This is a genomic window from Uliginosibacterium sp. sgz301328 (assembly GCF_041807905.1).
GTDB lineage: Bacteria > Pseudomonadota > Gammaproteobacteria > Burkholderiales > Rhodocyclaceae > JBGVSA01.
Window position 1 is genome coordinate 114,249 of record NZ_JBGVSA010000006.1, and the last position, 56,660, is coordinate 170,908.

Here is a 56,660-nt window from a genome sequence, read left to right on the forward strand (position 1 = left end):
CCGCCCAATCCACGCGGTCGGGAGCGCTGCTCAGTTGCGTCAGATCGATGACCGTGGCTTCGTCGGCGAAGAACTCGCCCATGCCGCCCATCATCGTGTGCAGGCTGTCGGCCAGCCGCACGTTGTCCAGTTCACGGATCACCGCGGTCATGGCGGTGATCGATCCTGCTTTGAATTCAATGGGTTTGTGCATTGTCCTGGACGTTTGCGGGCGCATGCAGCCTTGTTACAGATTGATAAACCGCCCGAGTCTACTTTTTGACACCCGCGCGGGCAAGCCGCAGGCCCGAAAAAGAGGGCCGGGCATGCCATTGGGTGGTTCGCCCGACAGCCCCAAGCCTGTTCGATCGGCGTGGGCCAGCTCGCTTGGCGCGTCAAGGACGAGGAGCCGTAAGGCTTTGTTTTGACTGTGTCGGTGCCACGTATCGTTGTTCCAAGGCGTCTTTAAGTCAGTTCTCATTGCCGGTTTCCATGGTTCTTAGGGCGAAAACGTCAGGCGTTGTGATTTCGTGAGTGTGGCTGCGCCAATGCAAGGCGCGACACCTTGTCAGATGCGAAATTCGCCGACTGACCCCATCCGAATATCAGGCAAAAAAATGGACGCCATCACTTCGCCTTCGCCCGCGGCCGATGCCGCGCCGGCTGACACCGAGGCCTCGCTGAGGGCCAGCGTCGAGTCGGCCCCCAATCATTTTCGCCCGCTGCTGGAACTGGCCCGCCATCTGTCCGATGCGCGTAAGTTCGACGAATCCGTCGAATACGCTTTGCAGGCCGTGGCGCTCGATCCGGAATCCTTCGAAGCGACGCTCGTGCTGGGCAGCGCCCTCAAGGAGCTCAAGCGCTACGAGCAGGCCCGCCAACACCTGGCGCGCGCCCTTGCACTGAATCCGACCCATGTCGTGGCGCTCTTCAACCTCGCCTTTACCCTGCGCGAGCTCGGTCTCGAAGACGAGGCCGAAGGCCTCTACAAGCGCATCATCGAAATCGCGCCTCAACACGTCGGCCCTTACGTCAATCTCGGTTCCATCTACGAAGGGCGCGGCGACCACGCTCGAGGCTACGAGAACCACGTCAAAGCCGTGCAGTGCAATCCAGATGAACCGCAGGCACGCCACAACCTGTCCATGTCGCGCCTGCGGATGGGCGAGTTCGAAGCCGGCTGGGCCGATTTTGAATACCGCAGAAAGGTGCCGGGCAAGGGATCGTTCACCGGCAACATGACGTGCCCCGAATGGCAAGGCGAGCCCCTCGAAGGGCGCAAGATCCTGATCACGTCGGAGCAGGGTGCGGGGGATGCGATCCAGTTCATCCGCTACGCGCGGCTCCTTAAAGAGCGTGGCGCCGCGCGCGTCGACGCGCTTGTATCCACGGCGCTCGTCGATGTCATGGGGCATGTCGACGGCATCGACCATGCGTACGTGACCTGCGACGCCAAGGACTACGACTACTGGGCGCTCATGATGAGCCTGCCGTACCGTTGCGGCACCACCATGGCGTCGATTCCCGCCAAGCCCTACATCACGCCCGATCCTGTCAAGGCAGAGACATGGCGGACCCGGCTGACCGGCATCGCCCAGGGGCGTCTGCGCGTGGGCCTGGTGTGGGCGGGCAACCCGCTGCACGCGCGCGACAACTATCGCTCGATCACGTTGCGTGAGCTCGAACCGGTGCTTGCGGCACCCAATATTGCGTGGTTCGCACTGCAGAAAGGGGCCGCCGCGCAGGCCCAACTGGCTCAGTTGGGTGGCAACAGCTACGTCTGCTGCCTGAGCGACTACCTCGCGAATTTCGCCGACACCGCGGCCGTCATCGCCAATCTCGACCTGGTGATCGCGGTCGACACCTCGGTGGCTCACCTCGCCGGAGCGCTCGGCAAGCAGGTGTGGGTATTGCTGGCGTACAACTCCGACTGGCGCTGGCTGATAGAACGCGAGGACAGCCCCTGGTACCCGACCGCAAGCCTGTTCCGGCAGACCCGGCTTGGACAGTGGAGCGACGTCGTCGACCGTCTGGGCCACGCGCTCGACGCTTGGCAAGTGGCCACCGGCATGCAGGAGTGAGCACCATGTCCGGCAAACAGATCGACGTCGATGCTCTCCTGGCTGCGCTCGATGACAACGACATCCTGTTGGAGACAGGAATCGCGTTGAATCGCTCGCGCCGCTTCAACGAGGCCAGATTTTTCCTCGAACGGCTCGTCGCGCGGGATCCGAAGAGCCTCAAAGGATGGTTCTATCTTGGCTTGTGCATAGACTCGCTCGGCCGCCCCGATGAGGCGATGCCATGCTATCGCCGCGCCGGGGAAATCGACCCCGGGCATCCGGCGATCCAGGTCAATCTGGGGACGAGCCTGGAAAACACCGGGCACTACGACGAAGCGCTGGAGTGCTACCAACGCGCGGTCGACGATGAGTCCGTGCGCGGGCAGGCCGGGCATGGCATCGCGTCCATTCATCTGCGGCGCGGCGATTACGCAAAAGCGTGGCCGTTCTACGAATATCGCACTCGCATCAAAGGCAACGAATCGTTCCGCGGCAACCTGATTTGCCCCGAATGGCGAGGCGAGCCGCTGGCCGGAAAGAGGCTGCTCGTACTGACCGAACAAGGCGCTGGCGACCTGTTCCAGTTCGTCCGATATGCGCGTGTCGCCGCCGACCTTGGAGCGACCGTAGACGTGATGGTCTCCGGCGCTACCCGCGCCTTGATCGCCCGCGCCGACGGCGTTGCGCAGTCACTGCTGGAGGCGGACAGCGCCGATTACGACTATTGGATCAACGTAATGAGTTTTGGCTCGGTACTCGGCACACAGCTCGACACCATTCCCGGCCAATACCGCTACATCCACTCTGACGAAGCGCGCCGCGCCGTCTGGCAACAGCGTATCGACGACGACGCCAAGGGGCGTTTGCGCGTCGGCATCGCGTGGGCCGGCAATCCGACCTTCGGCCGCGACGCGCGCCGCTCGATCCCGCTGGACGCGCTATCGCCCTTGTGGGGCCTCGACGGCATTGCATGGTTCTCGCTGCAGAAGGGGCGCGGGGCCGATGAGCTGGCGACCAACACCACGCCGTTGATCGACCTCGGTTCGCATTTTCAGACCTTTGACGATACTGCCGCTGCCATCGACGGGCTGGATCTCGTCATCGCGGTCGACACCTCCATTGCCCACCTTGCCGGCGCGCTCGGCAAGACCGTGTGGGTACTGCCGTACATCTATCCGGATTGGCGCTGGCTCGAAGGGCGCAGCGACAGCCCCTGGTATCCGTCGGCACGCCTGTTCCGCCAACGCCGCCTGGGGGACTGGACCGAGGCGATCGAAGAAGTGCGGGCCGCCCTCGCACAACAGGTGGCTGCCGACGTATGACGTCGGCGGATGCCGCTTCGCCCGAGAACGCATCCGCAGCGATCCGGCAACAGGTCGCGCGCCTCGTCGCCTCGGGCCGCCACGCCGAGGCAGAGACGCTGGCCCGCCGCGCATTGACGTTGGCGCCCGACGATCCCGCCGCGCTGTTCGATCTCGCGCTCGTGCTAGGCAAGCTCGAACACTACGACGAATCCATCGCGCTATACCGGCGGGTCATACTTCTCACGCCGGACAAGCCGGCCGCGCGCCTCAACCTTGGCGCGATCCACGATATCCGCGGCGAACACGATGTCGCAGCGACGCTGTATGAAGAAGCCGTACAGTGTGCGCCCGATCTGCCGATCGCGCGTTTCTATCGCTCGTTGGCGCGACTGCGCAATGGCGATTTCGCACAAGGCTGGGCCGATTACGAATATCGCCCGCTCAAGGTCGAGGTGGCAGACCATTTCGCCCAACTCGGTATCGAACGCTGGCGGGGCGAACCTCTGACCGGGCGCTCGCTGCTGCTGGTCGCGGAGCAAGGGGCGGGCGACTCCATCCAGTTCGTGCGCTACGCAATGCTACTGAAGGCGCAGGGAGCTTCGCGCATTGGCGTGCTATCCATGCGTGGTATGGACGACCTCCTGCGCACAGCCAAAGGCGTGGATGAAGTTCTCATCGACGGCGGATATGAGCACTACGACGCGTGGATGCCCATCATGAGTGCGCCGCTGCGCGCGGCGACGACACTCGAATCGATTCCCGCCGACATCCCCTACCTGCAAGCGGACAACGCGCGCGTGGCACGTTGGGCGCAGCGTTTGTCGCGCCTGCCGGCGACGGATATGCGGGTTGGATTGGTGTGGGCGGGCAACGCGAGCAATACGCGCGATGCCTGGCGCTCGGCTTCGATCGGAGCACTGGCGCCGCTGTTCGCCGTCCCCGGCATAGCGTGGGTGTCGCTCCAGAAGGGCGCGGCCCAGAGCCAACTATCGGCGCTGCCTGCCGGCGCATTCGTCCACGCCATGGGCGACTACCTGGGCGACTATGCCGAGACGGCGGCGGTGATTTCGCAGCTCGATCTGGTCATCACCGTCGACACGTCCGTCGCCCATCTGGCGGGCGCGCTTGGCAAGCCCGTGTGGATTCTGCTGGCCGGCAATGCCGAATGGCGCTGGCTCAGCGAACGTCAGGACAGCCCCTGGTATCCCACCGCGCGCTTGTTTCGGCAGCGCTTGCTTGGGCAATGGGAACCTCTTGCCGCCACGATTGCGCAGGCACTGCAAAAGGAAATCTGCAGCCGGCGCGCGCAACGCATGATCGCGGCCCTGGACGACGGTGAAGCACTCAGGGCCCTCGGAGCACTATTGGTCAAGGCTCAGCGAGCCCAGGAATCCCTGTTTTTTCTCGAACGGGCCAGCGCGCGCGATCCCGGTCGATTCGAGGTGTGGTTTTACCTGGGGTTGGCACGTGAGCTGCAGGGGCGCTTCGACCATGCGGCAGACTGCTATCGCCACGCGCTGACGATAGAACGCAGATCCGCCGCCTTGGTGAATCTCGCCGGGTGCCTCGAATTCGAGGAGCGTTACGACCAAGCGCTGTCGCTCCACCTCGAAGCGCTCAAGCTCTCCCCGCAACTGGGGCAGGCCGGGCTTGGCGCGGCGCATATCCATCTTCGGCGTGGCCAATTCGAAGAAGGCTGGCGCTACTACGAACACCGTCGCAACATCGCCAACCGCAATAGCTGGAACGCCGTGTCGTGCCCGGCGTGGCGAGGCGAGCCGTTGCAGGGGAAACGGCTTCTGCTGGTGGGCGAACAGGGCTTTGGCGACGTGATCCAAGCGGTGCGCTATGCGCAGTTGATCGCCGCGCGAGGCCCCGCTTGCATCGATGTGCTGGTGCCGCTGGGCATGCAAACGCTCATCGCCAAGGCTCATGGCGTGGACACCGCGCAGACCAGCGTTCACGCCTCCGCGTATGACTATCACGCGCACATCATGAGCCTGCCCGGATTGATGGGCACGCGGGCCGGCTCGATACCAGCCTTTGCGCGCTACATCGACGCCGACATCGTCAAAGTGCAGCACTGGCGGTCGCGCATCGACGAAGCCGCGGCAGGGCGCCGACGCGTCGGCATCGTATGGGCGGGCCGACCGACCCATGAACGCGACGCTGTCCGCTCCATCCCGCTGCAAGCGCTGGCGCCGTTGTGGAGCGTGCCGGACCTGGCGTGGTTCTCATTGCAGAAGGGCCCGGCGGAAGAAGCGCTGCAAGCGGATACGATGCCCGCATCGCTGACGCACCTGGGCGGTGCGCTGCGTGACTTTTCCGATACCGCGGCGGTCATCGAAAATCTCGACCTCGTCGTCTGTGTGGACACCTCGGTGGCGCATCTGGCGGGCGCACTCGGCAAGCCCGTATGGATACTGCTGGCACGCAATCCGGACTGGCGCTGGATGGACGAGCGCAGCGACAGTCCGTGGTATCCCACCGCGCGTCTGTTCCGCCAGCGCCAGCTTGGCGATTGGCGGGCGGTGCTCGATGACGTGGTGTCCGCGCTGCGAACACTCCAGCCCGTGCGTGCCCTTACGGATGCCAGGCCTTGAGCACCATCGCCAGCAAATCGAATCCTCGATCGAAGAGTGACTGCAGTACGGGCGCCATCACATTCATCGACAGCAGCAGAAGCAGAAAGCCGATCGTGCAGGTGATCGGAAAGCCCAGCGAAAAGATGTTGAGCTGAGGCGCGGCGCGCGTGAGCACGCCCAGCGCGATATTGGTAATCAGCAGCGCGGCGACGATGGGCAGCGACAACAACACGCCTGCCGCAAACATCGTCATGCCGGTACTCACCAGCGCCATCCATCCGCGTGCCGCGAGCGGGCGCGAATCGACCGGCAACCACTCGAAGCTGCGCGCGAGGACGTCGATGAGCAGCAAATGACCGTTGAAGGACAGGAACACCAGTGCGGTCAGCAGGCCGATGAACTCGGCGATGACCGATGTCTGCCCCTGGCTTTGCGGGTCGAAAAAAGTCGCGAACGACAAGCCCATTTCCATGCCGATGATTTCACCGGCGACGTCGGTCGCGGCGAACACCACGCGCATCACCATGCCCATGCCGACGCCGATCAAGATCTGCATCGCGAACGCGGCGATGCCAATGTAGCTGCCCGGGTCGATCTCCGGCGCAGCAGGCAATGCGCCGACCAGCGCAAACGTCACCGCCAGCCCTGCGGCCAGCCGGATGCGGCGCGGCACGGCCTGGTTGCCGAACAGCGGCGCCACGCTCATCAGGCCCAGAACGCGCGCCAGCGGATACAGCCAGGTAACGAGCAGCGCCGACAATTGCGCGCTGGTGACGGACAACATGCTGCGCTACCCGATCAGCGTGGGGATCGATTCGAACAACCGTCGGATGTAGTCCGTCAGCATGGTGATCATCCACGGGCCGGCCACGATCAGCGTACCGAAGATCACCACCAGCTTGGGCACGAACGACAGCGTCATTTCATTGATCTGCGTGGCCGCTTGCAGAATGCTCACGATCAGGCCGGTGACCAGCGCGGCGATGAACAGCGGTGCAGCCACCAGCAGGGTCAATTCCAGCGCCTCTCGACCGAGGGCGACGACAGTGGTCGGTGTCATGTTCAGCTCCCGAAACTCGTTACCAGCGATGTGACCAGCAGATTCCAGCCATCCACGAGCACGAACAGCATGATCTTGAAAGGCAGGGAGACGATGACCGGCGACATCATCATCATCCCCATCGACATGAGTACGGATGCCACCACCATGTCGATGATGAGGAACGGAATGAAGATGATGAAACCAATCTGGAAGGCAGTTTTCAGCTCGCTCGTCACGAAGGCCGGCACGACCACGCGCAGCGGCAGGTCGTCGGCCTTTTCCACTTTCGGCGTCTTGGCGAGCTTGGAGAACAGCGACAGGTCGGGTTCGCGAACCTGGCGCAACATGAAGGTCTTGAGCGGCACGGTGGCGCGCGTCATGGCCTCGTCGAACTGGATCTCATTGCGGGACAACGGCACCCATGCTTCCTGGTAGACGCGGTCGATGGTTGGCGACATCACGAAGAAAGTCAGGAACAGCGACAGGCCGACGATCACCTGATTGGGCGGCGAAGTCTGCGTACCGAGCGCGTGACGCAGCAGCGACATCACGATGATGATGCGCGTGAAGCTCGTCATCATCAGCATCACGGCCGGGATGAAGCTCAGCGCTGTCAGCATCAACAGCGTCTGCACCGACAGGCTGTAGGTCGTCGAACCGCCCGGGCCGGGCACGCTGGTCAGTGCCGGCAGAGCCTGCGCAGCCGCCAGTGCGGGCAGCAACGTCAGTGCGACGACCAGCGCTGCGCGGATGAGGCGTTCAGCGCGCATTGCGCTTGCCCTCCAGCAACTGCTTGAGGCGGGCAGCGAAATCGGCGGTCGGCAATGTCGGCGCGGCGGCTTCGGGCGCGGCGGGCAGATCGGCAGCATCCAGCGTGTGCAGGGCATTGATCCGCCCCGGCGCCACGCCAAGCACCAGCACCTTGTCGGCTACCGACACCAGCACCACGCGCTCGCGCGGGCCGACGGCCGTGGCGCTCAGCACCTTCAGATTGCCGGCCAGTCCGGGGCGCGAACCCTGTACGCGGCGCAGCAGGTGCAGGGCGCCGAACAAGGCTGCCAGCACCACGGCCAGGCCGAACAGCATCTGCAACAGGCTACCGGCTGCCGACAGCGAACCGTCTGCTGCGCGGGCAACAGGGCTCAGGGCAAGAAAAGCGACGGGCGCGGCCCGCAGGAGAATCGGCTTCACGACACTGCACACGGTGAATGGAACTGTGTGCAGCTTATCGAGCGCGGCGATTTTTCAGCCGTCGATAAGCGCGTGAAAAGGGCGGCAAATAATGCCGTTCCGAAAAAAAACGCCGTCGATTCAGGTGGCCGGGCGCAGCGCCCACACGCTGTTGGGCTGGCCGTCGCGGGCGCGGCGACGGGCTGCGCGGCCCAGCGCGTACAAGCCGGCTGCCAGCGCGGCGGACATCACGTCGATGACGATGAACGCACTGGCGTCATGTCCACCGGCCGCAATCGTGCCACCGCGCAGGGCGATATTGACCACGGGCACGGCCAACGACAGGGCGGCGGCAAAGTAGGGCAGTTCGAAACTCGCGCGAGCAGGGCTGCGCACAAAGGCCCAGATGAAGCAGGCGAGCCAGGTACCAAAACATGCGACGCGCTCCGACAGGCCGATGTTGCCGCCCACGGCGATCGCGATCTGATTGGCGATGAGTGCTGCAGCGATGCCTGCAGCGAGTCCAAAGCACACGCCCACGGTCAGCCGCGCCATGAACCGCACCGGGCCCGTCTGATGAGCCTGCTGCCGCTTGCGGCGAGATTCGATCCACAGCAGGTTGCCGCTGTAGAACAGCAATGCCCCCATCAGTCCGAGCACGAAATACAACACGCGAACGGCAAAGCCGCCGTAGCTGCCGAAATGCAGGCCATACACGCCGGCCAGCAGCGCGTGGTTGGCGTCGCGTTGACCGCCAACCTGAACGGTGAGGATTTCACCCGTCGAGGCGTCGACCGTGATGCCGCCGTAGGTGCCGAGTGCGCCGGGCGTCTCGCCGCGCACTTCGACGAAAGCGGCGCGGTCGCCGTAGTTCTCGAATGCGATCCATACTGGGACGAAGTCGCGCTGCACGGTACGCGCGTGCTCGACGAGCTGCATGGGCGACAGCATCGGCGCCGCCTCGCCGGTTGGCTTGCGCACGACGCCATGCCCCATGACGCGATTGGTTTCGGCCGCCAGCTTGCCGTTGTAGGCCAGCGTATTGAAGGTGGCCATGATCACCAGGCTCAGACACAGCACCGTGCCGGTCACAGCAAAAATCACATGGAACGGCAGGCTGAGGATGCCGACCACGTTATGTGCGTCCTGCCACATGCGCTTGAGGTTTTTGCCCACGCGCAGCGCAAAAAGATCCTTCATCAAAGTCGGCAGATGGATGATCACGCCCGAAATGAGCGCCACGCCATACAGCATGCTGACAATGCCCATCAGGTAAATACCCACGCCGGGAATCCCCAGCGTGTAGTGCAACTCGTTGACGAGTTCCGAGATCACCGAAGCGCCGTCGTCGTGCGCCTCGCCCCTCAGTTCGGCGAGCGAGGCGTGCTGCCACTGACCGCTTTTGTCGATCCACCACGCATACGGCGTCGGCGATTCATCGGTGGCGGGCTGGATGGCGAAGTTGTTGCGCGCTTCCGGATACTTGGCATGGAGTGCTGCGACCAGGGCGGTGCCGTCATCGTCCTGCACGATCTGCGTGGTCGGGCGCTTCTCCCATCCATGCAATTCGCCGTGGAACATGGTGATGGCGCCGGCGTAGAAGGCGACGAACAACGCGAGACCGGCGCAGATTCCAGTCCAGGTATGCAGGGTCAGAAAGACGCGAAGCGTGGCGGCCTTGAACATGGATCGTCCTCAACCGGCGAGCCGGGCCAGCGACAGCAGGGCAAAGGCAAGGGCAGTGCACAGCGCCATGACGCGCCAAGCGCGCAGGCCGTTACGGAAGCTGGCGCTGGCCGTGATGACTGCCATCCACACCGGCGGCAGCAGCAACATCACCCCGATGGTGGAATCCTGCCAGGGACCGGGCAACGCATAGGCCAGCGCGCCTAGCAGGAACACGGATAAGGGCAGCCCGAGCACCACACCTGCGGAGACTTTTCCCCACATCAGCGCACCCGTTCGGCTGCAGGTTTGAAGATCGCCAGCAAGATGGGCCAGGCAACGGCACCGAGCATGATGACCGACAAGGTGGCCGCGGTGGCGGATGTCGCCCACAGTACCGTCGCCCAGGCGTGCCACGACAAGGCTGCAAGCACGGCGGCGCCGATCAGCGCGGCGCGCGCAGGCAACGCTTCACGCAGCAGACGCTGGTGACGCGAAGCCCCATAGAGCGCGGTCGCGGACATGAGGGACAACAGGACGGCGATGAGAGTCACAGCGACTGCGGGCAGGGATTTCAATGCCCGCGAGGATAACAAGAATGGTTCGCAATAACAATTGCGAACACGTATGTAAAGGCTGCGCTGGCGCGCCATCATGCGCCAGCGCAAACCCCTGTCAGTGCGGCCTTAGCGCCCGATGCCGAGCTTGTCGTGTTCTGCGAGCAGGCGCTGGTGCAGCGCGCTCCCTTCAAAGTTGCGCCCCAGCCGGTTCAAGCCGAAGAAGCGTTCTTTCCGGTCGACCAGCGCCGCTGCGCGTGCCACGGTTTCGGCACCGAAACTCAGCGTCAGCGCCTGCTCGAATGCGTCGCGGTCAGTCAATTCAAGCAAGGCTCTCACGCAGCGGTACACCTTGGCGCGCGCTGTGGGCAGATCGTTGAAATGCTCGATCCACTCGCACCCTTCGCGTGCCGCGTCAGCGTCGCCCACGGCCAACGCCAGCAGTGTTTTCAGCTCCCCGATGCGTAGCTGCTTCCAGGGCTGGTCGTCGGGCATCGCCAGACCGATCAGTTCCCAGATCGGGCGCTCATCGGCAAGGTCCGATTCCTGCAGTTCGTCCAGCAATTGCTGGCATTGCGCATCCCTCAGCGCGCCGACGTCAAACAGGTATTCGCGCAACGCGATGCCGATGCTGTTGTTCTCCCATTCGAGGTCTTCCACCGGATAGACCTCCGACATGCCCGGCACCAGCATGCGGCAGGTGTAGGCGTTCAGGTGTTCGTAATCGATGGCGTAGATCTCATACCCCTGGCGCTCGATGCACTCGCACAGCCAGGCGTATTCATCGCGCGTATTGCCTGCGAAGTTCCAGTCCGCAAAATCGAAATCCGGCGTACTGCGTACGAAATCCCACGCGATCAGGCCGCTCGAATCGACGAAGTGCAATTCAAGGTTGGCCGGCGATGCGGCATCGTCGGCGTCGAACGTGGGCGGCGGGAAACCGTCCAGCGCGTCCAGCGCGCGGCCCTGCAGGAGTTCGGTCAACGCGCGTTCCAGCGCAATGGCGATGTTCGGGTGCGCGCCGAAGCTGGCGTACAGGCCCTGGTCCTTCGGATTGATGAGCGCCACGCACATGACGGGAAATTCGCCGCCGAGCGAAGCGTCTTTCACCAGAATGCCGAAGCCCGCGGCGCGCAGCGCTTCGATGCCCGCCACGCTGACCGGGTAGCGCGCGAGCACGTCATCGGGGACATCGGGCAGGCACAGGTTTTCGGCGATCACGCGATATTTGACGTGGCGTTCCAGCACCTCCGACAGCGCTTGGCTGCGCGCTTCGAACATCGTATTGCCGGCGGCGATGCCGTTGGAGAGGAACAGGTTGCCGACGATGTTCACCGGCATCCACACGGTTGCCTCGTCGGACAGTCGCGTAAAGGGCAGGGCGCAGATGCCGCGTTCGCGGTTGCCGGAGTTCAGGTCGACGAGCATGGCCGCATCGATGTTGCCCTCCGGGTCGTAATGTTCGATCAACGCTTCATCGAGCAGTCCTTCGGGCCACTCACCGTCCTCCGGCACGGCAAACCAGCGCTCGCGTGCGTCGTGCACGGCGGCCGCGCCAGCGCGCTCTGCGCCCAAGTAGTAATGCGTCCAGAAGTGGCGGCTGTTGACGCGTTCGACGAACTCGCCCAGTGCGCTCGCGCGGGCCGCCAACTGGCTTGCGCCCTTGCCGTTGGAGAACATGATGGGGCACGCCGTGTCGCGCAGATGCACGGACCACACGCCGTCAACCGGATTGAGCCAGGAGGCCTCTTCGACGTCGAAACCGCGAGCGGCCAGTACGCCGCGCAGGGTGGAGATGGAGGCTTCGAGCGAAGCGTCCTTGCCGGGGATGAAACTCTCTTGATTCATGGCCGCGCCTTGGATGGGGAAGGGCGCGACTGTATCGACGCGACTGCGTCCAAAGGCTGGGCTAGGTCAGACTTTTCCCAAGTATTGTCGGCAATTCACAAAAGCCTCCAATCGGAGGCTCTGTGTGCCAATCAGGTCCGCAGCTTCCGCACGCGCTCCGAAGGCGTGACGATGTCGGTCAGGCGGATACCGAACTTGTCGTTCACCACCACGACTTCGCCTTGTGCGATGAGCGTGCCGTTGACGAGCACGTCCATCGGCTCGCCCGCCAGGGCGTCGAGTTCCACCACTGAGCCGTGCGCCAGTTGCAGCAGGTTGCGGATCGAAATCTTGGTGCGGCCCAGTTGCACGGTGATGTTCACCGGGATGTCGAGGATGAGATCGAAGTCATTCATCGTCGACGGCCCCGTCGGTGCCGCAGGCTGGCCGAAGTTCTGGAACAGATTGTTGGCCGGTTGCGGCGCAGCGGCGGGCACGGCCTGTTCCTGCATGGCGGCTGCCCAGTCGTCGTCGGTGATGCTGTCGGCGGTGTCGAGATCAGCCATGTTGTTCAACTCCCAATTTCGTCGCGATCAGGTTGATTTCAGTGTCTTCGGGCGTGATGAAGCGCTCCACGCGCAGGGCGTAATTGCCGTTCTGCGTGCCGTACTTGCCTTCCAGCACGCCCACGCCGTCGACGTGCGCGCTGATCATCTCGGGGATATCCAGCGGAATCACGTCGCCCACCTTGAAGTTGGCCACGTCGCGCAGCGTGAGCGTGGTTTCCGCAAGGTTGGCGACGATTTCCACGTCGACCGAACGCACTTGCTTTGACATCAGGCTCACCCAGCGCTTGTCCTGCGTGATGTGGTCCGACTGCATCGAGCTGTACAGGATGTCGCGGATCGGCTCGACCATCGAATACGGAAAGCACACATGCATATCGGCCTGCGCACCGCCAAACTCAAGCGTGAAAGTCGTCGCCACGACGATTTCCGATGGCGTGGCGATGTTGGCGAACTGCGAATTCATCTCGCTGCGGATGTATTCGAATTGCAGCGTGAAGACTGGCGCCCAGGCGCGTTCGTATTCGGCGAACACCACCTTGAGCAGGCCCTGGATGATGCGTTGCTCGGTGGCGGTGAAGTCGCGGCCTTCCACGCGCGTATGAAAGCGCCCGTCGCCGCCGAACATGTTGTCGACCACCAGGAACACCAGGTTCGGGTCGAACACGATCAGGCCCGTGCCGCGCAACGGCTTGGCCATGACCAGGTTGAGGTTGGTCGGCACCACCAGGTTGCGCACGAATTCGCTGTACTTCTGCACGCGGATGGAGCCGATCGACACCTCCGAATTGCGGTGCATGTAGTTGAACAGCCCGATCCGCAGGTAGCGGCCGAAGCGTTCGTGGATGAGTTCGAGCGTGGGCATGCGCCCGCGCACGATCCGCTCCTGCGTGGCAAGGTCATACGGCCGTATGCCCGTGCCGTCGTCGTCCGGCGTGTCCGGCTCGTCGGATTCGCCGGTTACGCCGCGCAGCAGGGCATCTACTTCATCCTGAGAGAGAAAATCCTGTCCCATCGCTGCGCCCCGGTGTCCTCGATGCCCTGTATGTCCGTTCGTGTTACTGCACGATGAATTGGGTGAAGAACACCGCCATCACCGGAAAATCGTCGTTGGCCGGGTTCTTGCCCCGCTTGTTCTTTGGCGGCGAGAAACCCAGCACTTCATTGCTCACGTCGCGGATTTCCTCCGCCAGTTGCTTGCGGCCTTCCAGCGTGCTGACGTCGGCAGACGTCTTGGCCGCCATCAGCGACAGCACTTCGTGGCGGATCTGCGGCATGTACAGCTTGATCTGCTCGGCAGCCTTCTCATCGCTCACGCGCAGGGTGGCAACCGCCTGCAAATACTGTTCGACACCCGTGTCGCTGGCCTGCAGATTCACCGTGAACGGGTCCAGGTTCACGAAAACCGGCGGCTTGCCCGGCTCGGCCTTGCGCGGGGCCGCTTCATGCACTTCTTCCTCACCGTCGGCGGTGGCACCGCCGCTGGCGTGGCGACCAAACAGCACTTTGCCCAGCGCCAGGCCCACGACAACCGAAACCAGCACCGCGCCGATGACGATGAAAATCACCTTGCGACCGCGCTTGGCGGGCACTGCCGCGCTTTCTTCTTTCTTCGGTGCTTCCTTCGCCATGGTTTCCTGCCTTTCGCGTCCGTTGCATTGTCCAGCCTAGAAGGCCGGTTCGATGCGTTGAATAACGGACGCCTTACCCGTCAAATGAAGGGTTCGAACGCAAAAAAAACCTCTCAGGGTGTTGTTTCTCCCCTGAATTGCAGGTCCGTCAGGCGAAGGTGTCGACCAATCCGTTGCCGCTGCGCACGGGCATCTGGCTGCGCACAGTGCCCACTTCCGTCATCGCGGCGCCGCCTTGCGCATAGCCGCTGCCGCCGGTGGTGCGACTGCCTTGCCAGGCGTTCTGCGCTTGCCCCTGCTGGCCGCTCTGGTTGGCGCTCACGTCGGCCTGTCCGAGGTGGATGCCGGCCTGCGCCAGCACTTCACGCAGGCGGGGCATCGAATCGTTCAGCGCGTCGCGTGCGGCATGGCTGGCGGCGACGAAGGTCGCGGTGGCCTGATCGCCGTTCACGTTGAGCGAAACTTCCACGCGGCCCAGCGAGGGCGGCGTCAGCACCAGCGAAGCCTTGCCCGAATCCTGATGGGCGGTCCACACCAGCTTTTGGCCCACGTCCTCGGCCCAGGCGGGGTTGTCGACCGGCGTGTGGACGGTGTGTTGCGGGATATCGGCAGGTCGCGCCGCTTGTGCGGCGGCGTGCTGGTTGGCGGCCGCCTGAGCGGCATGCGCGGCAAAGCCGTTGTCGCCCTCGGGTGTCTGCACTGCGGAATGCGGATTGTCTTCGCGGCCGATGGTGGCCACCGCGTCATCCAGCATGCCGCGCGTTTTGGTGCTTGTCTGGCCGAGTGCTGCGTCGTCGGTCGCCGTCGTATCGGCAACAGTTGCCGCCGGGGCGGCAAGCTTGTCCGGCACGACCACTGGTGTAGCGATCAATGTTGCCGCGTCGGTGTCGGTGGTCAGCGCTTCGCTCTTGTCGTCATCGTTCTCGTCGGCCGGCTTGGTGAGCTTTTCGATGAGCGCCTTGACGGCCGCTAGCGGGTCTTCTTCTTCCGTCGCGCTGGTGTCCGCCTTCATCGCCGCCAAAAGGCGTTCGATGGCCGTGCCGGCCGGAGCAGGTTCTTCTTCGGCTTGAGCGGCCTCCTGCGGGCCGGGAGCCTTGTCCTGAGGGGCTTTTGACGATTGCTGCGCGTTCTGCGGCGTATTGCCGCGCTGGCTCATCACACGCGAAAAACTCTCGGCGGGCGAAGCGGACGACTGGGCGCTGTTTTGCGGTGAAGCGGGTGTCATGGCTTGCAGCGCCTGCACCACGTTCATCGTTACATCGGCCATCGGAGAGTCCTTTCTGAAAAGCGAGTCACACGCCATTCAGCAAAGGCTATGCCAGTTCTGGCAGATTCCGTGGATCAGTGCGGCTCGCAGACAGGCCTCTACAGCACCCCCTCGGCGCGCATGCGTGCGACGAGCGTCTGGGCCAACGAGCTGGCCAGCCGCGATACATCGTCGGGCTCCACGATCTGGCTGGCGGCGGTCCATACGATCTTGCCGGACGACAGGCTCCACAACGTGGTTTCCAGCGTCAGCACCGAGTACTGGTACACGTCCGCCGGAACGGCCGACCATGCTGGGCCGCCATACCAACCGTAGAAACCGGGCCGGTACCAGCCCGGGCCCATGTAGGGGTAGGGCGCCACATCCAGGCGTTGTTCGACGTGGATGATGCGCGTGACCAGCACGCCGTCCGCGCCGCTCTGGGCGAATGCCGCCTGGATCTTGTCGTTCGCGATCGGGCCGTTCTCCGGCAGCATGTTGTACGACACCTGCGCCTGCACGCCTTGCTGTTGCAGGTAATTCGCAAAGTTGTCCTCGAACACGCGTCGCTGCACGTCGCTACGACTGATGGCCATCACCACGACGTGGTGCAGGGCCGGGCCGGTATAGGCGGGATCGCGCCAGACATTGCGCACCGACACCGGCGCACAGGCGGACAGAAACAACACGGCGAGCAAAAAGGGGCGGGCAATCAGGCGCAAGACGGACACGGGAGACTCCGGCGGCACAGCAAGGGGATACAGCGTGAACGCAATTGGCAGGCCCGGCATTCCGGTGCCACCGGCCGGAATTGTAACCCGACCGATTCAGTCGCTTTGGCGGCTGAATTTGTTGCTGGTGTGTTCGTCGTTCTGCCGTTGTTCCTGGCGCGCCATCGCCGAGGCCTCGCGCGCTTCGTCGCGGGCGGCAAGGGTGTCGAAGGCCTTCATGCGATTGCGCTCGGCCATCCATTTTTCCTGGCCCTGTGCCGTCATCTGGCGCGATCGGTCGACCATCAATTGCTGTTGCGCGATGGCGTCGTCGAGCTTGCCCAGGAACGCCGAGTAATTGCGCCATGCGTCCGGGCCGATACCGTCGCGCGCATTGTCGAGAAAGCGCTGGCGATATTCGGCGCGGTACTGCACCAGCATCTGCAAGCGGTCAGCACCGGCCTGTTCCGTGGCCAGCAATTCACCCAGACGACGCGTGGCCTCGTCCACGCGCGTGTGCGCGAGTTCGGTGAGCATCTGGAGCGGCGTCTGTTTAGCGGTCATCGATCAGTTTCCGGTTCTTACAGGCTCTGGCCGAATAGTAAGTGCAGCGCTTGCAGGCTGCTTTCAAAGTCAGCCTGATCCGTGATTTTTTGCTGCAATAAGGCTTCCAGCGCCGGATACGTGCGCACGGCCTCGTCCAACAGCGGGTCGGCGCCTTGCTGGTACGCGCCCACGGCAATCAGGTCGCGCGAACGTTGATAACGCGAGAACAGTTGCTTGAAGCGTCGCACCAGATCGAAATGCCCCGGGCGCACAATGTTGTGCATGACGCGCGAGATCGACTGCTCGATGTCGATGGCAGGGTAGTGCCCCTGATCGGCCAGCGCGCGGGTCAGCACGAAGTGGCCGTCGAGAATCGCACGCGCCGAGTCGGCGATCGGGTCCTGCTGGTCGTCGCCCTCGGCCAGCACGGTATAGAACGCGGTGATCGAACCGCCGCCTTCCGGGCCGTTACCGGCACGCTCGACCAGTGCCGGCAGCCGCGCGAATACCGAGGGCGGATAGCCGCGCGTCACGGGCGGCTCGCCGATCGCGAGTGCGATCTCGCGCTGCGCCATGGCGTAACGGGTGAGCGAATCCATGATCAGCAACACTTGCTTGCCCTGATCGCGGAAGTGCTCCGCAATGGTCGTCGCATAGGCCGCGCCTTGCAGGCGCATCAGCGGGCTCGTATCGGCAGGCGCCGCGACCACGACAGAACGCGCGCGGCCTTCCTCTCCCAGGTTGTGTTCGATGAATTCCTTCACCTCGCGGCCCCGCTCGCCGATCAGCCCGACGACGATGACATCGGCCGTGGTAAAGCGCGCCATCATGCCGATCAGCACCGACTTGCCCACGCCCGAGCCAGCAAATAGCCCGAGGCGCTGGCCGCGCCCGACGGTCAGCAGACCATTGATGGCGCGGATGCCGACGTCAAGGCTATTGGTGATTGGCGCTCGGCCCAGCGGATTGACCGGGCGGCTTTGCAGGGAACGTGTCTGCGGCGCACGCAGCGGGCCGAGTCCGTCGAGCGGGCGGCCTGCGCCGTCGAGTACGCGCCCCAACAATTCGTCGCCCACCGGCAGGTGCTTGGCGCGGTCGGCGGCACGGCGGCGCGGCTCGAATCGCTCGCCCACCTGCGGCAAGAGCGGAGGGGCTTCCAGCGGCACGACTTCGGCGCCCGGCGCCAGGCCCAACACGTCGTCGGTCGGCATCATGAAGAGCTTTTCGCCATTGAAGCCGACCACTTCTGCTTCGACCGTGCCGCCACCCGGCACCAGCACGCGGCAGCCGGAACCCAGCGGCAGCTTGAGGCCCGAGGCCTCCATCACCAGTCCGTTGATGCGCGTGAGCCGGCCGGAAGTCTGGAACGGTGCCGCGTTCTGCGCGACACGCGTGCAATCGGTGAGGTATCTGCGCCAGGCGTCACCAAGGCGCGGCGTGTCGCGCTCAGCCATCTATCCAGTCCGGCGTATGGCGCGCGATGCCTTCGACCACGCGTTGCCAGCGGGTCTGCACCTGCGCATCGAGTTGGCTGCCGCCGGCCTCCAGCAACGCACCCCCGCGCGCGACCGAGTCGTCCTCGACAATGCGCGCCGGTTGACCAGAAGGTTGGTCGGCAAGGTATTGGGAGATGAGTTGCGCGTCAGCAGGATTCACACGCAAGGTTGCCGCCTGCTGGGGCAGTTGGGCCAGCGCTTCGCGGACGACGGCGAGCACGGCCTCGGGCCGCACGGCGAGCGTGTCGCGCACGATCTGGCGGGCCAGTTCGATGGCGAGCGACTGCAATTCGACGGCGACCTCCTGGTCAACCTGCGTCAGTACGTCGTCGAGCGACTGGACCATCTGGTGTAGCTCGGCCGCTTCGCGACGGCCGCGCGCGCTGCCTTCTTCGTAGCCGGAGTCGTAGCCGGCCTTGCGCGCTTCGGCTTCGATGCGCTCGATGTCTTCCAGCGTCGGGAGCGTCACGCCGGGCGCGATCTCCAGCGGCGCTGGTTCTTCAATGATCTGCGGCTCGAGTGTTTCGGGTTCGGTGGCGACCGCCACATCCATCGGCGGCGCATCGAATGCCGAAGGCTCCCAGCGCTGGAACGCGCCGGACGCCTGGTTGCGCGGGATGACGGGAGAATTCATGTCATTGATCCCCGCAGGCGCTGCGGTGTCGTTGCGGGGTGCTGTGCAAGGCGACAATGGAACGACTTCTCATCATACGAAGCTGTCTCCACCGCCTTTGCCACCCAGCATGACCTGACCTTCTTCGGCCAGGCGGCGCGCGACCTTGAGGATGTCTTTCTGCGCGGTTTCCACTTCGGACAGGCGCACAGGCCCGCGCGATTCGAGGTCTTCGCGCAGCATGTCGGCTGCACGGCTCGACATGTTGCGGAAGATTTTCTCGCGCACTTCCGGTGCCGCACCCTTGAGCGCAATGACAAGCTGGTCGGACTGCACTTCGCGCAGGATGACCTGCACGCCGCGGTCGTCGATGTCGAGGATGTTCTCGAACACGAACATCTCGTCGAGGATTTTCTGCGCCAGTTCTGGATCGTATTCGCGCAACTTGTCGAGCATGGCGGTCTCGGCCGCGCTGCCGACGAAGTTGAGGATTTCCGCCGCGTGGCGCGTGCCGCCCATGGCTGCCTTCTTGATCTGCGCCGAACCCGACAGCACGCGCGTGAGCGCTTCGTTCAGCTCGCGTAGCGCTGAAGGCTGCACGCCGTCGAGCGTAGCAATGCGCAACAGCACGTCATTGCGCAGGCGTTCGGGGAACTGCCGCATGATTTCGCCGGCGTGGTCGAACTCAAGGTGCACCAGGATCGTGGCGATGATCTGCGGATGCTCGTTCTTGATGAGGTCGGCGGCGGTGGCCGCGTCCATCCACTTGAGGCTTTCGATGCCAGCCGTATCCGAGCCCTGCAGCACGCGCGAAATCAGATTGGCGGCCCGCTCGTCGCCCAGCGCCTTGGTCAGCATGACGCGGATGGTCTCTTCATCCGGCTGGATGTGCGAGCCGTGCGCGGCGTAAAGCTGCATTTTCTCGACCAGCTTGCCGACGCGTTCGCGCGGGTTGGGCGGTAGCTTAGCCATGGCCGCGCCCAGCTTCTGCACTTCGCGCGGCGACATGTGCTTGAGCACTTCGGCCGCATGATCCGGGCCGAGCGTGAGCAGCAGCAGGGCGGCGTTCTCGACGCCTTCGTTACCTTCCTTCGCCACTGGTGCCTCCTCCCATCCATTCCTTGATCATCTGCGCCACGATCTTCGGGTCCTTCTGGACGATCTCGCGGGCGCGCTCCACCTTGCGTTCGAAGCTCATCTTCGCCAGCTCCGCTTCGAGCACTTCCGGCGGCACGTCGTCCAGATTAGTCTCGTCTTCCTCGTCGTCGACCATCACATCGATCCGCGGCTCTGCATCCACCGGCTCTGGCGGCTTGGGCACCACAGTGCGCACCAGCGGGCGGACCACGCCGAAGTACACCATCAGCGCGGCCAACAGCATCACCAGGTAGCGCGCACCTTCGCGCCCGTATTCGACGTATTCCGGGTCCTTCCAGATCGGCAGGGCCGGTGCCTCGACCTTGGCGGCTTCGGCGAACGCGGCATTGGCGAGGTTGATCGTGTCGCCGCGCGCCTGGCTGTAGCCAACCGCTTCACGCACGAGGTCGCTGATTTTCTTCATCTCGGCATCGGTCAGCGGCGTAGCTTGCAGATTGCCCTTGCCGTCCTTGCCGGTCTTGTAGTTCAGCACCACCGCGACCGACAGCCGACGCACCGCGCCCAGCGAGCGCTTGACGTGTTGCACGGTCTTGTCGAGTTCGTAGTTGGTGGTGGCATTGCGCGATTGCGTCAGCACCACCGGCGCGCTCTGGCTCTGGCCGGGCAGGGGCGGCGTGGTGAGCGGGGCGGTCGCCGGCGTGGGCGGCTGGTTCGACAGCGCGCCGGGCACGCCCATCGCGGGCGGCTGGTTGGTCTGGTTGTCGGCCGTCTGCTGGCTGCGGATCGCCGTGTTCGGGTTGGGGTTGGGCTTGTAGGTTTCGGACGTCTGCTCGGTGGCGTCAAAGTCCACGTCCGCCGTCACCTGCGCGCGGAAGTTGCCGTTGCCCAGCACCGGTTCGAGGATCGTCTGGATGCGCTTGATGTAGCTGGCTTCGACTTCATCGACGTATTCGAGCTGGGTCGGATCGAGCCCCGGCGAGCGCGGATCGCGCTTCTGCGTGAGCAGGTTGCCGTTCTGATCGATGATGCTGACCTGATCGGCCGACAGATCGGGCACGCTGGACGACACCAGATGCAGGATGCCCGCCACCTGCTGGGGTTCGAGACGACGCCCGGCACGCAGCGTCACCACCACCGACGCGCTGGGTTTTTGCTCGTCGCGCAAAAAGGCTGTCTGCTTGGGCATCGCCAGATGGACACGCGCGCCGCCCACGGCCGCGATCGACTGGATCGTGCGCGCCAGCTCACCTTCCAGCGCGCGCTGGTAGTTCACCTGCTCATTGAACTGCGACATGCCGAACTTCTGCGTGTCCATCAATTCAAAACCGACCATGCCGCCCTTGGGCAGACCTTGCGATGCCATCAGCAGGCGCAGCTCATTGGCGCGCTCGCTCGGTACCAGGATCGTGGCGCCGCCGGCTTCCACTTTGTACGGCACGTTCTGCTGCTGAAGCGCAGCCACGATCTGGCCGCCGTCCTTCTCCGCAAGGTTGGAGAAGAGCACCGCGTAATCCGGCTGCTTGCTCCACAGCCACATACCCACCAGCAGGGCGATGGCCACGGCAAGCGCCACGCCACCCGCCAGCTTCTGGCGCTGCGTGAGCTTGTTCAGATTGTCGGTGATCGCCTGCCACGGTGAAGGTGGCGGAGCGGTGAGGGCGTCGTCGGCGGCCATGCTCGTGTCCAGTAGAGGCTACGGTCCCATTTCGGATGGACGCATTCTGAGCGCGGCACGGCTCGCGCGAGCCGGCAATAAGCGGCAAGTTTTGCCGGCTAATCCGGCCTCGGCCAGCGCATGGGCGGGCATAAAGTGCCATCCATCGCAAATGGCCCTGGCTAGCCATCATGAACGCACCCCTAACGCCGCCGCTGGATGCCGCTGGACTGGCCGAAGCCTTCCAGGTCTTCGCTCGCGCCTCGGAAGAGCTGACTCAGGCCTATGGCGGCCTGCAGCAGCAGGTCGGCGTCCTGACCGAACGGCTTGACCTGTTGCTTGAAGCGCTGCCCGCCGGCGTGGTCGTGCTCGACAACCATGGTCGCGTCGAGCAGATCAACAAGGCTGCCAGCGCCATGCTGGGTAGCGCACTGGTCGGCAGCGATTGGCAGCCATTTGCCGCACGCATGCTGGTCGCCAGCGATACGCCGGGTGAATGGGAGCTTGCTTCGGCGGAAGCCGAATGCCGTGTGTCGATTTCGGAAACCGCGCTGGATCGCTCAGGCGGCCGCATCGTATTGCTGCACGACGTGACCGAAGCCTGGCGCATGCGCCGCGCCGCGGCGCGCAATGAACGCCTGGCCGCCATGGGCGAGATGGTCGCCGGGCTCGCACACCAATTGCGTACGCCACTGGCCTCGGCCCTGTTGTACACCGGGCACCTTGCCAATACGCAACTGGCCGCCACGCAGCGCGCGGACGTTGCCGGCCGCGCGGTAGAACGCCTGCGCCACCTCGAACGGCTGATCCAAGACATGTTGATCTTCGCCCGTGGCGAGGCACTTGGCCGCGAAGCCTTCGGCATCTGCGAGCTGATCGCCGAGCTGCGTCACACCATCGAACCCGTGGCCGCACGCGGCGGCGTGGTGTTCGACACCGACTGCGCGGCAGGCACCGAGCAAGTCTTCGGGAATCGCAAAGAGATCGCCGCCGCACTCACCAACCTGCTTGAGAACGCATTGCAGGTGCTGGGCGAGGGCGGTCGTGTGCTGCTGGCCGCCGATCTCGACGGCGAAGCGGTGCGATTCCGCGTGCGCGACGACGGCCGTGGCATCGAGCCGGCCATGCAGGACCGCCTCTTTGAACCTTTCTTCACCACGCGCGCGGACGGCACCGGTCTTGGACTGGCCATCGCGCGCGGTGTGGCGCGTGCGCACGGTGGCGACATCGCGCTGTGGTCCGAGCCCGGCGTGGGGAGTGAGTTCACGTTCTCGCTGCCGCTCATCGTGCAGAACGAAGTGGCCAGAACTGAGGAGCTTGCCGCATGAGCACGCCGGCCAATCCGAATGAACCCAGCGCGCATGCACCGCGCCCCTGCGAACAGGACCTGACATGATCGAAACGCTCAACATTCTGGTGGTCGACGACGACGCGGCACTGCGCGACGCGATCGAACTGATCCTCAGCTCGGCCGGCCACCGCGTCACGCTTGCCGCCAGTGGGCCAGAAGCTTTGCAGACGCTCGACGGCGCGCACTTCAATCTGGTCATCAGCGATCTGCGCATGGACCCGATGGACGGGCTCGAACTGCTCGGCCAGATCCGCGCGCGCCACAGGCATCTGCCAGTGCTGCTGATGACCGCTTTCGGCGACGTCGACAAGGCCGTGGCCGCCATGCGCGGCGGTGCGTGCGAATTCCTGATGAAGCCGTTCGAAGCCGACGTGTTGCTGGAAAACGTGCGCCGCCACGCGCGCGTCACGCCGACGCAGGACGACATGGTGGCCGAAGACCCGCGCACGCGCGCCGTGCTGGCACTGGCCGCCAAAGTCGCGCAAACGGATGCAACGGTGCTGCTGACAGGCGAATCCGGCACCGGCAAGGAAGTTTTCGCGCGCTACATCCACCAGCATTCCCGTCGCAAGAGCGGGCCGTTCGTGGCGATCAATTGCGCGGCGATCCCCGAAAACCTTCTCGAAGCCACGCTGTTCGGTTTTGAGAAGGGCAGCTTTACCGGGGCGCAGACTTCACAGGCCGGCAAATTCGAGCAAGCACAGGGCGGCACCATTCTGCTCGACGAAATTTCCGAAATGCCGCTCGGTCTGCAAGCCAAGATGCTGCGCGTGCTACAGGAACGCGAAGTCGAACGCGTCGGCGGCAAGAAGGCGATTCCGCTCGACATCCGCGTGCTGGCCACCAGCAACCGCGACATGCTGCGCGAAGTGCAGGGCGGACGCTTCCGCGAAGACTTGTACTACCGTCTGAATGTGTTCCCCCTGGCGATCCCGAGCCTGCGCGAGCGGCCGGGCGACGTGCTTGCGCTGGCGGCCCATTTTGTCGGTCGGCACGGCGAACGGATCGGCAAAACGGCAAGAATTGCCGGCGAAGCGGCGGCAGTTCTTGCCGGTTGGCGCTGGCCCGGCAACGTGCGCGAACTGGAAAACACTGTGCAACGCGCGCTGATATTGGCCAGCGGCGACACCATGACGGCCGACGACGTGCGCATGTGCCTGCCGGACTGGACGCCCGATGGCGCCGTCGCCGCGCCTTTCGCCGCCATCGCGCCCGCTGCACCGGCCATGGACTTCCAGCCCGCTGCAATGTCCATCGCCATGCCGCAAGCAGAGGACAAGCCAGCCAGCATGCGTGATCTGGAGCGCGTCCACATCCTCGAAACCCTGCGCGCCGTGGGCGGCTCGCGCAAGAAGGCCGTCGAGCGGCTGGGCATTTCGGAGCGCACGCTGCGCTACAAATTGCAGCAGTACCGTGAAGAGGGCGTGGTCATCTGAACGCAGACAGGTACGGGGATTGCTTTAGCCTTCAGCAAAAGCATCGCCTGCCGTAAGTAGAGTCAGGCACCGACAAGGCACAGAACACATATGGACACCAGCGCAATCGATCAGATGCTCGGCCACTTGCGCGCCGCCAGCGACCTGGCGGCAGGCAAGAGCTCGGCTGCGCCGGCCGCAGGCGGAGCGGACTTCGGGCAGGCACTGCAAACCGCGCTCAAGGACGTCAGCGCCGCGCAGCAAAGCGCCCAGCAGATGTCGCAGGACTTCTCCACCGGCACGTCGGAGGTCAACCTGCAGGACGTGATGATCAACCTTCAAAAGGCCAACCTCTCGTTCCAGCAGATGGTTCAGGTGCGCAACAAGCTTGTGAACGCGTACCAGGACATCATGAATATGCAGGTCTGAGCAATCCAGCACATTGCGCGCAGGGCGACCTGCGAAATCACCGCCGCCCATGGGCGGCATGCTTTGTTCCCTTATCGGGAATCATCGACAGCGTTTGTCATGATCGGCCGGGCGTGAGCGCTTATGCGCCGCGTTCCTCTTGCAGCCGGCGCATGAAGCGCCCGAGCCGTTCGATGGCCTCGCTTAATTGCTCGGTGGAGGCTGCATATGACAACCGCACGTGCGCATCCGCCCCACAATCGCCAAAGTCGCGTCCCGGCGTGAGCGCCACATGCGCCTCGTGCAGCGCACGTTCGCAGAATTGCCATGCCGTCAGCCCCGTGCCGCGCACGTCGAAATACACGTAGAACGCGCCGTCGGGTGGCACCGGCACCGGCAGGCCGATGCGCGCCAGTCCATCGAGTACCAATGCCCGGCGGCGGGCGAACTCTTGCCGGCGTGCTTCGCACACGGCGAGGGATTCTGGCGTAAAGCACGTCAGCGCGGCCATCTGCGCCAGCGTGGACGGGCAGATGAAGTAGTTCTGCGCCAGCCGTTCCATGACCGGCACCAGGGCTTCGGGCACGACGCACCAGCCCAGGCGCCAGCCTGTCATGCCGAAATACTTGGAGAAACTGTTGATGACGAAGGCGTCATCGTCGACGGCCAGCACTGTCTGCGGTGCACGCCCATGGGCGTCGGGGTCGCCGAGATTCAGGTAGATCTCATCGACGATGCGGAAGGCGTCGTGCGCGCGCGCCCAATCGCAGATGGCGGCCAGTTCGGCCGGCAATATCGACGTTCCCGTCGGGTTGGAAGGTGTGGCGATCATCAGGCCGCGCGTGCGCTCGCTCCAGTGCGTGCGTACCGCTTCCGCGCTCAGCTGATAGCGGGTCGACGCGTCGGTGGGCAGTAGTTTGACGTCGGCGCCGAAACTGGCGAGGAACTGGCGGTTGCATGGGTACGAGGGGTCGCCCACGATGACTTCGTCGCCTTCATCGACCAGCGCCGCTGCCGCCAACAGTAATGCGCCGGACGCACCTGCGGTGACGACCACCCGGGACGGATCGATCTCCACTCCATGCATCTGACGGTAAAAGCCGGCAATCGCATCGCGCAGCTCCGGCAGTCCGAGCGCGGCGGTGTACGCCAGCGGACGACCGTCCATGATCGTGCGCATCGTTTCGATCACTGCGGGCGGCGCGCCGAAATCTGGTTCGCCGATGTTGAGCTTGATGAGTGCATGCCCCTCGGCTTCAAGAGCAGCGGCGCGCTTGCCGAACTCCATCGCGTAGAACGGCGCGACGTTTTGTGCGCGTTGCGAGACTTTCATGATGACCTTCTGTGAATCTGCCGCCGTCGGCGGCGTCGCTCATTATTGAACCACGCGCCACCGCGTAGCGGTCAATGTGGCGCAGATCCGAGCACATCGGCCAGGCGATCCGAAAAACGCTCGACCTGCCCCCAGTCGGTGTAGTCGAGGACCGATACACCATCGCTCGGCCCGCCGGTGAGTTTCATGATGAGACGGATCATCTGGCGATCGAACCAGCGGCAGCGCATGTAGTCGAGCCGCCCACCGAAGGCCTCGGCGAGCAGGGGGCGCAGACCGCTCTGCGCCATGGCGCGGCGCAGGTAGGGATTGTCCCGGGCGGAGCGACGGTCCGGGCGACGGGCGCTCAGGCACACGACGGCCAGGGCGGCCGGATGTTGCGGCGTCATCGCCAGACGCTGCAATGCTGCGCGAGCGGCCGGCAGCAAGCGCCCATAACGCACCGCCGCAACAACGAGCACGGGCCCGTCAGGCAATGGCGGCGGCACGGAACCGAGTTCTTCGGTTTGCGTCCGGATGCCGAGCGCCTGCAAGCGCGTGGCCATCCGTTGTGCGATTTCGGCGGAGCGGCCATCGAACGTGGCCACCCAAAGGGTGAGGGCAGGCTGGACAGACATGGCGCCCGATTCTAGCCGACCGGGCGCCGTGCCGAGGATGATGGCCCTGGCTCCGGCACAAAAGGTGCGGTGCGCCGCATCGCCCTGGCTCCGGTACACTGGCGCTCTCTTTGTGACTCTTCGGGACATGCACCGTGGCAGATGTTTCATCCCCCTCCGCAACGACTTTGTTGAAGGAACTACGAACGGAGTTCAAGGCCATCCGCGAATACTTGCCCCTGGCCATCGGGATCGACAAGCAGTTGCTGGAGATCCATCCGGAGATCGACCGCAAGAAATTGCGTGCCGCGTTGGGCATGCATACGCGCTCGTTCCGTTACATGAAGGGCCTGCAGGACGGCACGCAGCGCTTTGACCTCAATGGCGAACCCGTGGGGGAGGTGAGCGCAGAACAGCGCGCACTGGCAAGCAAGGAATTGTCGCAACGCCTCCAGAAGATCAAGGAAGAGCGCAAGGCAGCGCAGCTCGCACAGAAGGCTGCGGAAAAGAGCGCCCGCGTGGAACGCGAGCGTGCCGAGAAGCTCAGTCAGCTGGTCAGCAAGTTCTCGCGCAAATAGCGACATCCGAAGGGCACGGGGCGCTGCCCCGTCGTCATTGCGACAGACTGCAAACCCATGCAATCAAACCCGATCGAGACCGTCGAAAGCTCCGCCGCCCGCGTTGCCCTGTGGCGCGCATTGCATGTTGAAGTCGACGCCCCGCCTCATGTGCTCGACGACAGCATCGGACTGCGGCTGGTCGCGCCGGATGACGACTGGCGCAAGCGCCCCGACATGCATCCGGAAGGTACGAGGCTGTTTCGTGCGTCCATCGTAGGACGGGCCCGGTTCATCGAGGATCTGGTCGTCGAGCGCGCACAGCAGGGCGTCGATCAATACGTGATCCTTGGTGCCGGACTCGACAGTTTTGCCCAGCGCAAACCCGCCGTCGCGGATGCTGTGAAGGTGTTCGAGATCGACCAGCCGGGTCCGCAGGCGTGGAAGCGTCGGCGTCTGGGCGAGCTCGATCTTCCCGCGCCGCATTTCGTAGCGGTCGATTTCGAAGCCAATGACGATTGGTGGGAGCGCCTTGCCGCAGCAGGGTTCGATGCGGGCAAGCCAGTCGTCGTGGCAGCCAGCGGCGTGAGCATGTACCTGACGGGGTCGTCTCAGAAAACGGAAAATAAAGCACGTTAAGCAGCCAAAGAGGTTGAATGGCTTGGATGGGCGCTACAGGTACTTGGTGATTTCCTTGAACTCGCGGATCGTCTCATCCGCGTTCGCTCCGCCTTCGCGCACCGAGCCTTCAAGACAGTGCTCGATGTGATCGTGGACAAGGGTTCGCTTGGCGCTGCTGATAGCTTTCTCGACAGCCTGGAGTTGCTGTGCGATTTCCAGACAGCCCCTGCCTTCCTCCAGCATTCCCAGAATGCTCTTGAGGTGGCCGTGGGCGCGCTTGAGCCGCTTGACCACATCCGGGTGGGTGGTGTGTGTCGTCATAGTTCCGTCATCCTATCCCCCCGGAGGGGATGTTGTCATCTGTTTTTGGGTGGGTTACAATTCCGTCCGTTTCAACTTCGGAGTTCCTCCTGTGGACAGTCCTAGTAGTCGATCTTGCATCGACCACACACAGGCAAGGTAATCGCGAGTTCCCCATCTCGCCACTGCCTTGCCGACTTGGCGGGTAGTGGCATCAGGCAGCCGGTTCTCGGCTGCTTTCAGCTACTTCCCTTTTGATCGTTTGAGTGCTGCCGCGCCCGTGGCGGCACAGATTCGGCCGTGCGGTCTTGCGCAACGGCCGGGGAGTACGCATGCGTTTTGAATTCATCGCTGCGCGCCGTCTGGCGCGCTTTCAGGGCGTGGCCGCACTGGCCACAGCCTTCTTGCCCGCTATCGGTCACGCCGAGGCCCCCGAAGCGGAGGACTGGAACGCCAAGTTCCAGGCCACCTACGTCTGGCAGGACAAGCGGCCGTTCTCGGCCGCCTACTCCGGCCCCAACAGCCTGACGACCAACAAGGAACGCAGCTATTCCTTCACGGCGACTGCCATGCTGGGCTGGCGGCCGTGGGCGGGCGGTGAGCTGTACTTCAATCCCGAGGCGGCGCAGGGTGTGCCGCTGTCCAACTTGACCGGGCTGGGGCCTACGACTACGCAGCCGATGCGCGTGGCTACTCGTGGGGCGTTGCCTTGGAGTGGTATCACGACGACTGGACGGTGCGTGCAGGCCGCTTCGTCCAGCCCAAGGAACCGAACCAGCAGGCTCTCGATCCGCACATCTTCCAGCACTACGGCGACCAGATCGAGGTCGAGCATGCCCACACCCTCGGCGGTCAGCCGGGCAAGCTGCGCCTGCTCGCCTTCCGCAATCGCGCCAAGATGTCGCGCTTCCAAGACGCGCTCGACCTGGCTGCGCGCACGGGTAGCACGCCAAGCATCGACGACGTGCGTACCGGGGAGCAGGTCAAGCAAGGTTTCGGCCTCAACCTTGAACAGGCCATATCGGATGACGTGGGAATCTTCGGCCGTGCAAGCTGGGCGGATGGCAAGACCGAAACCTATGCCTTCACCGAAATCGACCGCTCAATGTCCGGTGGTGTGCTGGTCAAAGGCCGCTCATGGGGGCGCGGGCAAGACAGCTTCGGCGTGGCGTTGGCGCGCAACGGCCTTTCCAAGGTACACCGTGACTACCTGGCCGTCGGCGGCATGGGCTTTTTCATCGGCGATGGCCGCCTGAACTACCGCCCCGAAACCGTGTTCGAGGCCTTCTACAACCTGAATCTGACCAAGGCGGCGTGGATCACGCTGGATTGGCAACGCATCCGCAACCCGGCCTACAACGCCGACCGAGGCCCTGCCAACGTCGCGTCCGTGCGCCTACATACGGAGTTTTGAGAAAACACCATGGACTGTCCGTCTCGACAGCCACCCTCCTGACGCGCTCGGGATGGTGGCGACAAGGAGAAAAATATGAACTTCACCATCCTGAAAGAATTCTTCGCGGGGTTCCTTCGCACCCGCCACATCGCCCGGCACTTCCGCCGCCTGGCACTGCTGGACACCCTGGCACAGACCGGCGTCAGCCGGGAGGTGCCCGCTGCTTTGACCAAGACCTTGGTCGAAGCAGCCACCAGCGACACCGAAGCACTGCTCAAGCAGCTTGACAGCCACAGCGACGGCCTGTCCGAAGCGCAAGCCGAGGCGATACGCGCCTGCGTCGGCCTCAATGAGGTTGAACACGAAAAGCCCCTGCCGTGGTGGATGCACTTGTGGCACTGCTACCGCAACCCCTTCAACCTGCTGCTGACACTGCTAGCCGCCATCTCCTACCTCACCGAGGACATGAAGGCCGCACTGGTCATCGGCACGATGGTGGTGCTCTCCACCCTGCTGCGCTTCTGGCAGGAAGGCAAGTCCAACAAGGCCGCCGACGCGCTCAAGGCCATGGTCAGCAACACGGCCACCGTCATTCGCCGCGACGTGTCCGAGGATGCCGCCCCGGAAGCCGAGAATTTCTTTGGCGTGCATCTGCACGTCAAGGCGGCACGGCGTGTCGAACTGCCGATCAAGCTGCTGGTGCCGGGCGATTTGATCGTGCTGTCGGCGGGCGACATGATCCCGGCCGACTGCCGCGTGCTCGGCGCCAAGGACTTGTTCGTGGCGCAGGCCGCCATGACCGGCGAGTCCATGCCGGTGGAGAAGTTCGCCACCCAGCGCGATGCCAAGGCGATCAACCCGATGGAACTGGACAACATCCTGTTCATGGGCACTAACGTGGTGTCGGGCTCTGCCACGGCCGTCGTGTTGGGCACTGGCAATGGCACCTACTTCGGCGCACTGGCCAGCCGCGTCACGGCTACCGACCGCGCTCCGACCTCGTTCCAGTCGGGCGTGAACAAGGTGAGCTGGCTGCTGATCCGCTTCATGTTCGTGATGTCGCCGCTGGTGCTCTTCATCAACGGCTTCACCAAGGGCGACTGGATGGAGGCGTTGCTCTTCGCGCTGTCCATCGCCGTGGGCCTGACGCCCGAGATGCTGCCGATGATCGTGACCTCGACCTTGGCCAAGGGCGCGGTGTTCCTTTCGCGCAAGAAAGTAATTGTCAAGCGTCTGGACGCGATCCAGAACTTCGGCGCGATGGACGTGCTGTGCACTGACAAGACCGGCACGCTGACGCAAGACAAGATTTTCCTGGCACGGCACGTCGATGTCTGGGGTGAAGAATCCGACGATGTGCTGGAGATGGCCTACCTCAACAGCTACTACCAGACCGGCCTCAAGAACCTGCTGGACGTGGCCGTGCTGGAGCACGCCGAGGTGCACCGCGAGCTGGAGCCTGCGAAGAACTTTCGCAAGGTCGATGAAATCCCGTTCGACTTCAACCGCCGCCGCATGTCGGTGGTGGTGGCCGAGCACGACGCGCACCACCTGCTCATCACCAAGGGCGCGGTGGAGGAAATCCTGGCCGTGTGCACGCAGGTGCGCCACGGCGAGGCGGTCGAGCCGTTGACACCCGAGCTGCTGGCGCGCATCCGCGTGGTGACGGCCGACCTCAACGAGGAGGGCCTGCGCGTGGTCGCTGTGGCCGCCAAGGAAGGGCTACCGACGCAGGACACTTACAGCCTCGCCGACGAACGCGAGCTGATCTTGGTCGGCTACGTCGCCTTCCTTGATCCGCCGAAGGACTCCACGGCCCCAGCGCTCAAGGCCTTGGCCGAGCATGGGGTCGCGGTCAAGGTACTGACCGGCGACAACGAGCTGGTGACGGCAAAAATTTGCCGTGAGGTGGGTTTGGAGCAGCAAGGCATCCTGCTGGGTAGCGACATTGAGCGCATGAGCGACAAGGTGCTCGCCGAGGCCGTGGAGAGCCACAACGTCTTTGCCAAGCTGACGCCCTCGCACAAGGAGCGGATCGTGCGCCTCTTGAAGGCCAACGGGCACGTGGTCGGGTTCATGGGCGACGGCATCAACGATGCCCCGGCGCTGCGCACGGCCGACATCGGCATCTCGGTCGATACGGCGGTGGACATTGCCAAGGAAGCGGCCGACATCATCCTGCTGGAAAAGAGCCTGATGGTCTTGGAGGAAGGCGTGCTGGAGGGCCGCCGCACCTTCGCCAACATGCTCAAGTACATCAAGATGACGGCCAGCTCTAACTTCGGCAACGTGTTCTCGGTGCTGGTGGCGTCGGCCTTCATCCCGTTCTTGCCGATGCTGCCGATGCACCTCCTGGTGCAGAACCTCTTGTACGACATCTCGCAGATCGCCATCCCGTTTGACAACGTGGACGAGGAGCTGCTGCGCGAGCCGCAGCGGTGGCAGCCGGGCGATCTCGGCCGCTTCATGGTGTTCTTCGGCCCGATCAGCTCGGTGTTCGACATCACGACCTTCGTCATGATGTGGTTCGTGTTCGGCGCGCAGACGCCCGAGCAGCAGACGCTGTTCCAGTCTGGCTGGTTCATCGTCGGCCTGCTGACGCAGACCTTGGTGGTGCACATGATCCGCACGCCCAAGCTGCCATTCATCCAGAGCCGCGCTGCGATGCCCTTGATGGTGATGACCGCCATCATCATGGCAGTGGGCATCTTCCTGCCGATGGGGCCGCTGGCGCACTACTTCAAGCTGCAAGCCCTGCCGCCGCTGTACTTCGCGTTGCTGCCGCTGATCGTGCTGGCCTACATGGGGCTGACGCAGGCCATGAAAGGCATCTACCGCCGCCGTTGGGGCTGGCAATAAGGAACGCATATGGTTGCACTGCAAAGCATCAATCTGGCGTCGCTGCTCGACACTCTGGTAAGCCTGACCACGGCCTTCGTGCTGGGCGGGCTGATCGGTCTGGAGCGGCAGTATCGGCAGCGCACGGCTGGGCTGCGTACCAACGTACTCGTAGCTGTGGGTGCGGCCGTGTTCGTCGATATGGCGAACCGGCTGGGCGGGCATGAAGGGGCGGTGCATGTCGTCGCCTATGTGGTGTCCGGCATCGGCTTCTTGGGTGCCGGGGTCATCATGCGCGAGGAAGGCAATGTGCGTGGGCTCAACACCGCCGCGACGCTATGGGGTTCGGCCGCCGTGGGCGCGGCGGCCGGGGCCGACCTGATCCTCGAAGCGGTGCTGGCCACGCTCTTTGTGCTCGCCGCCAACACCCTGCTTCGGCCCATCGTCAACACGATCAATCGCAAGCCGCTGGACGTGGAGTCGGTCGAGGTGACGAACACGGTCTATGTGATTGCCGAACGCGCGCATCAGAAGATGGTCATGGCCCAGCTCGAAGAAGAGCTGGAGCGCGGCAACTATCCCACGCGTGACCTCGATCTCCATGCGTTCGGGCAGGAGGAGATCGAGATCGAGGCGACCTTGGCGGCCACCTCGGTCGATGGCGACGAACTGGATGCCTTGGTGCAGCGGCTCGCTGCTCTACCGGCCGTCCGGCAGGCGTTTTGGAGTCCGAGTACGACCGAGTGAGCATCGGATGCCAAGACTCATGGATAAAAGGGCACGCGACGTGCCACATTTCGCGCTCATAGCAGGCGGAACAGTAGCGCAGCGATGAGGGTGGGCGGCAAAGCCGCCAGCAACAGCCCCACTGGATGCACGGATTCCTCGTCGAAATGCCCGCGCAAGATCGCAATGCCCGCCGGGTTTGGCGCATTGGCGATGATGGTCAAGCCGCCGCCCGTGACTGCGCCTGCGACCAGCGCGTACTTGAAGCCATCGGAGAGTCCTTCGACCAGCGAGCCGAGATACGTCAGCGCTGCGTTGTCGGTGAAGGCCGTCAGGATTGCCGCGCCGAAGAACACCTGATCGCTGCTCATGCTCATCAGAACTGGTTGCAACCACCATTGCTGCTGTCCGCCTAAAACTACCAGTCCTGCCAGGAAGAACGCGACCAACAACCCTTCGCGCAGGATCAAGCGATCCTGATGACGCTGATAGGCATGCGCTACCCCGAGGAAGAACAGGAACAAGCCCAGGAACATCGCCGGATGGTGTGCGAACACCACGATCCCGGCGAGAAAGGCCAAATGCACCAACACCAAGATCAGCGGCACGGGTTCGCTGGAGCCATGAGCGCCTGTCGCTGACAGTTGGCCCAACTCCTTGCGGAAAAGCAGCGTTGCACCCAAGGCGTTGATGACGACCGCAAGCGCGGCTTTCCAGCCGAAAGCCGCCATCATGAACGAGGTGTCCCACTGCCATTTGGCAGCGACCATCAACACGGGCGGCGCAGCAAACGGCGTCAAGGTGCCGCCGATGGAGATGTTGACAAACAGCACGCCGAGGGTGGCGTACTTCAAGCGCGACGAAATGCCGTTTGCAAAGATACGCTCGGAGAGAATCAGCGCGGCAAGCGTCATCGCTGCCGGTTCGGTGATGAACGACCCAAGCAGCGGAGTCAACGCCAGAATGGTGAAGTAAAAGCCCATGCTGCCCGGCAAGGGAATGGCCCGCGCCAGCAGGCGTACTGCCGCCATCGCGGTTTGCAGGATTGGCCGGGTTCCAGCGACCACCATGATCGCAAAGACGAACATCGGTTCGGTGAAATTGCGGGAATCGACGTAGTGGGTCGCCGTCTTCGCGCCGTCCGTGACAAACATCGCCACGACCAGCACCAAAGCCCAAAAGCCGAACACCACCTCGACCTCGCCCAGCAAATGCCACACACCGGCATGGGCCGGACGGGTATGCGCCAAGTGCTCGAAGAACTTGGTGGCGAAGGTATGCAGGATGGCAACCGCGAACAGGGCTGCGCCGATCAATTCGATGGTGGATGGATTCATGCCTGCTCCCAGCGTGTCAGATTGAGGCATACCCTAACAGCACGTCAGGGCAATGCAGTTTAATGCGTCAGAATAGGGTTAAATTTTACATTGATTGACACACGCCGCCAAGAGTAATAGATTTCATCCTGACACATCGCACTTTTGGAGGCGGCTTGGCAGGTCAGCGCATTGGTTACGTTCGGGTCAGCAGTTTTGACCAGAACCCGGAACGGCAATTGGAAGCCGTCCAGGTGGATCGTGTCTTTACCGATAAGGCGTCGGGTAAAGATACCCACCGACCGCAACTCGACACGCTGTTGGCTTTTGCGCGTGACGGGGACACGGTGGTGGTGCACAGCATGGATCGTCTGGCCCGCAACCTGGACGACTTGCGCCGCTTGGTGCAAAAGCTGACCAAGCGCGGCGTGCGCATCGAATTCGTCAAGGAAGGCTTGACCTTCACCGGCGAGGACTCGCCGATGGCGAACCTGATGCTGTCGGTGATGGGCGCTTTCGCGGAGTTCGAGCGGGCCCTGATCCGCGAGCGGCAGCGCGAAGGCATTGCCCTGGCTAAACAGCGTGGGGCCTATAGGGGTCGCAAGAAGTCGCTGAACAGTGAGCAGATTGCCGAACTGAAACGGCGGGTCGCGGCAGGCGAACAAAAAGCACTGGTCGCGCGCGACTTCGGCATCAGCCGTGAAACCTTGTACCAGTACCTGAAAGAAGCCTGACGATGCCGCGCCGTTCGATCCTGTCCGCCGCCGAGCGGGAAAGCCTGCTCGCATTGCCGGACACCAAGGAAGATCTGATCCGGTACTACACGTTCAGCGAAAGCGACCTGTCCATCATCCGGCAGCGGCGCGGCCCGGCCAACCGGCTGGGCTTCGCCGTGCAGCTCTGCTACCTGCGTTTTCCCGGCGTCATCCTTGGCGTCGATGAGCCGCTGTTTCCGCCCTTGTTGAAGCTGGTCGCCGACCAGCTCAAGGTCAGCGTCGAAAGCTGGGACGAGTACGGGCAGCGGGAGCAGACCCGGCGCGAGCACCTGGTCGAACTGCAAACGGTGTTCGGCTTCCAGCCGTTCACCATGAGCCACTACCGGCAGGCCGTCCACACGCTGACCGAGCTGGCCATGCAAACCGACAAAGGCATTGTGCTGGCCAGTGCCTTGATCGAGCATCTACGGCGGCAGTCGATCATTCTGCCTGCCATCAACGCCGTCGAGCGGGCGAGCGCCGAAGCGATCACCCGTGCCAACCGGCGCATCTACGATGCCCTTGCCGAACCGCTGTCGGACACGCATCGCCGTCGCCTCGACGATCTGCTCAAGCGCCGCGACAACGGCAAGATGACCTGGCTGGCCTGGCTGCGCCAGTCACCTGTCAAGCCGAACTCGCGGCACATGCTCGAACACATCGAACGCCTCAAGGCGTGGCAGGCACTCGACCTGCCTTCGGGCATCGAGCGGCTGGTTCACCAGAACCGGCTGCTCAAGATCGCCCGTGAGGGTGGCCAGATGACGCCTGCCGACTTGGCCAAGTTCGAGCCGCAGCGGCGTTACGCGACCCTGGTCGCGCTCGCCATCGAGGGCATGGCCACCGTCACCGACGAAATCATCGACTTGCACGACCGCATCCTGGGCAAGCTGTTCAATGACGCCAAGAAGAGGCATCAGCAGCAGTTCCAGGCGTCCGGCAAGGCGATCAACGCCAAGGTGCGGCTGTTCGGGCGCATCGGCCAGGCGTTGATCGAGGCCAAGCAGGCTGGCCGCGATCCATTCGCCGCCATCGAGGCCGTCATGTCCTGGGATGCCTTCGCCGAGAGCGTTACCGAGGCGCAGAAGCTCGCGCAACCCGAGGACTTCGATTTTCTGCACCGCATCGGAGAGAGCTACGCGACGCTGCGCCGATACGCGCCGGAATTCCTGGACGTACTCAAGCTGCGGGCCGCGCCTGCCGCCAAGGGCGTGCTCGACGCCATCGAGGTGCTGCGCGGCATGAACAGCGACAACGCCCGCAAGGTGCCAGCCGACGCACCGACCGAGTTCATCAAGCCGCGCTGGCAGAAGCTGGTCATGACCGACAGCGGCATCGACCGGCGTTACTACGAACTGTGCGCGCTGTCGGAGATGAAGAACGCGCTGCGCTCCGGCGACATCTGGGTGCAGGGCTCGCGCCAGTTCAAGGACTTCGAGGACTACCTGGTGCCGCCCGCGAAATTCGCCAGCCTCAAGCAGGCCAGTGAATTGCCGCTGGCCGTGGCCACCGACTGCGACCAGTACCTGCACGAGCGACTGACGCTGCTGGAAACGCAGCTCGCCACCGTCAACCGCATGGCGCTGGCGAATGAGCTACCGGACGCCATCATCACCGAGTCGGGCCTGAGGATCACGCCGCTTGACGCGGCTGTGCCCGACACCGCGCAGGCCCTGATCGACCAGACGGCGATGATCCTGCCGCACGTCAAAATCACCGAACTATTGCTCGAAGTCGATGAGTGGACGGGCTTCACCCGACACTTTGCGCACCTGAAATCAGGCGACCCGGCCAAGGACAAGAACCTGCTGCTGACCACGATCCTGGCTGACGCAATCAACCTGGGCCTGACCAAGATGGCTGAATCCTGCCCAGGAACGACCTACGCCAAGCTGGCCTGGCTGCAAGCCTGGCACATCCGCGACGAAACCTACGGGGCGGCGCTGGCCGAACTGGTCAACGCGCAATTCCGCCACCCCTTCGCTGGGCATTGGGGCGACGGCACCACATCATCGTCGGACGGCCAGAACTTCCGCACCGGCAGCAAAGCCGAGAGCACCGGCCACATCAATCCGAAATACGGCAGCAGCCCAGGGCGGACGTTCTACACCCACATCTCCGACCAGTACGCGCCGTTCCACACCAAGGTCGTGAACGTTGGCGTGCGTGATTCGACCTACGTGCTTGACGGCCTGCTGTACCACGAATCCGACTTGCGCATCGAGGAGCACTACACCGACACGGCGGGCTTCACCGATCACGTCTTCGCACTGATGCACCTCCTGGGCTTCCGCTTCGCGCCGCGCATCCGCGACCTGGGCGACACCAAGCTCTACGTCCCGAAGGGCGATGCCGCCTATGACGCGTTGAAACCGATGATCGGCGGCACGCTCAACATCAAGCACGTCCGCGCCCATTGGGACGAAATCCTGCGGCTGGCCACCTCGATCAAGCAGGGCACAGTGACGGCCTCGCTGATGCTGCGAAAGCTCGGCAGCTATCCGCGTCAGAACGGCCTGGCCGTCGCCCTGCGCGAGTTGGGACGCATCGAGCGCACACTATTCATTCTGGACTGGCTGCAAAGCGTCGAACTGCGCCGCCGCGTGCATGCCGGACTGAACAAGGGCGAAGCCCGCAACGCCTTGGCCCGCGCCGTGTTCTTCAACCGCCTGGGCGAAATTCGCGACCGCAGTTTCGAGCAGCAGCGCTACCGTGCCAGCGGCCTCAACCTGGTGACGGCGGCCATCGTGTTGTGGAATACGGTCTACCTGGAACGGGCCGCGCACGCCTTGCGCGGCAACGGCCATGCCGTCGATGATGCGCTGTTGCAGTACCTGTCGCCGCTAGGCTGGGAGCACATCAATCTGACCGGCGATTACCTCTGGCGCAGCAGCGCCAAGATCTGCGCGGGGAAGTTCAGGCCGTTACGACCGCTGCAATCAGCTTAACGTGCTTTGTTTTCCGTTTTCTGAGACGACCCCAACTTCAAAAGCGTTGCGAGGCTGAAGCGCAATCACGCAACACTTCCAGAACTGCCCGCCATGCGCATAATGTTTATTTCATGGGACGGCGCGTCGTAACCCATTGATTTGGCATGCGCGTCCTGAGCGGGTGTCAAAAACAAAATGACAGCCGCAAGCGCGCTTAATCCCATTGTCATCAGCAGGCTGGCGGCCTTTGCCATGCCATGAGCATGCTTAACAAAAGGGAGCCATAGCTGTCGCTCCTCTTCCGTCTCGGCTCTGGCGGCTTGCTGAGCTTCCCAAATTTGCCCGGGTGTTACCCCTTCGCCAATAAGCATTGCAAGGCGGGCAAGCGCTTCTGCAGGAATCGGACGCAGGGCCTTCGCCATCTGAGACATGTGCGATTCGCGCACGCCAATAAGCGTCGCTAGGCGCTTTTGCGACCCTGCCTTTTCGACACCTTTTTCGATGTAGTCGGAAAACTCCATGTCATACCCCTCTTGACTTTCCAATATTGGAAAGATTAGGCTGCGCCCCATTACGACTTTCCATTTTTGGAGTACCCCAAATTTGGCAAGTGCACGCACCTTACAGCCGCACGGCGGCGATGTAAACGATTCGGGGTCAGGGGATGTCACTCAAGCCGGGAAAACGCACGCAGCGCGAATTCAGCCTCGCCGAAAAGGATGGGATGGGCGTGGTTTCCCTGTCCGATCTGTCCGCGAAGCTGAAGCGCGATGCGGCACAGGCGGCGCGCTCGCGCGACGGCGGGCCGCTCGCGCCGAAGGCGCCCCCCGTTGGTAACACGGGGGGAAAGGTGCTCGATGTGGGTCCGGCGTGGATTGCCGCAAGGCTTGTTCTCGAAGACGGCGAAGTGATGGAAATTCCCGGGCGTCGCGGGCATGGCGGGGATGCAGCGTTCATTGATTGGCTGAACTTCACGTGCCATGAAGATGCGTTCCGGATTCAGCGTCGCGGGGTTACAGACGATGAGGTGATCTGCGAAGTGTCCATGGTGTGCCAGGGCATTTTCGGATTCGGCATTTCTGGCCAGCGCGATAAGGGCGCGAACTTCTACGAACGCTCGTACGTGCTCGGTGATGGGTACGGTCTCGTCTGTCACGGTGGCCAGCGTGGAACTGTTTTGGTCAGTCTCAGCGGGGAAGGGTGTGCGGCTGCGCGCGAAGGATGGGAACAGCGCTGTGTCGAGTTCCTGAAGCGGGCGGATGGTGCGCGGATCACGCGGGTTGATTTGGCGTACGACGACTATGAAGGCGTGAATTCAGTCGATGACGTTGCAGGCTGGTATGACGCAGGTCTGTTCGGCGCTGGCGGGCGAATGCCCGATTGCGAGCAACGCGGTAATTGGAAACGCATCAACGGCAAGGGACGCTCGTTCTACGTCGGTGCGCGGGAAAACGGTAAGTACTTCCGTGGGTACGAAAAGGGTAAGCAGCTAGGCGACAAGTCGTCGCCGTGGTTGCGGCTTGAAGGGGAGTTGCGCTCGGTGAGTCGCATCGTTCCTTTCGAGTGTCTTCTACAGCCGGGGGCCTATCTGGCCGCCATGTACCCGGCTCTCAATTTCATCAGCGAAAAGCAAGTGCGTGTCCGAACGTTGCAGAAGCGGATGGAAATCACGTATGCCGATGTCCTCGATTGGCTCAAGCGCCAATGCGGTGCGGCGTTGTGGGTTGTGTCACAGATTGAAGGTGGGGCGGATCAGGCTCTGCAAAAAATTCAGCGTGAAGGGGTGTTCCCGAAGCGTCTGAGGGTTCCCGACTGGCGCACTTGCGGGGAGTTCCTGCATCAGCGCACGCGGGAGTGTATGCCTGCGGAAGCGGCTATCGAAATGTCATTCGCGTAGGCGATCAATTGAGGTGGGGTGAGTCATGGAAATGAAGGGCAATTTCAAGGTTCTTGGTGCGAAGAAGTTCAAGGGCGAAGTGGAAGGTAGTCACTTCGATAACACCAAGCTCTACGTTGTTATGGAAGTGTCGGAACGGAATGGTTCTGAGGTCGGCTACAACGCGGCGGTGCTTCCGTTCGGCAAGTCTGATGAGTTCGAAAAGATCAAGGGTTTGCCGTTCCCGTTGGACTGCGAACTGACCATTTCCATGACGACGAAGGGCTATGAAGTTCTCGGCCTGCGTGCGTTGCCGGCTCCGGGTCAGGCGAAGGCGGCGTAATGCTCGCGAACGTTCGCACCGTCTTCGTGATTCAGGAACGGAACTCAGGGCTGTTCCTGTCCGAGGAACTGCACTGGGTGCGGTCGCTGCGTAGGGCAGGGCGGTGCGACGACTACGAAGCGGCCGTAGATACGGGTCGCATGAACACGGATGGTGAGTTCGATATTCATCGCCTGTGTGAGTTGATCGATTGATTTTCGAGTGCTTGTAGTGGGCCCGATGCGGGCACTCCATTGTCATAGGGCCATAGGAGAGTGAAATGAAGCTGCGTAATCAGGCTGTGAAGTACGGCAAGAAGGTTGTTCAACGTGTCGCCGCTGTCGGTGCGGGTGCGATGGTTCTGGCTGGCTCGGCCATGGCTGCTGTGCCGACCGAAATCACTACGGCGATCACTGACGCCAAGTCGGATTCGACCGAAGTGGCGGGCCTGTGCCTCGGTCTGGCCGGCATCCTGTTTGGCTTCCGCGCCATCAAGCGCGCGATGCACTGACATGGGTGCGCTGCATGCGGGCCGGTGCTTCGCGTCGGTCTCGGATGCGGCATCCGCGTACTGGTCGGGGGTGGGTCCGGTGGTCTCGTCGGGCTCACCCCCGATTCTCTCTACGGTAGAGCGTGACGGGGAAGGGTGGTTACTCGTCGCGCGGCAGGGTGGGGCGGTGTTGTCGTCGGTGCGCGTTCCCTCTGTCCAGTTCGCGGAATGCAATCCGGGCGATGCGTTTATTGACGGTATTACGTTGGGTTGGGCGATTGCCGGCTGTTGGGTTGTCGCGTGGAGTGTGATGTACCTGCGTCGAGTGTGGGGGCGTTGATATGGAAATCGCATACTTCATTGCAGGATTTCTATGTGTGACGGGGGCAGCATGGATCATTTTGCGCTAGAGCTTCGGCGGCTTTTGCTTTTCATGGCTGGGTTCGCTGTTGGCGGCCTGCTGGTTGTTGATTCTGCGCACGCGCAAGCGTTGCCAGTGGATTGGGTTGCTAAGACGGCATCTGCTGCGCGGGTGACTAATGCCGCGTCAGTCGCGGTTAGCGTCGGTAAGGTCGGCACGCAGACTGTTAGTGCGGCCGCAAATGGCGGGGCGATGCTGCGGGCGGTCCAGCCTTTTACGATAGCGAATGCAGGTGGCGAGCTTGCGCTGACTCGGGCGGTGACCGGGGCAAACGTATTGCGCGCCGGGATGGGGGTTGCCCGGCTTATGGGGCCGGTTGGTATTGGTTTGACGGCGTTGGCCATTGGCAATTTGCTATGGGATGCGGCTAACAAAGAGTGGACTATGCCGTCACCGTTGCCGATGGATCAGTATTACTGGAGTAGTGGCGTTGTGCCGGGATGTACCACGGCAGCGAATCATTGCGATCTGGGTTCTATTGCTAGCTACATCGTTTCGACGTATGGGCCTACTCGGTACGCGAGTTGGGAGGGTGTTGATCACTACGTGTATAACTCCAGTGGCGCGGTTGCCGGTGCGTATCTGAAGATCCATGCGTGGTATTCGGCGAATGGGCAGGACGCGGGGACATTCTTTCCGTATGTCTATCGAGAAGCGGAAAAACCGGTAGCAGATCAGAAGAGGGTGCCCGCTGACGATCCGAGTCTTACAGCCGCAGTCCAGTCTCAAATCAACAGCGGGCAGGTTCAACCGCAGCAAATTGTCGAGCGTGCTTTAGCGCATGACGTTGCCGTGGAACCGGAGCCGCTGCAAGTGACAGGGCCGGCGAGTGTTCCGGGGCCTGTGACTACGAAAACGGCTACGGGGCCAGCGGGGCAGACTCAGACGCAGACGGCGACAAATTACGACCTGGGCTACAACGGGGACAAGGTGTCGGTTTCTCAGACGACGACGACTACCGTGACTAATCCGGACGGGGCCGTGCAGACGCAAACGGAAACGCTTTCGGGGGATGCGGGAGAGGTCCAGCAAGAGGGGCCAGCGAAGGACGATACGCCGGAAACACCATCGCAGTGTGAGCAGTATCCGGAGAGTTTGGCTTGTCAGGAATTGGGTGATCCTGAGGACACGGATTTGCCGGAGCAAGAGTCGGCTGTGTTGTGGCAGCAAGAGGGCACGGCGGCGGGTAGCTGTCCGTCACCGGTGACCATTTCCTACTTCGGGCAGACCGCTACGCTGTCATTCGACATGATGTGCGATTACGCCAAAATCATTAGACCGATGGTGATCGGGCTGGCGTGGCTGTCGGCAGGCATCTTCCTGTTCATGATCGCAAGGGGAACGCGATGAGTCTTGCGTCGTTCATTGCGGCGGGCGTTGGGCCGTGGGTCAAGCGTGCGCTGGTCTCGGTGGGTATGGGTGTCATTTCCTATGCCGGCTTCAGCGTTATCAAATCGCAACTGGATAGCGCCATTGCGAACATGTGGGGCGGGGTTCCTGCGACGGTTTATCAGGTGATCGCGTTGGCGGGCTTCGTTGATGCGGTTGGCGTGTGGCTTGGCGCGATCACTGCGGCGGTGTCCCTGCTGACATTCAAGAAACTCGGGATGATGCAAGCATGATTACGCTTATCACGGGGACGCCGGGGGCAGGGAAGACCGCATACGCCGTCGCGCGGTTGGAAGAGTTTATTGCGGCCAATCCGGATCGGCCTGTGTTCGTCATGGGCGTCCCTGAGTTGGTGTTGTCGCATGAGGTGGTGCCGCCTGTTGGCGATTGGACAACGCAGGTTCAGGCCGTTGAAGACGCGTCTTTGCTGGAGGCTGTTTTCACGTTCCCGGATGGTGCGCTGGTGATCATCGACGAAGCGCAAAAGGTCTTCCGTCCTCGCGCAGTCGGTTCAAAGGTGCCGGACTATGTGGCCGCGTTCGAAAAGCATCGCCATCAGGGCCTTGATTTCTGGTTGATCACGCAAGCGCCGACGTTGGTCGACTCCAACGTTCGCAAGCTGGTTGGCAAGCACATCCACCTGCGCGCGTTGTGGTCGGGTCGCAAGCTCTACGAATGGGCGGAATGCAGCGATCCGGAAAGCCGGACGGATCGCGCCGCCGCTGCGGTGCGTAGCTACAAATTGCCGAAGGGCATCTTTGGCAAATATAAGTCTGCGTCAGTACATGTGAAACAGCGTCAGCGTGCGCCGCTGGCCGTCTATGGCGTTGCGCTCGCGGTTGTGGTGGTCGGGTTCTTGGGGTGGCGCGCCTACCATCGGCTTACCGCAGACAAAGCGCCTGCGTCTCCTGCGCGGTCGGCTGAACAATCGGGGCCAGTTGGCGTGCCATCGTCGCATCAGGGCAGTCCGCAAGCGCCTGCACCGGGGCAACAGATTGCCGTCGGTACGACGGTTGCGGATTGGACGCCTCGCATCAATACGCGTCCAGAAACTGCGCCCTTGTACGATGGCATACGCCAGGTTAAAACAATGCCGGTCGTTGCCGGCTGCGTTGCCATGGCGAACCGCTGCACGTGCTTCACGGATCAGGGCACGGACGCATTTCTAGACGACGGCCAGTGTCGTGAATGGCTTAAGCATCCGCCGTTCAACCCGTGGCGCGAATCACGGCAAGAGGTGGCGCAGGTAAGTCAGGGCGCGCAGAACTAGCGTCTGCGTTTTCATGTAGGCGCGTTGCCAGATCGACAAGGCCGGTGCGGGTGACTGCTCCGGCTTTTTCTTTGCCTGTTGTTCGCGCATGCGGGCGATCTGGATGGCTTGCCAGACTGCGCGCGGTGCTTCTACCAGCAATAGTGCGAACTCTTCCATGAATTCGAAAACTGCCTGCGCGGCCATGGCTTCGGGGTAACGCTTGAAGTTCTTCGCAATCATGGTGTTCGCCTTTCCAGCTACCGGGGCCCGGAGCTGAGCCCATCGTTGGACTTCCGTGAGCGGCTTCTGTGTGGGCCGCGTTCCACCGTACGCCCGTCGCTTCGCCCGGAACGATGCGGAGACCACGGACGGGGCCTCGGCGCTAGATCGATCCATCGGGCTTGCCCGTTGGGCGGTCTTGCGGCGGGGTGCCGTGGTCGGAGACTTCGTGTAGGCGAAGAGAGGGGCTTACGTGGTGCTGCTGGTCGGAGAGGCGGTCACGGTGTGCGGCGATTACGCCGCCTGGATGACGCGTAGCGTCGGAGCGGTCGTCTTGCCCGTTGAGGCGAATTCTTCAATTCCTACAAATTTGGCATGATGCTCATCATGCTAGATCGAATCTTCCTTCTCGACGTTCTTCGCTACCTGACGATTTTTCTTGGCGTCTGGTGGTTGGTGTGGCTGGTGTTTCGAAAGAAGAGCGTCAGCGGCCGTAGGCGGTTCTCGTCGCGGCCTTCGATTCGACCGAATGGGGACGCTCCGTCTTTTACCGGCAATCGGGCACCTACAAGCGGGGCCTTTGATTTGCTGGTGAATGCGGTAAGTGGTGACATGCGAAAGGCGAACCGTCTGGTGCAGTATGAGTTGAGTCGTGCGCCGGGCATTTCGCGCGGTGAGGCGATCGCTCGGGCGATGGATCGTCTTGCGCGAGATAGGTCTTGAAGCGTGGGACTGTGGTTTCCTCGCAATTCTCGCTTCGGTTTTCTTACGTACTAATGGGCAGGATCGAACAGTGTATCCAGCGTGGTCGTCGGAACTGCGGCGGCTTTACTGGTCGCTGAGAATGTCGCGTCCGGGTTCCCGTCCTACTGCGCGGACGTGGTATCGCAGGATTCGCGACGAAAAAAAACGCCTGTACTCGGCAGGCGTTCCTTACATCCATATTCACTTGGTGTGCAGGGTCCTCACGAACCCATGTAACCGGCGGGCCGTCGCAACCTTGTCATCGTGGCGTGAGCAGCTCGAATTGCCGCTCGAATTGCGCTCGCAAGACTGCGCATAATGTTTATTATGTCAATATGGATCGCGATCGAAAAAAGGCCTTCAAGGCGGTCTTGCGACACGTATCCGACAAACGCGTGCCACCGGCTTTCGCGCGCGGGGTCTGCTAGATACAGACAGTACAGCCGCAACTCTTCCGGATCGACGCCTGCCATAAGCAGGCGTTTTTTTCGAACGCCGATCCGCCGATACAGTGTCGCCCTAGAATCATCAAATCGAGCAGCATTCCGCAAATTCCGATACGCACTACGAAGCCTTGCCGCCTCAAGCTCCCGATTCCGTCAGCACAACGGATCAGCAGCCCAGATCGCGATACTCCCGACGTAGCCGATACAGCGGATCATCGCCATGAGCCGCGCCGCCACTCACTTTCCCTATCAGACCATCCAAACGATCCGCGCCCAAACGACGCTTTCCCGACAGCTGACCTACTCCCGCATTGGGCACGACATCGCCGATCTTCGCCGAAGGACAAGGATCGTCGGAATACACCACCTTTCCACCCATTTCACACTTGTTATTTGCGGATCCGATAAACCACGACAAACCAGACAATTGCCTGGGCAACACCGATTTTCGCAATCAGAGGCCACTCAATTGAGAATTCACTGTCCGAGGATGACGGAAATAGTGCGATCGCTGAGAATATGACCATAAAAATCAAATACAGTCCAAACCAACGCTCTTTTCTTACGTTGGACAGCCGAAGAATATCAATCATGGAGGGGAATCTCTTTTGAGCCACCCCCAATTTCTCCGCTTCTCCAATGAACGGAATGGAGAGAAAATTAACTATCAACAAGATTCCAATTTCCACGTTCTTTCGTCCGAATATCAATCCGTCTGATTTGTCCACACGCCCGGAGCGGGAATCGGGCATTCACTCTCAGATGCCTCAAGCGTCGCCGGCCGACGAGTCTTGGCCTCGGTGTTTCTCCGATCTCTTGGTCGTTTCGCATGTCACCTGCCGGCCCCTCGCTGCAGCGGTCGCGGCCCGGCGCTTCGTGCGGCGGAGCGTGTCGGTGCGCGGGGCCGTCTTGCTTCTGCCAAGGCGCCGTGCAATCGGGCGACTTCCGCTTGAGCCGTTTGCAGCGCCGACTTGTTCTCTGCTTCTCTACGTGCGGCGTCATCTTGATGGCTGATTAGGGTCTGGGCGTGAGCGCGCAGTTCGGCTTCCAGCCGGTGAATGCTGGCCAGGTTCTCGGCTTCGCGAGCGCTCGACTGTTTCTCCGCCGCCAAGGCCTTTGCTCCTGCAGCCTTGAGTTCCTGTCGCAGCTTGTCGACTTCACCCAGCCAATGTTGCTCGCGCAATCTTGCGCTCTCGCTTGCTTCGTGTCGTTCCCTGTCCGCGGCGACCCGTATCGCGTCGATCTGCACACGTGCGGCGTCGAGTGCGCCGGTCAGTTCCTCGACACGTTTTTCTGCCGCCACAGACGCCGCGTTGGCGCGTGCTTCACGACGCTGGCATTCGTCGATCTGTGCGTGGGCCAAGCCAAGCGCGGAGGTCGCGGTGTCGACTTGCGCCAACATTGCGCATTCGCGCTGAGCCAACGCCTGCTGCGCCTGCGCTAATTCGTCTTGTGCCTGATGGATGGCGGCTCGCTCCGCTTTCAGTGCCACTTCCGCCTGCTCGCGCGCTTGTGCCGTCGCGGCTTCCCACAGATAGCGTGCCACCTGGACGACAGGATCGGGAATGTCTGCGGCGGCGGAAAACGCCTGCGGATCACGGATCCGCGCGCCCAAGCCTTTGAACCAGGTATCGAGGTATGGCTGCACCGTGTTCGGCGAGCCCCGCCCGATTTTCTGGCGCACGCGCTCGATGGTGGGTCTTGCCCCTTCAATCAACAGCGCGTCTGCGGCCTTCCAGACGTCCTGTTCGGTGATTCCCGCTGCCATGGTGGTTTTCCCAATCTGATATCAGCACTTTAGGTGCGATAATAAATGCTTACCGTACCTAACATACGGTGCCATGTAATATACACTACACAATACATCATGGAATATACACTATCCCTTCCGGCGTCAAGCGCGGATATGGCCAACTGGGACGATGGCTTGGCGGAGGCCGTGGGCCAGTTGCTCGCCGAGGGCGAATCAGCGAACACGACGCGCAGCTATCGCACTGCCCTGCGCTACTGGGGCGCGTGGTTCGCCCTGCGGTTCAACAGTGCGCTGGAGCTCCCCGTGCGGCCGGCGACCGTCATACAGTTCATCGTCGATCACGCGCAGCGACGCACCGAAGATGGCCTGGCCCATGGCTTGCCGGATGCCGTCGACGAAGAACTGGTGCGGATGCGCTACAAAGCCAAAGCGGGCCCGCTGTCGCTCAGTTCCATCCAGCACCGCATCGCCGTGCTCTCGCAGCTTCACCGCCTGCACGGTCTGGCCAATCCGATGGACGATGTCGCGGTGCGGCAGCTTCTTGCCAAAACGCGTCGTGCCTACGCCAATCGTGGGGTACGAAAGGACAAGAAACCTGCGTTGACGCACCTCCCCCTGCAAAAGCTGCTGGCGACGTGCGACAGCTCGCTGAAGGGCAAGCGCGACCGTGCCTTGCTGCTGTTCGCCGTGTCCAGCGGCGGTCGCCGCCGCTCGGAAGTGACGCAGGCAACCATGGAGCGCCTCGAAAGATTGAGTGCCGGCACCTATGTGTACGTCATGGGTCAATCAAAGACCGATCAGGCCGCACAGGAAGATGCCGGCGCGTTCAAACCCGTCGTGGGCGACGCGGGGGCCGCGCTCGAAGCCTGGCTCGCAGCCAGCGGCGTGACCGAAGGCGCGATCTTCCGGCGGGTCCGCCGGGGCGACGTCGTTGCCGAGGCCCTGAACCCTGCCGCGGTCCGTCGCATCGTCATCGAGCGCGCCAAACTCGCAGGCCTGCACGACGAAGGCTATTCAGCCCATTCGCTACGCGCGGGTTTCATGACAGAAGCCGGACTGCGGAACATTCCCCTGCCGGAAGCGATGGCGCTGTCAGGTCATGCCAGCCTGGATGTCGCGATGGGATATTTCCGGGCAGGCAACGTCGTCACGAGCGGCGCAGCGCGCCTCTTCGATCAGACTTCAGAACACTCCCAGACCGCAGATGAGGCCAAGCCAGGGTCATAGCGGAACGGGACGCCTCCCTCTCCTCGGCGATGCGCCGACAGGCCCGTGCCCTGCCCTCAACCACCGTCCGGATGCAATGGGCCGATCCGCCGTCAATCCAGCCCCTCCTCCTGCCCTGCGTTGTCTGGCGTCAATAGCAGGTAGAGCGCAGGCACGACGACCAGCCCAAGGAATGACACGGAAATCAGCCCGAAGATGATGACCAGCGTCAGCGGGCGATAGAAGTCGCTGCTGATCGCCAATGGAATGAGGCCCACGATGGTGGTGATCGCCGTCGTCAGCAGCGGCCGCAGGCGGCGGGCCGCGCCTGCGGCAGCCACCTGGGGAACGGACATGCCGCTCTTGAGGTATCCGTTCATGGTGTCGACCATGATGATGCCGTTGTTGATCGCGATGCCGATCAGCGAAATCAGGCCGATCATGGCGAAGAACGAAAACGTGATGCCGAACGCCCAGAATCCCAGCCCGGCGCCGATCGCCGCCAGCGGCATCGTCACGACGATGATGAAGGCCTGACGGAAGCTGCCGAAGATGAGCACCAGCACGCCGACCACGAGCACGACGGCAATCGCGAGCGCAATCTGGGCGGAAGCGAATGTCTCCGCCGTATCGACCGACTCGCCGCCGATGACGGCGCGATAGCCCGTCGGCCACTCGCGCTGCATCGCTTCGAGCCGGGGTTGCACCTCGGACATGATCTCCCCGACGGTACGCCCCTCGTTTCTCGCAATCACCGAAAGCGCGCGCTCGCCATTGACGCGCGAAATTGCGATCGCCGTTTCGGACCGCAACGGCCTGACCAACTGCGCCGCCGCAATCGATTGCCCGCTGCGCGAGTAGATGCGAACGCCCGATATTTCTTCCAGGCTGCGCGGCCCGCCGGCCTGGCCGGGACGACTGGGCCATTCCGTGCCGAGCCGAATATCGATGTTGTCGTGCCCATCGCTGGTGACGAAGGTGCTCACCGTGTCGGAACTGAGGGCGATGCGCAGTTGCGCAGCCAGATCGGCATGGTCGATGCCGAAGAAGTGCGCCGCCTCGCGGTCCGGGCGTAGCGCCAGTTGCGCTCTCAGCAGGCCGAGATTGTCGCGTACATCGACGACGCCTGCGGTCTCGTCCAGCAGCGCCTGAACCTGACGCGAGAGCGTTCGCAACTGGTCCATGTCGGCGCCGATCAGTTGTATTTCGATCGAATCGCCGGCGCTCGGGCCGCTGCCTTCGGGAACAACCTGCAACTGCGCGCCCGCGACGCTCTTGGCGAGGAATCCCGACAACTCTCGGCGCAGGGACTCGGCCAGTATGTGGGAGTCCGCGTCGCGCTCGGCGCGCGGGCGGAAGGTCGCGGAAAAACCGATGTAGTTCTCCGATGTGCTCGGTTGCAGGCTGGACGTGATCGAGCCTGCGGCGAATGGGCTCTTGAGCCCGACGAGCTTCACCACGCTCCTGAAATACGGCTTGCTGCCCAGGATCGCCCCGACTTCGTCCGCCACGCGCTGCGAGGTGGCGAGTTCCTCCGACGGCGGCAGTTCGATATTGATGCCCAGCCGCTCGCCGTCCGTGGGCGGAAACAGCTCGATGCGCGCCTGCGAGAACGCCAGTATCGACACCACAAAAAGCGCGAACGCGGCGCCCAGCCACAGCCACGATTGCCTTCGACTGTGCACCACCGACTTCAGAATCCACCGCTCCAGGCCATTCACCGCGCGCGCGGTCACTCTGTCGGACAGGCCCTGCTTGCGCGAATCCTCCGCCTTGCGCTGCCCACCGAGCAACACGCGCGACAGCGGCAGCGAAATCAGCATCGCGACGAAGAACGACAACACCAGACAAATGACAGTGGTCACCGGCATCACCCGAATGAACGCCCCCACCATTCCGCCGATCGACATCAACGGCGCGAGCGTGAGGATCGTCGTGATCTGCGCGGCGAACGCGGGCATCGCGTATTGCCTCACCGTGGCCAGCACGCCCTGGCCGAATGTCTTGCCCTGGTTGTAGATCGCGTCGTGCAGACCTTCCAGCAGGATGATGAACACATCGATGATCATGACAAGCGCAATGACCATGCCGATGATCACCAGCTCGTTGAGCGTATAGCCCATCAGCAGGATCACCAGCAGCACGCCGGCAAAGGTAATGGGCACCGACAGGCCGGCGATGATCGCCTCGCGCCACGCAATGGTCAGCAGCAGGATGGCAAACACGACGAGCATGGTCTGCAAGGCACCGACGAACACCTCGGTGAGCGATTCCCAGATCTGCTCGGCCTTGTCCTGGGTAACCGTGTATTCCAGTCCGGTCGGCCAGGAACTGTCGCGGGCCATTTCCTCGAGCGAGGCCTTGAGCACGCCGACCAGCCTCACCGTATCGCCCCCTGGCATCCTGCGCACCGAAATCTCCAGCGACGGCTCGAAATCCCCGCGCTTCCCCTTGAAGAAGGCACGCGTCGTTTCCGGCTCCTGCATGCGGCGCACGCTGGCCACCTCATCCAGGCGCACAGCACGCCCCGCGCCGAGTCCCCCGAGTCGCGCCACAGGCAGCGCGCGCAGATCGTTCAGATCGCGGAAGCGTCCCTCCAGGCGGACCACGGCCCCGATTGTCTCGCTGCGGATCTCGCCGAACGGCTGTTCGATGCCCGCCTGCCGGACCGCATTGCGGATGGCCGCCGGCGAAAGTCCCAGCGCGAGCAAGCGATCGGGTTGCAGCAGGATCTGCACGATCTCGTCGCGTTCGCCGCCGATGCTGACTTCATTCACATCGGGCAAGCGCTCGAGCGTGTCGCGGATGTGCCGCGCCTCGCGGTTCATGATCGCCGAGCCCACATCTCCATGCAGGACGAAGGTAAAGATCGGCCGGTCATCCACGGAAATCTGCGCAATCGCCGGACGATCGGCATCCGCCGGCATATCGGCCTCGGCGTCCGCCACAGCCGCCCGCAGCCGGGTCATGGCATCGGCGGAATCGGCGGACACCTCGAATTCCACCGACAGGATCGAAAACGAATCGAACGACGCGCTATCCACGCGACGCACGCCGCGCAGTCGCGTGATCTCGGTTTCGAGCGCCTCGGTGACCTGCTCTTCCATCGTCTGCGGATCGGCGCCCGGCCACGTGGTGGTGACGATGGCGATGGGAATGTCGATATCCGGCAGCGATTCCTTGACGAGCAGCCTGTACGCAAAAGCGCCACCCAGGATCAAGGTCGTCAGCAGCAGGACCGCGAAGAGCTGCTTGAGGAAGAAGAACCGCATCAGCGGATGAGCGTCGCGGACCTCGGCGCTCTCGACGGCCGTCGGCGCGCCCTCGCCTGGCGCGTCCACAGTCTGTGCGCTCGTATCGCGCGGCGGGGGCAATGAGCCTTCCCCGGTTTCTTCTGTGCTCATGGAGCGTGCCCGTCCCGTTGCAGGATGCGCACCGTCTGGCCTGCGTTGAGCGCGGCGCGACCGTCGGTCACAACCCACTCCCCTTCCTCGACGCCTTCCTTGATGGCACGGAAGCCCTCCGAGGTCTGGCCCAGCTCGACGCGGCGCTCGGTGACCTTGCTGGTTTTCGGGTCGACGACGAACAGGAACGACTGGTCGTTGTGGAACCGAAGAGCCTGCAGCGGTACGGCCAGCGCGTTCCCCGCCGCCGGCTCGGCGATCCACAATGCAACGAACGCGCCATCCTGCAATCGCGCTTCGCCGCCCTCGGTGTGGACGATGACCTGGAAAGTGCGGCTGTCCGGATCGAGCGATGGGCCGACGGCAAAGACCCGACCCTCGTTCGTGTCGCCATTCGCATGCGGATCGACATCGCGCCCGTCGGGCGGCGGCGTAGCGGAGATCACCGCGCGAGCGCCCTTGCGTATCTTCGGGAACTCGTACGAAGGCAGATCCACGCGGACCTCGAACCGCGTCGGATCGATCACCAATGCCGGCACGGTTCTCAGCGCGTTCTGCTCGTTGTTCACCTGCACCATGGCGGGCGTGAAGTAGCGCCCCTGTTCAACGTTCAAGCGTGCCAGTACGCCCTGGATCGGCGACACCAGTCGCGACTCGTCGAAACCGACCTGCGTCTGCACGACCCGCGCACGCGCACTGTCCTGCGCGGCCCGCGCCTGCTGAACCTGCAGGGCCGCCTGCTCCAGTTCCAGTTGCGAAGCCGAGCGTTGCTCGATGAGGATCTGGTAGCGCCTCAGGTTGGCTTCGGCGAGCGCAAGACCGGCCTGCGCCTCGGCCAGCGTTGCGCGGGCCGCCTGCAAGTCCGCCGATATGCGCTCCGGCGCCTGGTAGGCGATGACCTGCCCCGCCTTCACGGCACTGCCCACGCGCAGGTTCTGGTCGACATGAGTGACGAGTCCTTCGCGCGTGAAATTCAGGAATTCGCGACGTCGGGAGCGAGCCGTGCCCTGTCCATATATCCAGGCTTGCAATGGTCTCTTGGCCACGGTGACCACATTGACGCTGACCCTGTGCTCCTCGCTCGGCTGCGCCTCGGGCTGGTTGCGGCCGCACGCGCCCAGGCTCGCCAGCGCAGCCATGCAGAGCGCCACTTTCCATGACGGCAACATCGTATGCGCATTCATCGTTGGGATTCCCGCGAGTTGGACGACGGCGACGGGGCGGCAGCCGAGGCGCCGGTCGATGCAGACGAAAGCGTTGCGCCTTCAAAACCGCCGCCGAGGGCAAGATAGAGCGCGACGCGATTTTCCAGGCGCGCATAGCGCGCGGCGATCTGGGCGCTGCGCCCGTCCAGGGCGCGTTGCTGGCTCGTCAGTACATTCAGGAACGGGTCGATATCCTGCATGTAGCGGTTGTACGAGATCCGCGTGGCCTCTTCCGCGGCGCTCGCCGAAGCGTCCAGCGCCAACTCGCGATCCTTTAACAACTGGTCCACGGCCAGGACGGTCTCGACCTCCGTCAGCGCATTGAGCGCCGTTTCCACGTAACTGTGCAGCGCTTCATCCGCCTGGCCCTTGGCCATGTCCACCTGCGCCACCAGCCGCCCGCCCAGAAAGATCGGCTGCACGATGACGCCGGCGATGGACCACAGCAGGTTGCTGCCACTGAACAGGTCGGCCAGCGAAGTGCCGCCGTATGCCGCGTTGCCGGAAATCGATATGGCCGGCAGGAAAGAACGCTCCGCCGCAGTCAATCGGTAGCCCGCGCTCAGCAGGGTCAATTCGCCCGCCAGCACATCGGGGCGACGCGCCAGGAGGTCCGCAGGCACACCCGCCGAAGGAGCATCGGGCACGCCGGGCAGGATCAACGCCGTCTCCAGCCTGCCGGACGGGTAATCGCCCATCAGCGCTTCCAACTGACGCAGGCTGCGGGCCAGCGCTTCACGGCGCTGCGCAAGGCCGGCGCGCGCCGACTCAAGATTGGCATTGGCAAGCCGGCCATCGGCCGGCGGTGCGATGCCCGAGCTGACGCGGTTGTCGATCTGGCGCGCCATCTCGGCCAGCGTGTTGACCGTGCGCGCCGACAGTTCGACTTGCGCGTGCGCGTGCACGATCGCCAGATACATCTGCACGACCCGCGCCGCGACGGCCTGACGCACCGCGCGCAGGTTCTCCGTTCGGGCCAGATAGTCGGAGCGGGCAGACGCCGACAGTGCGGACAGCCGCCCCCACAGGTCCAGCTCCCAGCTCACTTCCAGTGCGACGTCATAGCGCGTGGTACGGATGACGCCCGAGTCGCCGCCACCTTCGGGACTGAGAATGGGAAACCCCGTCACATTCTGTCGCTGCCGTGCCGCGGCGGCCCTGACACCGGCTTGAGGCAACTGGCCGGCGCGCGTCAGGCGGACCTGCGCCTCGGCGATGCTCGTGCGGGCAACCGCCTGGGCGATGGCGGGATTGCGCTCCAGCGCCACGTCGACGATCTGGTCGAGTTCCGGATCGCCAAAGTCCCGCCACCAGCGTTCGCCCGGCGCATGCGCCCCACTCTGCGGCGTCGAAAATGTCGCCGGCAAAGTAAATGGCGTCACGGGGGGCGCGGGCTGCGGCGTGGCGCAGGCGCCCAGCGCAATTGCCATCGCCGCCAGCGCGGATATGACCAAAACGCGAAGACGACACGAATATGCCATCACTCCGTTCCCGTAACGTGGATCTGCAAAGCGCATCCAGCAACCTGCTCCCCAATTTAGTACGAGAAGCCCCGGGAGTCTGCGTTGCCGGCCTTCAGTCCCACCGGCCGCGCGTGGGCCGCCACACACAAAAGTCTGTTTTCAGGCGAGAAACAACATTCCGAACAACACCAGCACCGTCAGCAGAAGCGTCAGGCTGGATACCGACCAGCCGCGCACCAGCGTGTCGACGCACTCCGAACAACGCCCTATTCCAGCGCCGATCCTTAGCGGCAACCGCAGGGCATCGACCGCGTCTCCCGCAGGAGCCTCCGGCATGGATCGGCCCCATCGCTGCCAGGCGACGGCCAGGATGCCGCCGACGAGAACTGGCCAAAGCGCGGACCACAATGCGCCCGGCGCCAACACCTCACGCGGCGCACACGTCGGCATCGCCAGCGGAATGACCCACGGCACAAGCAGGCATGCCAGCACCATCGCCAACCATGTGGCCACAAATGGAGCCCGAACGACCGCGCCGGGCTCAGCGTTGCGCATGGCGCTCAGACAGCGGGTGAAATGGAGCATGAGCAAGATGCTCGCGACTGAAGACGCCGCCCCCAACGACCCCGCCCATCCGTCGCCCAGCACGCCCTTGGCGGCGCATTTCGCCAGAACGCCGCCTGTGAGCGGCAGCCCACCCAGGCTCAGCGCGACGATCGCTGTCGGGATGAGCACCCCACGCGACAACCGGGGCCCGCTCAGCGCGATGACGCCGACCGACAGGAAGAGCGTGCCTTTCACCAACAGGTGATGCGCCGCGTAGAACGCCGACGCAGCGACCGCGCCCGGATGCCCGGCGGCCAGCCCCATGCCGATCACCGCGAACAGCAACCCCATCTGGCTGACGCTCGAATAGGCCAGCACGATCTTCGACCGGTACTGCGTGATCCCCATGGCGACGCCATAGAAAGCGCCGACCATGCCGAGTACCGCCATCGGGATTCCGACGTCCGGCGACGGATGGGCGAAGGGCAGGAATCGAAGCAACGCGATAACGCCCGCCTTGACCACCGCGCCGCTCAGCACGGCGGCGGCCGGCGTCGTCGCCGTGCCGTAGGCGTATGTCATCCAGAAGTGGAACGGAATAATGCCGACCTTCATCCCGAGCCCGATGAGCAACAGCGCCATCGTCGTGTCGCGCCATGGTGAGCCCGGCAAGGCACTCGCCACATCGGCAATCACCAGGCTCCCGCCGGGCGTGGCGCGGACCATCAGGATCAACGCGGCCAGCACGAACGATTCGGCGAGCAGCGCCACGCCGAGATAGAGCCCCGCGGCATAACGCGGGCGCGGCCCGTCGCCATGAAGAATGAGCCCGCAGGCCCCGACGCTCAGGACCGCCAGCAAGAAATACAGGCTCACCACGTCGGCGGCCAGAAATACGCCGACACTGCCCGTCATCGTCATGGTCCAGCACACGACAAAGCCGCCCGACGCCGCGCTGTCGCTTGTCGCCCTGCTGGCGAAGAACCCGGCCAGCATCCACAGGAGCGCCGCCGTGCCGAGCAGCAACGCGCCCGGCGCATCGAGCATCAGATGAAACGCGAGGCGACCATGGCCCATGACCAAACGTTCGCCCGGATTGGCGGCCACGGCTGCCACCAATGCCGGCGCGGCGCCCAGGCCAAGGTATGGGGACAACGCTCCGCGCAGACGCCTCGACACACATGCCAGCATCATTGCGGACGGCACCCCCAGGGCGGCGCCGAAGATGAGCGTCGTTGGCATCGTCATGATCCGCCGATCGCATGCACGGGCGCGCGGCCGATCTGCGCGACATCCACCGGAAGCAGCGCCGACAGGCCGAGCAGGAACGAGCACATCGCCAGCCCCAGCGCGGCATACTGCTGACAGCGTGGCACCCGCCTCTGCGGCGTCCAGTCCGGTGCCGCCGGCGCCATGGCGCGCACCACGACCATGAACACGTAAATGCCCGTGAGCAGCCCGCCCGTCAGCAGCAACAGCACCCACCACCACTGCCCTGTATCGAGCGCGGCGGAAACCAGCAACCATTTCGCGAGGAAGCCGCCCGACGGCGGCAACCCGATCAGCGACGCGCCCGCCAGCGCGAAAGCCAGGATCGTGATCGGCGAGGCCTGCCCGGCGCCGCGCAGGT

Annotated in this window: 54 protein-coding genes and 1 pseudogene (2 of these 55 cut by a window edge); 22 read left to right on the forward strand and 33 right to left on the reverse strand. The window is 63.4% G+C overall.

Annotated features, from left to right (window positions below):
* Positions 1-193, reverse strand: partial view of a septum site-determining protein MinC gene (gene minC, locus ACDA63_RS06440; RefSeq protein WP_373662389.1) — the 5' portion only. The gene continues 566 nt to the left of window position 1, outside the view; 193 of the gene's 759 nt are visible here — the first part of the coding sequence; the start codon lies at positions 191-193; its stop codon lies beyond the left edge, outside the window.
* Positions 194-596: 403 nt separating this feature from the next.
* On the opposite strand from minC, the gene ACDA63_RS06445 reads away from it, so the two are divergent.
* The 3 genes from ACDA63_RS06445 to ACDA63_RS06455 are packed head-to-tail and all read left to right on the forward strand — an operon-like array spanning position 597 to position 5,949.
* Positions 597-2,060, forward strand: coding sequence for a tetratricopeptide repeat protein (locus ACDA63_RS06445; RefSeq protein WP_373662390.1), 1,464 nt, complete (start codon positions 597-599; stop codon positions 2,058-2,060).
* Between the two features lie 5 nt (positions 2,061-2,065).
* Positions 2,066-3,364, forward strand: coding sequence for a tetratricopeptide repeat protein (locus tag ACDA63_RS06450; protein WP_373662391.1), 1,299 nt, complete (start codon positions 2,066-2,068; stop codon positions 3,362-3,364).
* A complete protein-coding gene (locus tag ACDA63_RS06455; RefSeq protein WP_373662392.1) occupies positions 3,361-5,949 on the forward strand; it encodes a tetratricopeptide repeat protein in 2,589 nt (862 codons plus the stop codon). Before ACDA63_RS06450 ends, ACDA63_RS06455 begins: the two co-directional genes overlap by 4 nt.
* Here the strand turns inward: ACDA63_RS06455 and fliR are convergent.
* The 18 genes from fliR to fliF form a co-directional block, all read right to left on the reverse strand.
* Complete coding sequence (gene fliR, locus ACDA63_RS06460; RefSeq protein ID WP_373662393.1) at positions 5,930-6,715, reverse strand: flagellar biosynthetic protein FliR; 786 nt, start codon at positions 6,713-6,715, stop codon at positions 5,930-5,932. The two genes, ACDA63_RS06455 and fliR, sit on opposite strands and share 20 nt — an antisense overlap.
* A gap of 6 nt (positions 6,716-6,721) precedes the next feature.
* Positions 6,722-6,991: a flagellar biosynthetic protein FliQ gene (gene fliQ, locus ACDA63_RS06465; protein ID WP_373662394.1), complete on the reverse strand. Its 270-nt coding sequence runs from the start codon at positions 6,989-6,991 to the stop codon at positions 6,722-6,724.
* 2 nt (positions 6,992-6,993) lie between these two features.
* The gene (fliP, locus tag ACDA63_RS06470) at positions 6,994-7,743 is read right to left on the reverse strand and encodes a flagellar type III secretion system pore protein FliP (RefSeq protein ID WP_373662395.1); all 750 of its coding nucleotides are present in this window, start codon (positions 7,741-7,743) and stop codon (positions 6,994-6,996) included.
* Positions 7,733-8,164, reverse strand: a complete 432-nt coding sequence (fliO, locus tag ACDA63_RS06475; RefSeq protein ID WP_373662396.1) for a flagellar biosynthetic protein FliO — start codon at positions 8,162-8,164, stop codon at positions 7,733-7,735. Before fliO ends, fliP begins: the two co-directional genes overlap by 11 nt.
* A 120-nt stretch (positions 8,165-8,284) precedes the next feature.
* The gene (locus tag ACDA63_RS06480) at positions 8,285-9,829 is read right to left on the reverse strand and encodes a PepSY-associated TM helix domain-containing protein (protein WP_373662397.1); all 1,545 of its coding nucleotides are present in this window, start codon (positions 9,827-9,829) and stop codon (positions 8,285-8,287) included.
* Positions 9,830-9,838: 9 nt separating this feature from the next.
* Positions 9,839-10,093, reverse strand: coding sequence for a hypothetical protein (locus ACDA63_RS06485; protein WP_373662398.1), 255 nt, complete (start codon positions 10,091-10,093; stop codon positions 9,839-9,841).
* Positions 10,093-10,362, reverse strand: coding sequence for a hypothetical protein (locus ACDA63_RS06490; RefSeq protein WP_373662399.1), 270 nt, complete (start codon positions 10,360-10,362; stop codon positions 10,093-10,095). The genes ACDA63_RS06485 and ACDA63_RS06490 overlap by 1 nt, the downstream gene beginning before the upstream one ends.
* Before the next feature lie 132 nt (positions 10,363-10,494).
* Entirely contained in the window at positions 10,495-12,213 is a 1,719-nt protein-coding gene (gene ycaO / locus ACDA63_RS06495) for a 30S ribosomal protein S12 methylthiotransferase accessory factor YcaO (protein WP_373662400.1), read from the reverse strand.
* 131 nt (positions 12,214-12,344) lie between these two features.
* On the reverse strand, positions 12,345-12,758 hold the full coding sequence (fliN, locus tag ACDA63_RS06500; protein WP_373662401.1) for a flagellar motor switch protein FliN: 414 nt from the start codon (positions 12,756-12,758) through the stop codon (positions 12,345-12,347).
* The gene (gene fliM, locus ACDA63_RS06505; RefSeq protein ID WP_373662402.1) at positions 12,751-13,773 is read right to left on the reverse strand and encodes a flagellar motor switch protein FliM; all 1,023 of its coding nucleotides are present in this window, start codon (positions 13,771-13,773) and stop codon (positions 12,751-12,753) included. The genes fliN and fliM overlap by 8 nt, the downstream gene beginning before the upstream one ends.
* 43 nt (positions 13,774-13,816) lie before the next feature.
* Positions 13,817-14,389: a flagellar basal body-associated protein FliL gene (fliL, locus tag ACDA63_RS06510; RefSeq protein WP_373662403.1), complete on the reverse strand. Its 573-nt coding sequence runs from the start codon at positions 14,387-14,389 to the stop codon at positions 13,817-13,819.
* A 148-nt stretch (positions 14,390-14,537) separates the two neighbouring features.
* A complete protein-coding gene (locus ACDA63_RS06515; RefSeq protein WP_373662404.1) occupies positions 14,538-15,656 on the reverse strand; it encodes a flagellar hook-length control protein FliK in 1,119 nt (372 codons plus the stop codon).
* A gap of 98 nt (positions 15,657-15,754) precedes the next feature.
* Complete coding sequence (locus tag ACDA63_RS06520; RefSeq protein ID WP_373662405.1) at positions 15,755-16,366, reverse strand: hypothetical protein; 612 nt, start codon at positions 16,364-16,366, stop codon at positions 15,755-15,757.
* A 96-nt stretch (positions 16,367-16,462) separates the two neighbouring features.
* A complete protein-coding gene (gene fliJ, locus ACDA63_RS06525) occupies positions 16,463-16,909 on the reverse strand; it encodes a flagellar export protein FliJ (RefSeq protein ID WP_373662406.1) in 447 nt (148 codons plus the stop codon).
* Between the two features lie 17 nt (positions 16,910-16,926).
* Positions 16,927-18,345: a flagellar protein export ATPase FliI gene (gene fliI, locus ACDA63_RS06530; RefSeq protein ID WP_373662407.1), complete on the reverse strand. Its 1,419-nt coding sequence runs from the start codon at positions 18,343-18,345 to the stop codon at positions 16,927-16,929.
* Positions 18,338-19,021, reverse strand: coding sequence for a flagellar assembly protein FliH (locus tag ACDA63_RS06535; protein ID WP_373662408.1), 684 nt, complete (start codon positions 19,019-19,021; stop codon positions 18,338-18,340). Before ACDA63_RS06535 ends, fliI begins: the two co-directional genes overlap by 8 nt.
* Positions 19,022-19,093: 72 nt before the next feature.
* Positions 19,094-20,098 carry a flagellar motor switch protein FliG gene (fliG, locus tag ACDA63_RS06540; RefSeq protein ID WP_373662409.1) on the reverse strand — a complete coding sequence of 335 codons (1,005 nt, stop codon included), beginning with the start codon at positions 20,096-20,098 and terminating at the stop codon, positions 19,094-19,096.
* The gene (gene fliF, locus ACDA63_RS06545; RefSeq protein ID WP_373662410.1) at positions 20,082-21,773 is read right to left on the reverse strand and encodes a flagellar basal-body MS-ring/collar protein FliF; all 1,692 of its coding nucleotides are present in this window, start codon (positions 21,771-21,773) and stop codon (positions 20,082-20,084) included. Before fliF ends, fliG begins: the two co-directional genes overlap by 17 nt.
* A 170-nt stretch (positions 21,774-21,943) precedes the next feature.
* Here fliF and ACDA63_RS06550 point away from each other — a divergent pair, with 170 nt between their 5' ends.
* From ACDA63_RS06550 to fliE, 3 genes are all read left to right on the forward strand, one after another.
* Positions 21,944-23,080 carry a PAS domain-containing sensor histidine kinase gene (locus tag ACDA63_RS06550; RefSeq protein WP_373662411.1) on the forward strand — a complete coding sequence of 379 codons (1,137 nt, stop codon included), beginning with the start codon at positions 21,944-21,946 and terminating at the stop codon, positions 23,078-23,080.
* A 64-nt stretch (positions 23,081-23,144) separates the two neighbouring features.
* A complete protein-coding gene (locus ACDA63_RS06555; protein ID WP_373662412.1) occupies positions 23,145-24,539 on the forward strand; it encodes a sigma-54-dependent transcriptional regulator in 1,395 nt (464 codons plus the stop codon).
* A gap of 90 nt (positions 24,540-24,629) precedes the next feature.
* On the forward strand, positions 24,630-24,947 hold the full coding sequence (gene fliE / locus ACDA63_RS06560; protein WP_373662413.1) for a flagellar hook-basal body complex protein FliE: 318 nt from the start codon (positions 24,630-24,632) through the stop codon (positions 24,945-24,947).
* A gap of 121 nt (positions 24,948-25,068) precedes the next feature.
* Here fliE and ACDA63_RS06565 read toward each other — a convergent pair whose 3' ends face one another.
* Both ACDA63_RS06565 and ACDA63_RS06570 read right to left on the reverse strand, forming a co-directional pair.
* A complete protein-coding gene (locus ACDA63_RS06565; protein ID WP_373662414.1) occupies positions 25,069-26,259 on the reverse strand; it encodes a pyridoxal phosphate-dependent aminotransferase in 1,191 nt (396 codons plus the stop codon).
* Between the two features lie 71 nt (positions 26,260-26,330).
* Entirely contained in the window at positions 26,331-26,876 is a 546-nt protein-coding gene (locus tag ACDA63_RS06570) for a flavodoxin domain-containing protein (RefSeq protein WP_373662415.1), read from the reverse strand.
* A gap of 134 nt (positions 26,877-27,010) precedes the next feature.
* Here ACDA63_RS06570 and ACDA63_RS06575 point away from each other — a divergent pair, with 134 nt between their 5' ends.
* Positions 27,011-27,433 (forward strand): ProQ/FINO family protein, encoded by a 423-nt coding sequence (locus ACDA63_RS06575; RefSeq protein WP_373662416.1) that lies wholly within the window; start codon positions 27,011-27,013, stop codon positions 27,431-27,433.
* A 57-nt stretch (positions 27,434-27,490) separates the two neighbouring features.
* Entirely contained in the window at positions 27,491-28,051 is a 561-nt protein-coding gene (locus ACDA63_RS06580) for a class I SAM-dependent methyltransferase (RefSeq protein ID WP_373662417.1), read from the forward strand.
* A gap of 33 nt (positions 28,052-28,084) precedes the next feature.
* On the opposite strand, the gene ACDA63_RS06585 is transcribed toward ACDA63_RS06580, so the two are convergent.
* Positions 28,085-28,354 carry a metal-sensing transcriptional repressor gene (locus tag ACDA63_RS06585; RefSeq protein WP_373662418.1) on the reverse strand — a complete coding sequence of 90 codons (270 nt, stop codon included), beginning with the start codon at positions 28,352-28,354 and terminating at the stop codon, positions 28,085-28,087.
* A gap of 670 nt (positions 28,355-29,024) precedes the next feature.
* Between ACDA63_RS06585 and ACDA63_RS06590 the strand changes: the two are divergent.
* The 3 genes and pseudogenes from ACDA63_RS06590 to ACDA63_RS06600 form a co-directional block, all read left to right on the forward strand.
* Positions 29,025-29,747, forward strand: a pseudogene (locus ACDA63_RS06590) (carbohydrate porin); the annotation flags it as partial.
* Between the two features lie 75 nt (positions 29,748-29,822).
* On the forward strand, positions 29,823-32,588 hold the full coding sequence (mgtA, locus tag ACDA63_RS06595; RefSeq protein WP_373662419.1) for a magnesium-translocating P-type ATPase: 2,766 nt from the start codon (positions 29,823-29,825) through the stop codon (positions 32,586-32,588).
* A 9-nt stretch (positions 32,589-32,597) separates the two neighbouring features.
* Entirely contained in the window at positions 32,598-33,314 is a 717-nt protein-coding gene (locus tag ACDA63_RS06600; RefSeq protein WP_373662420.1) for an MgtC/SapB family protein, read from the forward strand.
* A 56-nt stretch (positions 33,315-33,370) separates the two neighbouring features.
* Here ACDA63_RS06600 and ACDA63_RS06605 read toward each other — a convergent pair whose 3' ends face one another.
* The gene (locus ACDA63_RS06605; RefSeq protein ID WP_373662421.1) at positions 33,371-34,630 is read right to left on the reverse strand and encodes a putative Na+/H+ antiporter; all 1,260 of its coding nucleotides are present in this window, start codon (positions 34,628-34,630) and stop codon (positions 33,371-33,373) included.
* A 155-nt stretch (positions 34,631-34,785) separates the two neighbouring features.
* Here ACDA63_RS06605 and ACDA63_RS06610 point away from each other — a divergent pair, with 155 nt between their 5' ends.
* Complete coding sequence (locus ACDA63_RS06610; RefSeq protein ID WP_373662422.1) at positions 34,786-35,343, forward strand: recombinase family protein; 558 nt, start codon at positions 34,786-34,788, stop codon at positions 35,341-35,343.
* A 2-nt stretch (positions 35,344-35,345) separates the two neighbouring features.
* Positions 35,346-38,312 carry a Tn3 family transposase gene (locus tag ACDA63_RS06615; RefSeq protein WP_373662423.1) on the forward strand — a complete coding sequence of 989 codons (2,967 nt, stop codon included), beginning with the start codon at positions 35,346-35,348 and terminating at the stop codon, positions 38,310-38,312.
* A gap of 65 nt (positions 38,313-38,377) precedes the next feature.
* Here the strand turns inward: ACDA63_RS06615 and ACDA63_RS06620 are convergent, their stop codons facing one another.
* Positions 38,378-38,815, reverse strand: coding sequence for a hypothetical protein (locus tag ACDA63_RS06620; protein ID WP_373662424.1), 438 nt, complete (start codon positions 38,813-38,815; stop codon positions 38,378-38,380).
* A 143-nt stretch (positions 38,816-38,958) separates the two neighbouring features.
* Between ACDA63_RS06620 and ACDA63_RS06625 the strand changes: the two genes are divergently transcribed.
* The 7 genes from ACDA63_RS06625 to ACDA63_RS06655 all read left to right on the forward strand — a co-directional run bounded on the left by ACDA63_RS06625 (position 38,959) and on the right by ACDA63_RS06655 (position 44,062).
* On the forward strand, positions 38,959-40,191 hold the full coding sequence (locus ACDA63_RS06625) for a replication initiation factor domain-containing protein (protein WP_373662425.1): 1,233 nt from the start codon (positions 38,959-38,961) through the stop codon (positions 40,189-40,191).
* Between the two features lie 25 nt (positions 40,192-40,216).
* A complete protein-coding gene (locus ACDA63_RS06630; RefSeq protein ID WP_373662426.1) occupies positions 40,217-40,513 on the forward strand; it encodes a hypothetical protein in 297 nt (98 codons plus the stop codon).
* A complete protein-coding gene (locus ACDA63_RS06635) occupies positions 40,513-40,707 on the forward strand; it encodes a hypothetical protein (RefSeq protein WP_373662427.1) in 195 nt (64 codons plus the stop codon). Before ACDA63_RS06630 ends, ACDA63_RS06635 begins: the two co-directional genes overlap by 1 nt.
* 65 nt (positions 40,708-40,772) lie before the next feature.
* Positions 40,773-41,003: a major capsid protein gene (locus ACDA63_RS06640; RefSeq protein ID WP_373662428.1), complete on the forward strand. Its 231-nt coding sequence runs from the start codon at positions 40,773-40,775 to the stop codon at positions 41,001-41,003.
* 370 nt (positions 41,004-41,373) lie between these two features.
* Complete coding sequence (locus tag ACDA63_RS06645; RefSeq protein ID WP_373662429.1) at positions 41,374-42,753, forward strand: virulence factor TspB C-terminal domain-related protein; 1,380 nt, start codon at positions 41,374-41,376, stop codon at positions 42,751-42,753.
* Positions 42,750-43,025, forward strand: coding sequence for a DUF2523 family protein (locus ACDA63_RS06650; RefSeq protein WP_373662430.1), 276 nt, complete (start codon positions 42,750-42,752; stop codon positions 43,023-43,025). Before ACDA63_RS06645 ends, ACDA63_RS06650 begins: the two co-directional genes overlap by 4 nt.
* A complete protein-coding gene (locus ACDA63_RS06655; protein WP_373662431.1) occupies positions 43,022-44,062 on the forward strand; it encodes a zonular occludens toxin domain-containing protein in 1,041 nt (346 codons plus the stop codon). Before ACDA63_RS06650 ends, ACDA63_RS06655 begins: the two co-directional genes overlap by 4 nt.
* Here the strand turns inward: ACDA63_RS06655 and ACDA63_RS06660 are convergent.
* Positions 44,018-44,284 (reverse strand): hypothetical protein, encoded by a 267-nt coding sequence (locus ACDA63_RS06660; protein ID WP_373662432.1) that lies wholly within the window; start codon positions 44,282-44,284, stop codon positions 44,018-44,020. The genes ACDA63_RS06655 and ACDA63_RS06660 overlap by 45 nt on opposite strands.
* A 354-nt stretch (positions 44,285-44,638) precedes the next feature.
* On the opposite strand from ACDA63_RS06660, the gene ACDA63_RS06665 reads away from it, so the two are divergent.
* On the forward strand, positions 44,639-44,986 hold the full coding sequence (locus ACDA63_RS06665) for a hypothetical protein (RefSeq protein WP_373662433.1): 348 nt from the start codon (positions 44,639-44,641) through the stop codon (positions 44,984-44,986).
* Between the two features lie 633 nt (positions 44,987-45,619).
* Here ACDA63_RS06665 and ACDA63_RS06670 read toward each other — a convergent pair.
* The 3 genes from ACDA63_RS06670 to ACDA63_RS06680 form a co-directional block, all read right to left on the reverse strand.
* A complete protein-coding gene (locus tag ACDA63_RS06670; RefSeq protein ID WP_373662434.1) occupies positions 45,620-45,832 on the reverse strand; it encodes a hypothetical protein in 213 nt (70 codons plus the stop codon).
* Positions 45,833-45,842: 10 nt separating this feature from the next.
* Positions 45,843-46,205 (reverse strand): hypothetical protein, encoded by a 363-nt coding sequence (locus ACDA63_RS06675; RefSeq protein ID WP_373662435.1) that lies wholly within the window; start codon positions 46,203-46,205, stop codon positions 45,843-45,845.
* An 80-nt stretch (positions 46,206-46,285) separates the two neighbouring features.
* Positions 46,286-47,221 carry a DNA-binding protein gene (locus tag ACDA63_RS06680; RefSeq protein ID WP_373662436.1) on the reverse strand — a complete coding sequence of 312 codons (936 nt, stop codon included), beginning with the start codon at positions 47,219-47,221 and terminating at the stop codon, positions 46,286-46,288.
* 138 nt (positions 47,222-47,359) lie between these two features.
* Between ACDA63_RS06680 and ACDA63_RS06685 the strand changes: the two genes are divergently transcribed.
* Positions 47,360-48,433: a site-specific integrase gene (locus ACDA63_RS06685; RefSeq protein WP_373662437.1), complete on the forward strand. Its 1,074-nt coding sequence runs from the start codon at positions 47,360-47,362 to the stop codon at positions 48,431-48,433.
* Between the two features lie 92 nt (positions 48,434-48,525).
* On the opposite strand, the gene ACDA63_RS06690 is transcribed toward ACDA63_RS06685, so the two are convergent.
* From ACDA63_RS06690 to ACDA63_RS06710, 5 genes are all read right to left on the reverse strand, one after another.
* Positions 48,526-51,816, reverse strand: coding sequence for an efflux RND transporter permease subunit (locus ACDA63_RS06690; protein WP_373662438.1), 3,291 nt, complete (start codon positions 51,814-51,816; stop codon positions 48,526-48,528).
* Positions 51,813-53,000 (reverse strand): efflux RND transporter periplasmic adaptor subunit, encoded by a 1,188-nt coding sequence (locus ACDA63_RS06695; protein WP_373662439.1) that lies wholly within the window; start codon positions 52,998-53,000, stop codon positions 51,813-51,815. The genes ACDA63_RS06690 and ACDA63_RS06695 overlap by 4 nt, the downstream gene beginning before the upstream one ends.
* Positions 52,997-54,502 carry an efflux transporter outer membrane subunit gene (locus ACDA63_RS06700; RefSeq protein WP_373662440.1) on the reverse strand — a complete coding sequence of 502 codons (1,506 nt, stop codon included), beginning with the start codon at positions 54,500-54,502 and terminating at the stop codon, positions 52,997-52,999. Before ACDA63_RS06700 ends, ACDA63_RS06695 begins: the two co-directional genes overlap by 4 nt.
* Before the next feature lie 141 nt (positions 54,503-54,643).
* On the reverse strand, positions 54,644-56,278 hold the full coding sequence (locus ACDA63_RS06705) for a complex I subunit 5 family protein (protein WP_373662441.1): 1,635 nt from the start codon (positions 56,276-56,278) through the stop codon (positions 54,644-54,646).
* Positions 56,275-56,660 carry the end of a complex I subunit 5 family protein gene (locus ACDA63_RS06710; protein ID WP_373662442.1) on the reverse strand. 1,126 nt of this gene lie beyond the right edge of the window, so only the last 386 of its 1,512 coding nucleotides appear in the window; the start codon falls outside the window, past its right edge; the stop codon is at positions 56,275-56,277. Before ACDA63_RS06710 ends, ACDA63_RS06705 begins: the two co-directional genes overlap by 4 nt.

Bases quoted from the DNA above. Each gene is read 5' to 3' on its own strand.
- fliQ (WP_373662394.1), bottom strand. From the start codon at position 6,991: ATGACACCGACCACTGTCGTCGCCCTCGGTCGAGAGGCGCTGGAATTG.
- ACDA63_RS06565 (WP_373662414.1), bottom strand. From the start codon at position 26,259: ATGAAAGTCTCGCAACGCGCACAAAACGTCGCGCCGTTCTACGCGATG.
- ACDA63_RS06650 (WP_373662430.1), top strand. From the start codon at position 42,750: ATGAGTCTTGCGTCGTTCATTGCGGCGGGCGTTGGGCCGTGGGTCAAG.
- ycaO (WP_373662400.1), bottom strand. From the start codon at position 12,213: ATGAATCAAGAGAGTTTCATCCCCGGCAAGGACGCTTCGCTCGAAGCC.
- ACDA63_RS06615 (WP_373662423.1), top strand. From the start codon at position 35,346: ATGCCGCGCCGTTCGATCCTGTCCGCCGCCGAGCGGGAAAGCCTGCTC.
- ACDA63_RS06605 (WP_373662421.1), bottom strand. From the start codon at position 34,630: ATGAATCCATCCACCATCGAATTGATCGGCGCAGCCCTGTTCGCGGTT.
- ACDA63_RS06695 (WP_373662439.1), bottom strand. From the start codon at position 53,000: ATGAATGCGCATACGATGTTGCCGTCATGGAAAGTGGCGCTCTGCATG.
- ACDA63_RS06665 (WP_373662433.1), top strand. From the start codon at position 44,639: ATGATGCTCATCATGCTAGATCGAATCTTCCTTCTCGACGTTCTTCGC.
- fliM (WP_373662402.1), bottom strand. From the start codon at position 13,773: ATGGGACAGGATTTTCTCTCTCAGGATGAAGTAGATGCCCTGCTGCGC.
- ACDA63_RS06680 (WP_373662436.1), bottom strand. From the start codon at position 47,221: ATGGCAGCGGGAATCACCGAACAGGACGTCTGGAAGGCCGCAGACGCG.
- ACDA63_RS06670 (WP_373662434.1), bottom strand. From the start codon at position 45,832: ATGGGTGGAAAGGTGGTGTATTCCGACGATCCTTGTCCTTCGGCGAAG.
- ACDA63_RS06580 (WP_373662417.1), top strand. From the start codon at position 27,491: ATGCAATCAAACCCGATCGAGACCGTCGAAAGCTCCGCCGCCCGCGTT.
- ACDA63_RS06640 (WP_373662428.1), top strand. From the start codon at position 40,773: ATGAAGCTGCGTAATCAGGCTGTGAAGTACGGCAAGAAGGTTGTTCAA.
- ACDA63_RS06555 (WP_373662412.1), top strand. From the start codon at position 23,145: ATGATCGAAACGCTCAACATTCTGGTGGTCGACGACGACGCGGCACTG.
- fliR (WP_373662393.1), bottom strand. From the start codon at position 6,715: ATGTTGTCCGTCACCAGCGCGCAATTGTCGGCGCTGCTCGTTACCTGG.
- ACDA63_RS06645 (WP_373662429.1), top strand. From the start codon at position 41,374: ATGGATCATTTTGCGCTAGAGCTTCGGCGGCTTTTGCTTTTCATGGCT.
- ACDA63_RS06655 (WP_373662431.1), top strand. From the start codon at position 43,022: ATGATTACGCTTATCACGGGGACGCCGGGGGCAGGGAAGACCGCATAC.
- ACDA63_RS06450 (WP_373662391.1), top strand. From the start codon at position 2,066: ATGTCCGGCAAACAGATCGACGTCGATGCTCTCCTGGCTGCGCTCGAT.
- ACDA63_RS06625 (WP_373662425.1), top strand. From the start codon at position 38,959: ATGTCACTCAAGCCGGGAAAACGCACGCAGCGCGAATTCAGCCTCGCC.
- ACDA63_RS06535 (WP_373662408.1), bottom strand. From the start codon at position 19,021: ATGAATTCTCCCGTCATCCCGCGCAACCAGGCGTCCGGCGCGTTCCAG.
- ACDA63_RS06705 (WP_373662441.1), bottom strand. From the start codon at position 56,278: ATGACGATGCCAACGACGCTCATCTTCGGCGCCGCCCTGGGGGTGCCG.
- ACDA63_RS06660 (WP_373662432.1), bottom strand. From the start codon at position 44,284: ATGATTGCGAAGAACTTCAAGCGTTACCCCGAAGCCATGGCCGCGCAG.
- ACDA63_RS06690 (WP_373662438.1), bottom strand. From the start codon at position 51,816: ATGAGCACAGAAGAAACCGGGGAAGGCTCATTGCCCCCGCCGCGCGAT.
- mgtA (WP_373662419.1), top strand. From the start codon at position 29,823: ATGAACTTCACCATCCTGAAAGAATTCTTCGCGGGGTTCCTTCGCACC.
- ACDA63_RS06445 (WP_373662390.1), top strand. From the start codon at position 597: ATGGACGCCATCACTTCGCCTTCGCCCGCGGCCGATGCCGCGCCGGCT.
- fliN (WP_373662401.1), bottom strand. From the start codon at position 12,758: ATGGCTGATCTCGACACCGCCGACAGCATCACCGACGACGACTGGGCA.
- ACDA63_RS06675 (WP_373662435.1), bottom strand. From the start codon at position 46,205: ATGCCCGATTCCCGCTCCGGGCGTGTGGACAAATCAGACGGATTGATA.
- ACDA63_RS06585 (WP_373662418.1), bottom strand. From the start codon at position 28,354: ATGACGACACACACCACCCACCCGGATGTGGTCAAGCGGCTCAAGCGC.
- fliL (WP_373662403.1), bottom strand. From the start codon at position 14,389: ATGGCGAAGGAAGCACCGAAGAAAGAAGAAAGCGCGGCAGTGCCCGCC.
- ACDA63_RS06685 (WP_373662437.1), top strand. From the start codon at position 47,360: ATGGCCAACTGGGACGATGGCTTGGCGGAGGCCGTGGGCCAGTTGCTC.
- fliF (WP_373662410.1), bottom strand. From the start codon at position 21,773: ATGGCCGCCGACGACGCCCTCACCGCTCCGCCACCTTCACCGTGGCAG.
- ACDA63_RS06550 (WP_373662411.1), top strand. From the start codon at position 21,944: ATGAACGCACCCCTAACGCCGCCGCTGGATGCCGCTGGACTGGCCGAA.
- fliI (WP_373662407.1), bottom strand. From the start codon at position 18,345: ATGGCTGAGCGCGACACGCCGCGCCTTGGTGACGCCTGGCGCAGATAC.
- ACDA63_RS06630 (WP_373662426.1), top strand. From the start codon at position 40,217: ATGGAAATGAAGGGCAATTTCAAGGTTCTTGGTGCGAAGAAGTTCAAG.
- ACDA63_RS06455 (WP_373662392.1), top strand. From the start codon at position 3,361: ATGACGTCGGCGGATGCCGCTTCGCCCGAGAACGCATCCGCAGCGATC.
- fliJ (WP_373662406.1), bottom strand. From the start codon at position 16,909: ATGACCGCTAAACAGACGCCGCTCCAGATGCTCACCGAACTCGCGCAC.
- ACDA63_RS06480 (WP_373662397.1), bottom strand. From the start codon at position 9,829: ATGTTCAAGGCCGCCACGCTTCGCGTCTTTCTGACCCTGCATACCTGG.
- fliP (WP_373662395.1), bottom strand. From the start codon at position 7,743: ATGCGCGCTGAACGCCTCATCCGCGCAGCGCTGGTCGTCGCACTGACG.
- ACDA63_RS06485 (WP_373662398.1), bottom strand. From the start codon at position 10,093: ATGTGGGGAAAAGTCTCCGCAGGTGTGGTGCTCGGGCTGCCCTTATCC.
- ACDA63_RS06515 (WP_373662404.1), bottom strand. From the start codon at position 15,656: ATGGCCGATGTAACGATGAACGTGGTGCAGGCGCTGCAAGCCATGACA.
- ACDA63_RS06620 (WP_373662424.1), bottom strand. From the start codon at position 38,815: ATGGAGTTTTCCGACTACATCGAAAAAGGTGTCGAAAAGGCAGGGTCG.
- ACDA63_RS06570 (WP_373662415.1), bottom strand. From the start codon at position 26,876: ATGTCTGTCCAGCCTGCCCTCACCCTTTGGGTGGCCACGTTCGATGGC.
- ACDA63_RS06635 (WP_373662427.1), top strand. From the start codon at position 40,513: ATGCTCGCGAACGTTCGCACCGTCTTCGTGATTCAGGAACGGAACTCA.
- ACDA63_RS06700 (WP_373662440.1), bottom strand. From the start codon at position 54,502: ATGGCATATTCGTGTCGTCTTCGCGTTTTGGTCATATCCGCGCTGGCG.
- fliE (WP_373662413.1), top strand. From the start codon at position 24,630: ATGGACACCAGCGCAATCGATCAGATGCTCGGCCACTTGCGCGCCGCC.
- ACDA63_RS06600 (WP_373662420.1), top strand. From the start codon at position 32,598: ATGGTTGCACTGCAAAGCATCAATCTGGCGTCGCTGCTCGACACTCTG.